General features: G+C 38.0%; 54 protein-coding genes and 1 tRNA gene (1 of these 55 running past the window's edge). 33 read left to right on the top strand and 22 right to left on the bottom strand.

Annotation, left to right across the window (positions count from 1 at the left end; genetic code table 11):
* The 4 genes in view from GQR38_RS16410 to GQR38_RS16395 are tightly spaced (at most 9 nt apart) and all read left to right on the top strand, a layout consistent with a single transcriptional unit that may run on beyond the window.
* Positions 1-309 carry the 3' portion of a redoxin family protein gene (locus GQR38_RS16410; protein WP_007585852.1) on the top strand. 261 nt of this gene lie to the left of the window's left edge, so the window shows 309 of its 570 coding nt (coding positions 262-570); its start codon lies beyond the left edge, outside the window; it ends in the stop codon at positions 307-309.
* Complete coding sequence (locus GQR38_RS16405; RefSeq protein WP_024608157.1) at positions 309-770, top strand: cytochrome c-type biogenesis protein; 462 nt, start codon at positions 309-311, stop codon at positions 768-770. Before GQR38_RS16410 ends, GQR38_RS16405 begins: the two co-directional genes overlap by 1 nt.
* The gene (gene ccmI, locus GQR38_RS16400) at positions 771-2,021 is read left to right on the top strand and encodes a c-type cytochrome biogenesis protein CcmI (RefSeq protein ID WP_024606197.1); all 1,251 of its coding nucleotides are present in this window, start codon (positions 771-773) and stop codon (positions 2,019-2,021) included.
* Positions 2,022-2,030: 9 nt separating this feature from the next.
* Positions 2,031-2,762: a VacJ family lipoprotein gene (locus GQR38_RS16395; RefSeq protein WP_007585858.1), complete on the top strand. Its 732-nt coding sequence runs from the start codon at positions 2,031-2,033 to the stop codon at positions 2,760-2,762.
* Positions 2,763-2,811: 49 nt separating this feature from the next.
* Here GQR38_RS16395 and GQR38_RS16390 read toward each other — a convergent pair whose 3' ends face one another.
* Positions 2,812-4,143, bottom strand: coding sequence for an IS4 family transposase (locus tag GQR38_RS16390; RefSeq protein ID WP_024589925.1), 1,332 nt, complete (start codon positions 4,141-4,143; stop codon positions 2,812-2,814).
* Positions 4,144-4,260: 117 nt separating this feature from the next.
* A complete protein-coding gene (locus GQR38_RS16385; protein WP_165721596.1) occupies positions 4,261-5,487 on the bottom strand; it encodes an HDOD domain-containing protein in 1,227 nt (408 codons plus the stop codon).
* A 332-nt stretch (positions 5,488-5,819) separates the two neighbouring features.
* Here GQR38_RS16385 and putP point away from each other — a divergent pair, with 332 nt between their 5' ends.
* Positions 5,820-7,298 (top strand): sodium/proline symporter PutP, encoded by a 1,479-nt coding sequence (gene putP / locus GQR38_RS16380; RefSeq protein WP_101217622.1) that lies wholly within the window; start codon positions 5,820-5,822, stop codon positions 7,296-7,298.
* Positions 7,299-7,573: 275 nt separating this feature from the next.
* Here the strand turns inward: putP and GQR38_RS16375 are convergent, their stop codons facing one another.
* Positions 7,574-7,891, bottom strand: a complete 318-nt coding sequence (locus tag GQR38_RS16375; RefSeq protein WP_007584105.1) for a YebG family protein — start codon at positions 7,889-7,891, stop codon at positions 7,574-7,576.
* A 313-nt stretch (positions 7,892-8,204) separates the two neighbouring features.
* On the opposite strand from GQR38_RS16375, the gene GQR38_RS16370 reads away from it, so the two are divergent.
* Complete coding sequence (locus tag GQR38_RS16370; protein WP_024589927.1) at positions 8,205-8,501, top strand: helix-hairpin-helix domain-containing protein; 297 nt, start codon at positions 8,205-8,207, stop codon at positions 8,499-8,501.
* 24 nt (positions 8,502-8,525) lie between these two features.
* On the opposite strand, the gene GQR38_RS16365 is transcribed toward GQR38_RS16370, so the two are convergent.
* Together GQR38_RS16365 and dsbB are read right to left on the bottom strand one after the other, a co-directional pair.
* Positions 8,526-8,828 carry a DUF6170 family protein gene (locus GQR38_RS16365; protein WP_010553884.1) on the bottom strand — a complete coding sequence of 101 codons (303 nt, stop codon included), beginning with the start codon at positions 8,826-8,828 and terminating at the stop codon, positions 8,526-8,528.
* Position 8,829: 1 nt separating this feature from the next.
* Positions 8,830-9,348 carry a disulfide bond formation protein DsbB gene (dsbB, locus tag GQR38_RS16360; RefSeq protein WP_007584117.1) on the bottom strand — a complete coding sequence of 173 codons (519 nt, stop codon included), beginning with the start codon at positions 9,346-9,348 and terminating at the stop codon, positions 8,830-8,832.
* A 543-nt stretch (positions 9,349-9,891) separates the two neighbouring features.
* Here dsbB and fadR point away from each other — a divergent pair.
* Both fadR and GQR38_RS16350 read left to right on the top strand, forming a co-directional pair.
* Positions 9,892-10,605, top strand: a complete 714-nt coding sequence (gene fadR / locus GQR38_RS16355; RefSeq protein ID WP_004335692.1) for a fatty acid metabolism transcriptional regulator FadR — start codon at positions 9,892-9,894, stop codon at positions 10,603-10,605.
* 364 nt (positions 10,606-10,969) lie between these two features.
* Positions 10,970-11,575 carry a peroxiredoxin C gene (locus GQR38_RS16350; RefSeq protein ID WP_007378637.1) on the top strand — a complete coding sequence of 202 codons (606 nt, stop codon included), beginning with the start codon at positions 10,970-10,972 and terminating at the stop codon, positions 11,573-11,575.
* Positions 11,576-11,634: 59 nt separating this feature from the next.
* On the opposite strand, the gene GQR38_RS16345 is transcribed toward GQR38_RS16350, so the two are convergent.
* Together GQR38_RS16345 and smpB are read right to left on the bottom strand one after the other, a co-directional pair.
* A complete protein-coding gene (locus GQR38_RS16345; RefSeq protein WP_024608153.1) occupies positions 11,635-14,226 on the bottom strand; it encodes a TonB-dependent receptor in 2,592 nt (863 codons plus the stop codon).
* A 746-nt stretch (positions 14,227-14,972) separates the two neighbouring features.
* A complete protein-coding gene (gene smpB / locus GQR38_RS16340; RefSeq protein ID WP_007584119.1) occupies positions 14,973-15,452 on the bottom strand; it encodes an SsrA-binding protein SmpB in 480 nt (159 codons plus the stop codon).
* 147 nt (positions 15,453-15,599) lie between these two features.
* On the opposite strand from smpB, the gene GQR38_RS16335 reads away from it, so the two are divergent.
* Together GQR38_RS16335 and GQR38_RS16330 are read left to right on the top strand one after the other, a co-directional pair.
* Entirely contained in the window at positions 15,600-16,040 is a 441-nt protein-coding gene (locus GQR38_RS16335; RefSeq protein WP_007584120.1) for a type II toxin-antitoxin system RatA family toxin, read from the top strand.
* Positions 16,037-16,360, top strand: a complete 324-nt coding sequence (locus GQR38_RS16330; RefSeq protein ID WP_007584122.1) for an RnfH family protein — start codon at positions 16,037-16,039, stop codon at positions 16,358-16,360. The genes GQR38_RS16335 and GQR38_RS16330 overlap by 4 nt, the downstream gene beginning before the upstream one ends.
* 133 nt (positions 16,361-16,493) lie before the next feature.
* On the opposite strand, the gene bamE is transcribed toward GQR38_RS16330, so the two are convergent.
* Positions 16,494-16,853 carry an outer membrane protein assembly factor BamE gene (bamE, locus tag GQR38_RS16325; protein WP_004335706.1) on the bottom strand — a complete coding sequence of 120 codons (360 nt, stop codon included), beginning with the start codon at positions 16,851-16,853 and terminating at the stop codon, positions 16,494-16,496.
* Positions 16,854-16,960: 107 nt separating this feature from the next.
* Here bamE and GQR38_RS16320 point away from each other — a divergent pair, with 107 nt between their 5' ends.
* Positions 16,961-17,290 carry a GIY-YIG nuclease family protein gene (locus GQR38_RS16320; protein WP_007584123.1) on the top strand — a complete coding sequence of 110 codons (330 nt, stop codon included), beginning with the start codon at positions 16,961-16,963 and terminating at the stop codon, positions 17,288-17,290.
* Positions 17,291-17,378: 88 nt separating this feature from the next.
* On the opposite strand, the gene GQR38_RS16315 is transcribed toward GQR38_RS16320, so the two are convergent.
* Positions 17,379-19,298, bottom strand: a complete 1,920-nt coding sequence (locus GQR38_RS16315; RefSeq protein WP_033026896.1) for a methyl-accepting chemotaxis protein — start codon at positions 19,296-19,298, stop codon at positions 17,379-17,381.
* 192 nt (positions 19,299-19,490) lie between these two features.
* Positions 19,491-20,963 (bottom strand): ketol-acid reductoisomerase, encoded by a 1,473-nt coding sequence (ilvC, locus tag GQR38_RS16310; protein ID WP_121955330.1) that lies wholly within the window; start codon positions 20,961-20,963, stop codon positions 19,491-19,493.
* Positions 20,964-21,101: 138 nt separating this feature from the next.
* On the opposite strand from ilvC, the gene ilvY reads away from it, so the two are divergent.
* From ilvY to GQR38_RS16280, 6 genes are all read left to right on the top strand, one after another.
* Positions 21,102-22,007 carry an HTH-type transcriptional activator IlvY gene (ilvY, locus tag GQR38_RS16305; RefSeq protein WP_007584128.1) on the top strand — a complete coding sequence of 302 codons (906 nt, stop codon included), beginning with the start codon at positions 21,102-21,104 and terminating at the stop codon, positions 22,005-22,007.
* A 116-nt stretch (positions 22,008-22,123) separates the two neighbouring features.
* Positions 22,124-23,170 carry a GGDEF domain-containing protein gene (locus GQR38_RS16300; protein ID WP_180961421.1) on the top strand — a complete coding sequence of 349 codons (1,047 nt, stop codon included), beginning with the start codon at positions 22,124-22,126 and terminating at the stop codon, positions 23,168-23,170.
* A 447-nt stretch (positions 23,171-23,617) separates the two neighbouring features.
* Positions 23,618-24,430 carry a MipA/OmpV family protein gene (locus GQR38_RS16295; RefSeq protein WP_024608151.1) on the top strand — a complete coding sequence of 271 codons (813 nt, stop codon included), beginning with the start codon at positions 23,618-23,620 and terminating at the stop codon, positions 24,428-24,430.
* A 1-nt stretch (position 24,431) separates the two neighbouring features.
* Positions 24,432-24,812, top strand: a complete 381-nt coding sequence (locus GQR38_RS16290) for a DUF3019 domain-containing protein (RefSeq protein WP_007584132.1) — start codon at positions 24,432-24,434, stop codon at positions 24,810-24,812.
* Between the two features lie 14 nt (positions 24,813-24,826).
* On the top strand, positions 24,827-25,519 hold the full coding sequence (locus GQR38_RS16285; protein ID WP_007584133.1) for a response regulator: 693 nt from the start codon (positions 24,827-24,829) through the stop codon (positions 25,517-25,519).
* Positions 25,520-25,544: 25 nt separating this feature from the next.
* Positions 25,545-26,792 carry an ATP-binding protein gene (locus GQR38_RS16280; protein WP_165721597.1) on the top strand — a complete coding sequence of 416 codons (1,248 nt, stop codon included), beginning with the start codon at positions 25,545-25,547 and terminating at the stop codon, positions 26,790-26,792.
* Between the two features lie 88 nt (positions 26,793-26,880).
* Here the strand turns inward: GQR38_RS16280 and GQR38_RS16275 are convergent, their stop codons facing one another.
* Complete coding sequence (locus GQR38_RS16275; protein ID WP_101216204.1) at positions 26,881-27,105, bottom strand: DUF3820 family protein; 225 nt, start codon at positions 27,103-27,105, stop codon at positions 26,881-26,883.
* Between the two features lie 350 nt (positions 27,106-27,455).
* Positions 27,456-29,030 (bottom strand): cation:proton antiporter family protein, encoded by a 1,575-nt coding sequence (locus tag GQR38_RS16270; protein WP_007586608.1) that lies wholly within the window; start codon positions 29,028-29,030, stop codon positions 27,456-27,458.
* Between the two features lie 265 nt (positions 29,031-29,295).
* On the opposite strand from GQR38_RS16270, the gene GQR38_RS16265 reads away from it, so the two are divergent.
* Both GQR38_RS16265 and GQR38_RS16260 read left to right on the top strand, forming a co-directional pair.
* Positions 29,296-30,039 carry a sporulation protein gene (locus tag GQR38_RS16265; RefSeq protein ID WP_007586609.1) on the top strand — a complete coding sequence of 248 codons (744 nt, stop codon included), beginning with the start codon at positions 29,296-29,298 and terminating at the stop codon, positions 30,037-30,039.
* A gap of 74 nt (positions 30,040-30,113) precedes the next feature.
* Positions 30,114-30,563, top strand: coding sequence for a GNAT family N-acetyltransferase (locus GQR38_RS16260; protein WP_165721598.1), 450 nt, complete (start codon positions 30,114-30,116; stop codon positions 30,561-30,563).
* 73 nt (positions 30,564-30,636) lie between these two features.
* Here the strand turns inward: GQR38_RS16260 and GQR38_RS16255 are convergent, their stop codons facing one another.
* The 6 genes from GQR38_RS16255 to GQR38_RS16230 form a co-directional block, all read right to left on the bottom strand.
* Positions 30,637-31,992 (bottom strand): sodium-dependent transporter, encoded by a 1,356-nt coding sequence (locus tag GQR38_RS16255; protein ID WP_165721599.1) that lies wholly within the window; start codon positions 31,990-31,992, stop codon positions 30,637-30,639.
* Between the two features lie 204 nt (positions 31,993-32,196).
* Positions 32,197-33,489 carry an ATP-binding protein gene (locus GQR38_RS16250; RefSeq protein ID WP_165721600.1) on the bottom strand — a complete coding sequence of 431 codons (1,293 nt, stop codon included), beginning with the start codon at positions 33,487-33,489 and terminating at the stop codon, positions 32,197-32,199.
* A gap of 19 nt (positions 33,490-33,508) precedes the next feature.
* Positions 33,509-34,213: a response regulator transcription factor gene (locus tag GQR38_RS16245; protein ID WP_101216200.1), complete on the bottom strand. Its 705-nt coding sequence runs from the start codon at positions 34,211-34,213 to the stop codon at positions 33,509-33,511.
* 25 nt (positions 34,214-34,238) lie between these two features.
* Positions 34,239-34,622 (bottom strand): DUF3019 domain-containing protein, encoded by a 384-nt coding sequence (locus GQR38_RS16240; RefSeq protein ID WP_007586617.1) that lies wholly within the window; start codon positions 34,620-34,622, stop codon positions 34,239-34,241.
* Positions 34,612-35,394 carry a MipA/OmpV family protein gene (locus GQR38_RS16235; RefSeq protein ID WP_007586620.1) on the bottom strand — a complete coding sequence of 261 codons (783 nt, stop codon included), beginning with the start codon at positions 35,392-35,394 and terminating at the stop codon, positions 34,612-34,614. Before GQR38_RS16235 ends, GQR38_RS16240 begins: the two co-directional genes overlap by 11 nt.
* A gap of 429 nt (positions 35,395-35,823) precedes the next feature.
* On the bottom strand, positions 35,824-36,627 hold the full coding sequence (locus GQR38_RS16230; RefSeq protein ID WP_024606927.1) for a hypothetical protein: 804 nt from the start codon (positions 36,625-36,627) through the stop codon (positions 35,824-35,826).
* A 113-nt stretch (positions 36,628-36,740) separates the two neighbouring features.
* Here GQR38_RS16230 and GQR38_RS16225 point away from each other — a divergent pair, with 113 nt between their 5' ends.
* Complete coding sequence (locus GQR38_RS16225) at positions 36,741-37,895, top strand: serine hydrolase domain-containing protein (protein WP_024606926.1); 1,155 nt, start codon at positions 36,741-36,743, stop codon at positions 37,893-37,895.
* Positions 37,892-38,395 (top strand): histidine phosphatase family protein, encoded by a 504-nt coding sequence (locus GQR38_RS16220; RefSeq protein WP_024606925.1) that lies wholly within the window; start codon positions 37,892-37,894, stop codon positions 38,393-38,395. Before GQR38_RS16225 ends, GQR38_RS16220 begins: the two co-directional genes overlap by 4 nt.
* Positions 38,396-38,475: 80 nt before the next feature.
* Here the strand turns inward: GQR38_RS16220 and yhbY are convergent, their stop codons facing one another.
* Positions 38,476-38,772 carry a ribosome assembly RNA-binding protein YhbY gene (yhbY, locus tag GQR38_RS16215; RefSeq protein WP_002963153.1) on the bottom strand — a complete coding sequence of 99 codons (297 nt, stop codon included), beginning with the start codon at positions 38,770-38,772 and terminating at the stop codon, positions 38,476-38,478.
* Between the two features lie 88 nt (positions 38,773-38,860).
* Between yhbY and rlmE the strand changes: the two genes are divergently transcribed.
* The 8 genes from rlmE (at position 38,861) to GQR38_RS16175 (ending at position 46,939) form a co-directional block, all read left to right on the top strand.
* Entirely contained in the window at positions 38,861-39,490 is a 630-nt protein-coding gene (gene rlmE, locus GQR38_RS16210; RefSeq protein ID WP_007586629.1) for a 23S rRNA (uridine(2552)-2'-O)-methyltransferase RlmE, read from the top strand.
* Between the two features lie 66 nt (positions 39,491-39,556).
* On the top strand, positions 39,557-41,500 hold the full coding sequence (gene ftsH / locus GQR38_RS16205; RefSeq protein WP_033012393.1) for an ATP-dependent zinc metalloprotease FtsH: 1,944 nt from the start codon (positions 39,557-39,559) through the stop codon (positions 41,498-41,500).
* 78 nt (positions 41,501-41,578) lie between these two features.
* Positions 41,579-42,427 carry a dihydropteroate synthase gene (gene folP / locus GQR38_RS16200; RefSeq protein WP_010553862.1) on the top strand — a complete coding sequence of 283 codons (849 nt, stop codon included), beginning with the start codon at positions 41,579-41,581 and terminating at the stop codon, positions 42,425-42,427.
* Positions 42,424-43,773 carry a phosphoglucosamine mutase gene (gene glmM, locus GQR38_RS16195; protein WP_007586638.1) on the top strand — a complete coding sequence of 450 codons (1,350 nt, stop codon included), beginning with the start codon at positions 42,424-42,426 and terminating at the stop codon, positions 43,771-43,773. Before folP ends, glmM begins: the two co-directional genes overlap by 4 nt.
* Before the next feature lie 71 nt (positions 43,774-43,844).
* Positions 43,845-44,594 carry a triose-phosphate isomerase gene (gene tpiA, locus GQR38_RS16190; RefSeq protein WP_165721601.1) on the top strand — a complete coding sequence of 250 codons (750 nt, stop codon included), beginning with the start codon at positions 43,845-43,847 and terminating at the stop codon, positions 44,592-44,594.
* Position 44,595: 1 nt separating this feature from the next.
* Positions 44,596-44,949: a preprotein translocase subunit SecG gene (secG, locus tag GQR38_RS16185; protein ID WP_002962769.1), complete on the top strand. Its 354-nt coding sequence runs from the start codon at positions 44,596-44,598 to the stop codon at positions 44,947-44,949.
* A gap of 81 nt (positions 44,950-45,030) precedes the next feature.
* Positions 45,031-45,115 (top strand) — tRNA-Leu (locus GQR38_RS16180).
* A gap of 198 nt (positions 45,116-45,313) precedes the next feature.
* Complete coding sequence (locus GQR38_RS16175; RefSeq protein WP_024590962.1) at positions 45,314-46,939, top strand: methyl-accepting chemotaxis protein; 1,626 nt, start codon at positions 45,314-45,316, stop codon at positions 46,937-46,939.
* Positions 46,940-47,381: 442 nt separating this feature from the next.
* On the opposite strand, the gene GQR38_RS16170 is transcribed toward GQR38_RS16175, so the two are convergent.
* The 3 genes from GQR38_RS16170 to GQR38_RS16160 all read right to left on the bottom strand — a co-directional run bounded on the left by GQR38_RS16170 (position 47,382) and on the right by GQR38_RS16160 (position 50,543).
* Positions 47,382-47,789 carry a phosphate ABC transporter substrate-binding protein gene (locus tag GQR38_RS16170; protein ID WP_165721602.1) on the bottom strand — a complete coding sequence of 136 codons (408 nt, stop codon included), beginning with the start codon at positions 47,787-47,789 and terminating at the stop codon, positions 47,382-47,384.
* A 12-nt stretch (positions 47,790-47,801) separates the two neighbouring features.
* Positions 47,802-48,932 carry a porin gene (locus tag GQR38_RS16165; RefSeq protein ID WP_076924484.1) on the bottom strand — a complete coding sequence of 377 codons (1,131 nt, stop codon included), beginning with the start codon at positions 48,930-48,932 and terminating at the stop codon, positions 47,802-47,804.
* A gap of 1,020 nt (positions 48,933-49,952) precedes the next feature.
* Positions 49,953-50,543: a LuxR C-terminal-related transcriptional regulator gene (locus GQR38_RS16160; RefSeq protein ID WP_165721603.1), complete on the bottom strand. Its 591-nt coding sequence runs from the start codon at positions 50,541-50,543 to the stop codon at positions 49,953-49,955.
* A 408-nt stretch (positions 50,544-50,951) separates the two neighbouring features.
* On the opposite strand from GQR38_RS16160, the gene GQR38_RS16155 reads away from it, so the two are divergent.
* From GQR38_RS16155 to GQR38_RS16140, 4 genes are all read left to right on the top strand, one after another.
* Positions 50,952-53,174 (top strand): TonB-dependent receptor, encoded by a 2,223-nt coding sequence (locus GQR38_RS16155; protein ID WP_165721604.1) that lies wholly within the window; start codon positions 50,952-50,954, stop codon positions 53,172-53,174.
* A 265-nt stretch (positions 53,175-53,439) separates the two neighbouring features.
* Entirely contained in the window at positions 53,440-54,561 is a 1,122-nt protein-coding gene (locus GQR38_RS16150) for a 4-phosphoerythronate dehydrogenase (RefSeq protein ID WP_165721605.1), read from the top strand.
* A 48-nt stretch (positions 54,562-54,609) separates the two neighbouring features.
* Positions 54,610-55,626 carry an aspartate-semialdehyde dehydrogenase gene (locus GQR38_RS16145; RefSeq protein WP_165721606.1) on the top strand — a complete coding sequence of 339 codons (1,017 nt, stop codon included), beginning with the start codon at positions 54,610-54,612 and terminating at the stop codon, positions 55,624-55,626.
* A 354-nt stretch (positions 55,627-55,980) separates the two neighbouring features.
* A partial coding sequence (locus GQR38_RS16140) for a FimV/HubP family polar landmark protein (RefSeq protein ID WP_277344169.1) occupies positions 55,981-57,671 on the top strand: 1,691 nt, incomplete at its 3' end.

Genomic DNA, 57,671 nt, shown 5'->3' with positions numbered 1-57,671 from the left:
TTGCGTGAGCAAGGCGTTAAAATTATTGGGCTTTATTACGTACAAGGTTACGACGCCGACTTTGATGGCCCTTTTGATATGCAATCACTTCGCACAGAAGTGAGCGATATGCTGCAACGTGCAGGTGATCCATATCAGTTTAATATATTAGATTTACATCGTACTTTGTCGTTAGATTTAGGTGTTTCGGGTGCGCCTGAAACATTTTTAGTCGATAAAAACGGCACTATTTTGTTGCATCACACGGGCGATATAAACCCGCGAGTATGGCGAGCTAAATTTGCGCCAATTATGCAGGAGCTTAAATAATGAAATGGTTACTACTTACGCTTAGCCTTTTTGTAAGCATGGGTGCGCTTGCAGAGCAAGATCGCTATCAATTTGATAACAACAAACAAGCGATATTGTTTGAAGAGCTAACTAAAGAGCTGCGCTGTCCTAAGTGTCAAAATCAAAACATTGCGGACTCTGACGCTGTTGTTGCTAAAGACTTGCGCGATAAAGTACTTGTATTGGTTAAAGAAGGTAAGAGCAAAGACGAAGTGATTGATTACATGATTGACCGCTTTGGCTATTTTGTTCATTACGACCCACCAGTTACACCAGCGACTTTAGTACTTTGGGTATTACCTGTATTAATTGTCATAGTCGGCTTTGGTTTTATTGTTATTCGCCAGCGAAAAGCATCAGTAAAACAAACGTGGAGCAGTGACGACGAAATGCTGTTAGCTAAGCTAATTGAACAAAATAAACGTCAGGAGCAAAGTTAAATGATTTTAATGTGGGCGTGTTTTGCTTTACTCACACTGGTTGCTCTTGGGTTTGTGATGTTGCCTTTTTTAAAAAAAGAGCGCGTTCAAACAATTACTCATAACGCCAATGCTGAGCTAATTAGCATTTATGAGCAGCGTTTAGTTGATTTACAAACCGATTTAGATAATCAGCGTATTGATACCGTAAATCATGCAGAATCAATTATTGAATTAAAACGCCGTTTATTGAATGAGTTATCACCAGAAAAATCACTAAACAGCAAAGGTAATAATCGTATTTTTGCTTTAACTGGTGGCGCATTTGTTCTTGCTCTAACAGGTGTTTTTTATGGTTTAACGGGTAGTCAGCAGCAAATTTCGGCTTGGCATGATGCAATGGATAATTTAGCTGATTACGGCGAGCGTGCTGTAATGCAAAAAGGTGAGCCGCTTAGCCAGAATGAGCTGCAGGCTTTTGCATTGGCACTTCGTACAAAGCTTAGCCGCTCAGGTGATGACGAAGTCGCTTGGATGCTACTTGGACGAGTTGCTATGTCGCTTAATGAATTTGACATGGCGCAGCAGTCATTTGATAAAGCACTTCGTATGAATCCTGATAATATGCAGGTACTTATTAGTTATAGCCAAGTTTTATTACTAGAAGGTAGCGAAGCTAATATGACTCGTGCGGCAGGTATGCTCTCAAAAGTACTAAAAGTTGAGCCTACCAATTTAGATGCAATTTCGTTATTAGCACTCATTGCTTATGAACGTAAAGATTGGCCTCAAGCCAAAGCTGCATTTGAAGTTTTACTTGCGAGTATGGAAAAAAATGATTCTCGTTATAGCATGATCTCTGAGCGTATCGCTGATATAGAGAAGCAAATGCAAACGGATGGCTCTGTTATGCCAGTTACTACAACGGGTGCTATTGCAGTTACAGTCGACATTGCAAAAGAGCTTATAGATAAACAGCCAAAAGACGGTATCTTGTTTATATTTGCAAAAGCAGCAAGTGGTTCGCCAATGCCATTAGCTGCTGTTAAACTCGCTAAATATTCATTTCCAATTACAGTTGAGTTGAGTGATAGTAGTGCAATGGTTGCAGGGCTTAACTTATCTAGTGCAGAAAATATTATTATTTCGGCGCGTATTTCTATAGATGACTCGGTTATGCCAAGTTCTGGTGAGCTAGAAGGTCATTCAGAGTCGTTAAAGCGTGAAAGTGTAAGTGACTACCAACTTCAAATTGATACATTAATACCTTAAGGACGTTAGATGTTAAAACACAGTTTTACTTTTTTATGTTTATTGATACTAGCCGGGTGTGCTCAAGTGCCACAAAGCAAAGTAGATGACAGAGATCCGCTGCAAAGTATTAATCGTCCGTTATACGACTTTAATATGGATGTACTGGATGCTTATTTATTGCGCCCAGTTGCTGTAGGTTATGTTGAAGTAACGCCTGTACCGGTAAGAAACGGTATTGTTAATTTTACAGGTAATATTACAGCACCTGTCGATATGATTAATGCGGGTTTGCAAGGTAAGCCGGGTAATGCAAGTGTGAGCTTAGCGCGTTTTTTAGTTAACTCTACGGTTGGTATTTTTGGTATTTTTGATGTTGCCAGCTCACTTGGTCTTGAAATTGTAGATGAAGACTTTGGACAAACGTTAGGTGTATGGGGCGTGGGTGATGGCGCTTATTTAATGCTACCTGGCATGGGTCCTACAACAGCACGTAACCTGACCGGTGATGTAGTCGACAACTTTGTATTGCCTGAAGTTGCGCTAACGACTCCACAAACTATTCTAGTGTTTGTTTTAAAAGCGGTAGAAGCTCGTGCATCATTAATACCTCAAGAAGGGCTATTAAATGATTCACTTGATCCGTACTTATTTGTAAAAGATATCTACTTTCAGCGTCAAATTTATGAGCTGTACGATGGCAACCCACCTATAAAAGAAGAGCCAGCTGATTTTGATGAAGACTTTTTAGAAAGTTTATAATTGAAAAGCCACTCATAAAAACGCCAGCTAAATGCTTAACACCACTCGTTTAAGAACGAGTGGTGTTTTTTCGTTTATACCTAACTGGATATTTTTGTGTCTTTGCGAGCACCGTTCGCGGATAAGCTTTTCGCTTTCTTTTCTCCGGTAATATTAGCCGTTTACCGTTTTCACGTAGTTCTTTTAGCTTTTTAGGGATTGTCCCGGGGCTTCGACCTGAGCACCATAAAAACTCGTCTTGTATTAGGTATAATGCGTTTATGAAACTGATGCGTAATGGCTCCACTTTATGGGCTTTAGCCATCTCTGCCATTTCAAGTCTCACGATATTGTATGACGTCAGAATACCCCAGAGCTCTTGATAAATACCTTCCTGTTTCAAGCTCCGTAGCGCTGGCTTATTAGATAATTGATATTGCTTGAGCTCACCATATCCTCGCTCTATTTCCCATCGTTGCCAATAAACATCGAGTAGCGCTTTCAGCGGGTACTTTTCTGGACAGGCGCATGAGGTGATGAACCCTTTTATTTCACCTTTAGGTGTCGGAATTTGAATAAGCCTTGCTTGCCATGTATCACCTAGGTAAGGGGCTGATTTTTTAGCTTGTGGCGAAATAGGCATTGTTATTAAGTGGTCGTAATCGCTAAATGATTCCGTTATTTCATAGCGCATTTTACTTTTGATGGGCGTAAGCCAATGATGATTTTCGCTAACACCTTGCCAGCTCGTGAATAGTTCAGCCGAAAAGAAACCTCTATCAAATAGAGTTAGTGAATGTTCAGGTGCTGAGCCAACAAGCTGTTGAGCATAATGAATTTCACTTTGAGTAATGGGGCCAAACGCTGCATCGGATATTAAATGCGTTCTTGTCGACATCAAGGTTACAGCAAGTACTGAGGGGAAGTTCGTTGTCGATTGAGCATAGCCAAAATGACGGTTACTCGGCGTATCTTGGGTTTTAAATTGTGTACCGTCAACGCTTAGCAGCTTTAAACCACACACGTCATCAAAAGTTTGCGACTGCTCCCACTGCGTTGCTGTATGTTTAAAAAGGTGTTTCATAGGCGCTGCGCCTAGCTTTTCTTTCCCTTTTATAATACTGCTGGTCGCCAATGGTGGAAGCTCTCCTTTAGCGTCAGGAAAAGCGAGCTCTAGTTTGTCACAGACTTCAGATATTGAGCGGTTTCTTAATAAACCAATTCCTAACACAAGCCAAGCGGCTTGTTCGGCGGGGAAGCGTCGTTTGCGTACAGAGGCTCTTCCTGTTTGGGTAACAGCTTCTTCAATCCACTCAAGGGGAATGTGCTTAGTGAACGAATCAATATCACGATCTTGGCAAAACTCAGTCGTAAGGTGTAATTCTTTAATAAATTCAGACATAAAAATAGGCCACAACTTCTGTTGTAGCCTATTATGAGCCCTTTGAAAGATCGTTCAATTAGCTTAAACGATCTGCATTAAGCTAAATGCTGGCGTTTTTATTTGCTGTTTATATATTTATTTTTCGTTCACTACTAACTGCATTTGTTCATTAACCCAAGCTAGCGCTTCATGATAAGCATCGGGAACTTTTTCACCTAGATTTAGCTCTTCCGTTAGCTCGTTTGCAGCTGACCAGTTTGCTTGTTCGTAGTATTTAACTAAGTTTAAATATTTTGCTAGCAAGCCTTCATCGTTTAATAGCGCTGCTTTTATATCATTAGAAAGTGGAAGCTTTTTCATGACGCTTTCCATACTCTCATCTAAAATAGCATCCATTAGCGACATCATACCGGTTAAAAATGCCATGCCGGTATCTTTAAACTGCCCATGGGATATAGCGAGCAATTCAGCAAATCGAGCGCGCGTAAGCGATAGCCTAATTAGCTCTACAGGTTTGTCTGCTGATACTTGTGCTGCAAACAGTAGTGACAATAGCTTTTTAATTTCATTGGCGCCAAGCACTATAAGAGCTTGCTTAATGGTACTTATTTCTGCGCGTCTTGCAAATGCGGCAGAATTTGAATACCTAAGTAATTTATAAGATAGGTTTACATCACGTTCAAACACATCAGTGATTTTCTTAAGATCCATATCAACACTTGATGTTTCGTAAAGTAATTCAGCTAATGCCATTTCTGATGGTGGTAGAGCCTTACTTTGTACCATTTCAGGTTTTGAGAAGAAAAATCCTTGGAAATAATCAAACCCAAGCTCTAAAGCTTGTTGGTAAATTTCATAGGTTTCTACTTTTTCGGCAAGTAACTTAATATGTGAGTGCGGTTTTAAATCGTTTAGAACCGTTTTTATTGTATCTATATCGGATGCTAAAAAGTCTATTTTAATAATATCAATAAATGGGTAAAAATGACGCCATACAGGTTGATGAATATAGTCATCAAGAGCAATAGTGTAACCTTTATCTTTTAAATCTTTAACGATAGCTAATAAACGCTTACCAGGCTGGATAGTCTCAAGTATTTCTACAACTATAGTGTCTTTACCTAGTAGTGTAGGGTAACCCTTTGATAGTGTTTCTAGGGTGAAGTTTATATAGGCAGGTTTATTGTCAGTTAAATCTTCTAAACCAAAATTAAACTGGCTACCCTCTATAAGTCGTGTTGTTGCTTCGTCACCATCTATATCGGGAAATACGTTATCAACGCCATCACGAAATAAAAGCTCATAACCGATAAGTTTTTTATCTCTATCTAAAATCGGTTGACGTGCAGCGTAAAAATACATAAACAGTTCCGTAAGAGTGATGTAATTGGGTATTGTAATAATATATGGCAAAAGATTCAAAATAGCATTACGTATATTTGCATGATTAATAAATTATCATTATAAATTAAGGTGTTTCTTCTATTTAATTTATTATATTTTACTAATTCGCTTTAAAATTATTCAACATGAGTATTTTTGTATCAGCTGGAAGCAACAAGTTGGAGATTTTATTGTTAGGCATGATATAGTCAGCGAGAATGGTTTTTATCCTAATAGTGTCTTTATTATAATATTTTAAGAGTCAATATTCGGATCAAGAGCCTGTTATTAATAATTATGCGGAGGCTAATTTGGAAACAGGAATGATTATTTCACTAGCATTATATTTTGTTGTAATGTTAGGTATCGGACTATATGCATATAAGCAATCTACTGGCGATGTATCAGGTTACATGTTAGGTGGACGAAATCTATCACCAAGTGTTGCTGCACTATCTGCAGGTGCATCTGACATGAGTGGCTGGATTTTAATGGGCCTACCTGGTGCGATGTTTGTTACTGGTTTTAGTAGTACATGGATAGCAATTGGTTTGGTGATTGGTGCTTGGTTAAATTACCTGTTAGTTGCACCTAGATTACGTGTGTACACTGAAAAAGCAAATGACTCTATAACAATCCCAGATTACTTCTCAAATCGCTTCAATGATAAGTCAAACTTATTACGTGTTGTATCAGCTGTTGTGATTATAGTCTTCTTTACTCTTTACACGTCATCTGGTGTTGTAGCCGGCGGAAAATTGTTTGAAAGCTCATTTGGTCTAAGTTATGAAGTGGGTTTATACATTACAACGGGTGTCGTTGTTTTATACACTTTGTTTGGTGGTTTTTTAGCGGTTAGCTTAACTGATTTCGTGCAAGGTTGTATTATGTTCATCGCACTGATTCTAGTGCCTACTGTTGCATACTCTTTACTTGAACAACCTCTGGAATCTACTTTACATAGTGTAAATCCAGATATGCTTAACTGGATTGGAGCAGGCTCTGCATTAGGTATTATTTCTGCAATGGCATGGGGTTTAGGTTATTTTGGTCAACCACATATCATCGTTCGTTTTATGTCGGTACGTAGTGTTAAGGATATGCCTAAAGCTCGCCGTATTGGTATGACATGGATGATTGTTGCTGCCCTTGGTGCTGTTGGTACTGGTATATTTGGTGCTGCTTATACTTATGAAAATAATATTGTAGTTGAAGATCCTGAAACGATTTTCCTAATTCTTTCTGAGTTATTGTTCCACCCACTTATTGCTGGCTTTTTACTAGCTGCAATTTTGGCTGCTATCATGAGTACTATCTCATCGCAATTGCTAGTAAGCTCAAGTTCATTGACTGAAGATTTATATAAAACATTTTTACGTAAAGATGCTAGCGACTTTGAATTAGTTACTGTTGGTCGAATTAGCGTTGCATTTGTTGCCCTGTTTGCAATTTATTTAGCGTACGATAGAGATAGCTCTATTTTAGACCTAGTAAGTAATGCATGGGCGGGCTTTGGTGCTGCTTTTGGACCACTTGTATTGTTTAGCCTTTATTGGAAACGTATGAATTTTGCTGGCGCCTTATCTGGTATGTTAGTAGGTGCGTTTACAGTGCTTGTTTGGATTTATGGTCCGTTTACTATTAATGGTGAAAGTTTAAGTAGCTTTATGTATGAAATAGTACCTGGCTTTATTTTAGCGAGTATCGCAATTGTTGTTGTTAGCTTAGTAACAAAAGAGCCAGAGCAAAACATCACTGCTTTATTTGATGAAGTAGAAAAAGAGCTTTAAATAGCAATTACTATTCATTTTAAAATGAGTAGTAAGTAATACCAATCCGCGATAATACTTAATCATTTTGCGGTGCTAAACGTGTTGCTACCGGCGTTAAAAAATTATCATTTAGAACAACTAAATATCAAATTTTTTGCCTAGCTATCAACACGTTTTTCCATCCTCAAAATAGATCACTTAATTAAGCGAATTGGTATAATAAAAAAGGGAGCAACTAAGTTGCTCCCTTTTTTATTTAGTTTGTCCCGTCCGAGGAGAGGGCAATCTACGAGTTAACTTGCTTTTTTATCGTTGTTATCTTCAATTGATGCAACGTTATCTGACTTTTTACTTTTTGCTGGCGCTTTGGTAACAACTGGATCTTTGCCGCCCTTTAATATGGTCATAAAGTCATCTTTGCTTTTCGCTATTTCTAAAGCAAGTGATTCAATTTGTTGCTCACTAAGCGGTACGTCTACCTTTTCTAGCATTAGCTCAAGTGATTCTGCTATATCGAGCATCTTGTCATAAGCATCAGCTTCTTTTTTGGTAGTAAACGTCATACGCTCGACTCCGTTTCGTTCTACAACATATTTAACAACAACAGCCATGATTTCTCCTGCAAAATTGCTTGGCACCGTGGTTTGTAAAAACCATTAGATTACTGTTTTTATGTACAGTAATGGTTTGGGCGTAAATTTGCAAGCGCGAAGTATTAATTTTTAGGTGTCTTAAATTTGACAAAAAACGGTAACTTTACTTTAGTTAAGCAATCACTTGTTGTACCAGCTGCATTTTCAGGATTTCGGATCATAGTGATAATGCGTTTAGGTACACTTTAAATGATGAGCTTTTCAGTTCCTTACTTTTTGGTTTTCCTGAGCAACATTCAAAATTAAGAAAAGAAGAATAGGGACAAGTTTGATGAAAACGTTAAAAAATTTATTCATAATAAGCTTATTATGCTTACTACCTGCAACTACCGTATATGCACAATTATCGGAAGTAACTAAGCAAATGCCTCAAGTTGAGACAATTAGTATAAATAATGCTGATGCAGATATGCTTGCTAAGCTACCGGGTATAGGTAAGAAAAAAGCGCAGGCAATTGTGGATTACCGTGAAGAAAACGGCGAATTTAAAAGCGTTAGTGATTTATCGCAAGTTAAAGGAATTGGTAAAAAACTATTAGCCAAATTAGAGGGGAAAATTTCACTTTAATAGCAGTAGATAACAATCAGGGCGCTATGCGCCCTGATTAAATTGTTTTAATGCATCGCTTAAGTGTTTTTTAGCAAAGTTGATTTCAATAGGTGTTGTTAAAAGTGGGTAGCAAAGTCCGCCGAGTATCAAAAACGGGATTAATATCCAACCTTTAAATACCGTGAATATTAAAAATAGTGGACTTAGTAATATTAATTTAATAATACGCAGTAACACTTTATCAGTTGGCGATAACATACTTAAAGAAAGTGCTATTACGTCTTGGCGCTTGCGTACTTTTAGATGTTTAAGCTCATCTAATTGGCTTGAAAAAAATGTAAACATATCAAATCGACTTTTTAATTAATAAACGGCCAATAACTATAATAAATAGTGTTAGTGAGAAAATCCCAAATATAATTTCCATCCAAGCAGGCATGCTCAAACCAACAAACTGCCAATCTATATTTCCACAATCCCCGGTCGCCTGAAAAAAGCTAGGTATCCATTCATGTAACGGCATAAACGACGGAAAGTTTGGTTCAAACTCACAGCTAAATGCAAAAGGGTCTGTGGTGGTTTGCATATCAATATGCTCGCGAGCAATTAAATATCCCCAAACACTCGATACACCCCAAATTACATACGCTAATATACGAACTGCTTTGCTCTGTGGTTTAGTCGAACCTACGATTCCTGCGCCTAATAGACCCAGTACGGCTGTACGTTGATATATGCACATTATGCAAGGCGCCAATCCCATTTGGTATTGAAAGAAAAGGGCGGTCACTTCAAGTAAAAAAACGATAGCTGTAAATAAAAGCCACGGGGTACGTTGGGTGGGTAATTGGGCAAGCCAGTTCATAAAAATTCCGCGTTTAAATAAGACGTTAGATTATGACCTAGGATAATGTATGCGGCAACAAAAAGGAAAAAAAAGCTACCGAAGTCGCTTTTTATAAGATGAAATTATTGACCACTCAATGCAGCCTCAGCAGAGGCTACATGACGCTCTACTTAGTTCCCATTGATACATAAGCTTAGTTATATCGCTTACTTATACTACATGGTACATTGCCTAATCAATTCTTTAAAGTTGCGGTTAGAACGCTCTGTTGCATAGGTGTTCCTTTTTAATGTACTTATGTGTTTTAAGTTGATTAAGCTAGGTATGGTGTAAATAAAAAATACCAATAATTACAATGTACCTACAATGAATATTGCTCTGTATATTTATACATTGTAGCTATATTAGAAAAACCTAAATTTTATTATTTATTAATCTTTAATTTCTACTCATTTGCTTATTAATATACCTGACTTTACTTGTTAGTTATGCTTCGTCTGGTACAATCAGTCAGTTATTCGTGTAAAACGATGAGTGTTGATTAATTCGAGTGGGAACTGGATGAGAATTTTTAAAGCGAAAAGCCCAGCAGGATTTGCTGAAGAATATATAGTTGAATCTATTTGGAACGGCGATTTCCCTCCAGGTTCAATTCTACCTGCCGAGCGAGAACTTTCAGAGTTAATTGGTGTAACAAGAACGACCTTGAGAGAAGTATTACAGCGTTTAGCACGTGATGGTTGGTTAACAATTCAGCATGGTAAACCAACAAAAGTAAATAACTTTTGGGAAACGTCTGGCTTAAATATTCTTGAAACACTAGCGCGCTTAGATGAAGACAAGATGCCTGAGCTGACAGATCAGCTTTTATCTGCACGTACTAATATTAGTGCTATTTATACACGTGCTGCAATTAAGTTAAATCCTGAACGTGTAATTGAAATTTTATCACAAAGTCATGAGCTAGAAGATACTGCGCAGGCATTTGCTGACTACGATTACAAAGTTCATCATGAATTAGCCGTTGCGGGTAATAACCGTATTTATGTATTAATACTCAACGGTTTTAGAGGCTTTTATTCAAAGATTGGTTGTCATTACTTCTCTGATGCTGGAACTCGTGAACTTGCTCGTCAGTTTTATAAAGATTTAACAATCTTGGCAGAAAATAAAGAGCACGATGGTGCTATTTCGATGATGCGTAAATACGGTCATCAAACAGGTGAGATTTGGCAAAAAATTCGAGGCGATATGCCCTCAGATATAATGGATTAAATTTAAACGAGAAACCTGCATTTGCAGGTTTTTTTGTAGCTGTAAAAATTAATACCGCATTATATGAATTTTTAAACAATTTAATGTATTAAGCTTTCTTCAGTAACGTCAAAAGTTCTATCTAATTACAACGCAATTTACACTTCAAAATAGACCTATTATTCAAGCAGATTAGTGCAAGTTGTAAGTGTTCGTTATTTTCGATTGCTCACATCGTTAAATGCGATTGTTCTTTTGTAGTGAATAACTTTAGAATGCCAATTAATTATATGTGTGCGCTATTGGTTTTTAATTTTTAGCGCCCATATAAGTACCAGCATTGCGAAAGCAATTGAAAACAAACTCAAAATATTTGGAGAATAAAATGGGTGTATTAGTAGGCCGCCAGGCACCAGACTTTACCGCTGCAGCTGTTCTTGGTAACGGTGAAATTGTAGATAGCTATAACCTTCATGAAACAATTAAAGGTAAAAAAGCAGTTATCTTCTTTTACCCACTAGATTTCACGTTTGTATGTCCTTCTGAACTTATTGCATTTGATAAGCGTTTTGAAGAGTTTCAAAAGCGTGGCGTAGAAGTAATTGGTGTTTCTATCGATTCACAATTCTCACATAACGCATGGCGTAACACTGCTGTTGCAGACGGCGGTATTGGTAAAGTTCAATACGCACTAGTTGCAGATGTTAAACACGAAATTTGTAAAGCGTATGACGTTGAGCATCCAGAAGCAGGTGTTGCATTTCGTGGTTCATTCTTAATCGACGAAGAAGGCAATGTACGTCACCAAGTAGTGAACGATTTACCACTAGGTCGTAACATCGACGAAATGCTTCGCATGGTTGACGCGCTAGCGTTCCACACTGAACACGGTGAAGTATGTCCTGCTGGTTGGACTGAAGGCAAAAAAGGTATGGACGCAAGCCCTGAAGGCGTTGCTAAGTTCTTATCTGAAAACGAAGGCGAGCTATAATTTAGCCCTTAGTTTTAAATAAAAAAACCGCCAATTGGCGGTTTTTTTGTGTCTTTTATTTAGAAAGAAAAGCTTACTTTAGTGTACAAGTAGCGACCACGAGGGTTATGCACAGCTGATGCATAACCGTATAAATCGCCATCGCCATCACCAATTGCAAATGGTGGCTCTTCATCAAATAAGTTATTAACACCTAAAGATATTTTAGCTGACTCAGTAATACGGTACGACGTTTGTAAATCAACAAGCGTTTGCGAGTCAATCATACGTGAAGTATTGCTATCAAAGTCTAAATTACCATCAAAGTCGATATCAGGCGTATCTTCAAATTCACCTACATAACTGATATTTACATTGGTGTTAAACTCACCAATTTCCCAGTTGGTTGAGAAAATAAAGCGATGCTCTGGGTAGCCATATTCACCAGTGTAATCACGACCATCTTTTTCAAACTTATCTTGATATGCCCACTCTAAATTAAATTTAAGTAAACCTAAGTCATCAAGAGAGTGGTTATAGTTTGCTGAAACATCAACACCAGATACTTCCTGCGATGATAAGTTTTTAAATGTGCTGTGTATTTTTTGTATTGTGCCTAAGCTTGCACCGCCTGTAGGGGCTAAACGAACACATACGGTACTATTTTGGTTACCACATTCTGCAGCATAAATAGGACCAAATTCTTCTTCATCGATTTTGTTATCTTGAGTAATACTCCATACATCAACACTTAAACCAAACTCAGCTGTTGGTGCCCAGATAACGCCTACGTTCCATGATTCTGACTCTTCTGCTTGTAAATCAGGGTTACCAGAGAACTCAATGTTGTAATCAAGTGCTTGGCAATCTAATCCTGTTTGTTCACAGCGCTGTGTATCAACAAAAAATTGGCTTTTTTGTGATGGACCTAAGCCTATTTGCGCTAACGAAGGCGCTCTAAAGCCTTGCGCCCAAGAACCACGAACCGTTACTTCGTCAGTCGGTGCCCAGCGCAGAGCTATTTTTGGATTTGTTGTTGTACCAAAGTCGCTATAATCATCGTAACGACCTGCTAATTGTAGTTCGAGGTTTTCAGCAAGTGGGATTGAGAACTCAACATATGCAGCGTATTGTTCACGATCAGCAGAAGCTGATACTGATTCAGTACCAAATATTAAGCCACGTTGAAATTGATCATCAGGGATATCATTTACATCTTCTTCACGGTACTCAATACCGGCGGCCATCATTACAGCTTCGCCACCAAAACTAAACGCTTCACCTGTAATGTTAGCGTCAAAAGAGGTCATATGAGACTCACCGCGACGCACTAAGCTAGTTGTGATTCTGTCAATTACAGCTGGGTCGTTATATGTGCCACCGAATGGATTATAGTTACCGGCATCAATTTCTTGTTGTAAGAAATCGGTGCGTACCCAGCCTTGTGTACGATCGCCTGTTTGTAGTGATTTGCTGCGACCTTTTTGTACCGCTGTCTCCCAGCTCCAATCGTTTATTTCGCCTTTTAACCCTGCAACAAAGCGTAAGGTGTCTGACTCAATGTCCCATTGGCGAGCGCCTGCATCTACTGTACGGTAACGACCAATTTGAATGTCTTCACCAAATGGATTGTTTGGGTGGTTAGCGGGTACCGTAAGGCCTGCATCTTCATCAAGTGGTGTTGGTGCACCTGCAGCGACAGAGCTGTTATGCTGAACAGCCATTTCTAAAAAGCCAGTAATGCCGTTATCAAAGCGGTATTCAAATTGTGAAATAGCGCCTACACGCTCAGATGCTGGGGCAACATATCCATATGGGCCGTAATCAAATAAACAGCTACCACTTGAAGTTGCATTTTCAGCAGGACAGGCAGGGTCGATTGTTTTAACGCCATCCACATAAAAGTAGCCAGGGAAACCACGAGATGAACGGAAATCTTCACCACCATAAGGTGCTTGGTTTGCAGTGCCAAGGCTGCCCATTTCATCAGAAGAAAGAGATGTGTTTTTAAAGTAATCGATAATAACAGATGCACTACTTTTTTCGCTTGTTGTACCCCAAACTAGGCTTGCTGTTGTTTCTTCATAATTTGGACCATCCGTACCGCCATAGCCTAGGTTAATCTCAACACCATCAATATCTTTCTTTAAGATAACGTTAACTACACCCGCTACTGCATCTGAGCCATAGATAGCTGAAGCGCCATCTTTTAGTATGTCGATACGCTCAATAGCAGAAACTGGAATACTGTTAATATCTACAAATGAGTTGGTGATACCTTCAGCAAAGGCACTAATTGATACACGGCGACCATTAATTAATACCAGTGTTGCATCGGCTCCTAAGCCACGTAAGCTTACTGCAGCTGAACCGTTAGCGGTTGAATCTTGGTTGTTACCACGAGTAGAGAAAGTACCGCTACCTGCTACAGGCATTCTTTCTAGAAGTTGCTGTAAATTATCGTAACCCATGTTTTCGATTTCAGCTCTACCGATTGATTGTACCGGAGAAGGCCCTTCAATATCAGTTCGCTTAATACGAGAACCAGTAACCTGAATTCGCTCTACTTTTTTAGCTTCTTCTGCTGCGTAGGCTGTTGTTGTAAAACCTGCTGATAATGCGAGTGTTGCGCCCACAATAATGCTTGGTGTAAATGCAGTTGATTGCTTCATCCTTAAGTCCTTGTTGATATATTATAAAATTATTTGCTTAACAAGCGCGGGTATTAATATCATGTAACTTAAGTGTTAGCAATTAGCTTGATTTGTGATTTAAGTATTAGTTTCAATGCTTTTTTGTGGGTTTTATGACCTTATTTATACTTTGTTTTCTAGGTGAAACTAAGCGTGAATAGGACATAGGGTTAATAATTGTTATATAGCTAGATGAAGTCATGTGTGGAATAGCTAATGATTAAAATAATTTGTAATAATTTATTTCTATAAATTAAAACTTATGTTTGTTTTTCTGCTTTTAATTTATTCAATTATGTAATACCAATTCGCAGTAATACTTAATCAATTTGAGGGGTTAAAGTTGATGCTAAAGGCATTGAAATTTTCTGATTTACGACTGCTAGATACAGGAGGCGGGGTAATGCAGGAGTAATTGCTGATAATGGCTAAGTAATACCAACCTGCATAAATCTTTGATCAATTTAACGAATTAAATTGCACTATAGCGTCGTTAAAAATTTTTTATTTAGAACAACTAGATATAAAAATTTTTGCCTAGTTCTAGCGTAATTTTCTTAACGTTAAATAGACCCCATATATAAGCAGATTGGTATAACAAGTTTTGTCTTGTTATCGACACGATTTTCTTATTTCAAAGTAGATTATTTAATTAAGAGAATTGGTATTATTTGAGCTTTTATATAGGTGAAATTAAAAACGCCTAATAAATTAGGCGTTTTTATTTATGCTTTATGCTTCATTAAGCGTTCTTTTTCACGCGACCAGTCTTTATCTTTACCGTCTTCGCGTTTGTCGTGTAATTTCTTACCTTTTGCCAAATGAAACTCAAGTTTTACCCAGCAGTTTTTCCAGTACATCGCTGTAGCTATTAAAGAATAGCCATCGCGCTCTGTAGCACCGAATAAACGGTCAAGTTCGCGTCTGCTTAATAGCAATTTACGATAACGTAGCGGGTCGCAAATTACGTGGGTCGATGCACTTATAAGTGGCTGAATTTGACTGCCAAGTAAAAATGCTTCGCCATTTTTAAGATGAATATAAGTTTCTGTGATATTTACTTTACCAGCTCGGATACTTTTAACTTCCCAGCCTTGTAGTTCAACACCCGCTTCAAACTTATCGTGTAAAAAATACTCATGTCGCGCTTTTTTGTTTAGCGCGATGGTATTACTTGTCGATTTTGATGAATTTTTCTTAGCCATAGTGCCCTATAATATACGTAATGTGAGATGTTTTACATCGATTTTTTTAATAATGCTTTTAAAAATTTAGCTTTAATTTAAGCCGCATGAAAATTTGGGGAAACGCGCAAAGCTTGCTAAAATTCGCCCACACAGTTGGGAGTGAGTATGCCACAAATAGAAAAAAGTGCGCTGGTTATGTACAGCACTAAAGAGATGTTTGATCTAGTTAATGATGTAGAAGCTTATTCACAGTTTTTACCAAATTGCTCAGACTCAAAAATTGTTTCACAGCACGATAATAACATGACCGCGAGTTTAGAAATATCTAAGGCGGGTATAAAAAAGTGGTTTACCACCGAAAACACCTTTGTTGATGAACAAACCGTGTTACTGCGCCTTGTTGATGGTCCGTTTAAGACGTTAAAAGGGCGCTGGCATTTTCAAGAGCTTGACGCCAAAGCATGTAAGGTTCATTTGCACCTAGAGTTTGAATTTTCAAGTAAGTTAATAGAGCTTGCCTTTGGAAAGATTTTTAACGATGTAGCAAAAAATATGGTGAGTGCATTTACTCAACGTGCAAAACAGGTTTATGGAGCGCGAGTATGATTAATGTTGAAGTGGTCTTTGCATTACCGACCACGGCCACGTGTTTATCAATTGAAGTGCCACAAGGGACTACAGTCGAGCAAGCTGTTATTCAGTCAGGTATTATAGAAAAGTGCCCAGAAATAGATGCCACATCGCTAACGTTAGGTGTGTGGAATCGAACTGTAAAAGCTAACTATGAATTAAAAGACGGTGACCGTATAGAAATATACCGTCCACTAATTGCAGATCCTAAAGATGCCCGCAGAAAACGTGCAGAAAAAGCAAAAGAAGAGGGGCGTGCAAATAAAATAACGGGTGGTCGCCCACTCGAGAAGTAATACCAATCGGCATAAACTTCGAACAATTTAACAGATTAAATCACACGCTAACGTCTTTTAAAATGGTAAAAGCTTTTTAAGTAAACCAATAAAAAAGGTGAGCCATGCTCACCTTTTTTACTACCTGAGACGTTTATTGCTCTAGCGGTGTAGTAAAGTTTTCAGGTTGGTCATAATCACCTGAGATTGAAACTAACTTTTCATTTTCAAAGTTAATTACTAACTCTTTATTTTGTTCGTTTTTACGGCCTTTATTAAAGCTGTAAATATAGCGCCAAGTATTGTTATCAAAGGCGTCCTCGGCAATAGGTCTACCTAATACATAAACAACTTGCTCTCGGGTCATATTTACACGAAGTTTTTCAACATCCGATTGCTCTAAAAAGTTGCCTTGTGGAATGTTAATTCGGTATACCCAGCTAGAGCAACCTGCTGCTGAGCTAAGTGTTAAAGCGACGATAAGCCAAAGAGAAAAAGTTTTTAACGACTGCATTGTTAGTTGTGATCCTTATTTTTTATAATCTGCATGATACCGATTAGTCACTGAAGGTAAAACCCTTTTAAGCAATTGTTTTATGTTAAGGGCGTTAAGGTAATGTTTTGACCACTGATAATGAAAAAAGTTTACAGCATATTGAAACGAATATTTTAAAAACTGAGTCTACTTGGTTTTTATATATAGTTGAAACACGATTTGGTCATTGGTACACAGGGATCACGACTAATGTTGAAAAACGCTTTGCAACTCATCAAGCTGGTAAAGGGGCTAAAAACCTTAGAGGAAAAGGGCCTCTTTTACTTATCCATCAACAACAAGTAGGTAATAAAAGTGAAGCAAGTAAGCTTGAGTATCAATTAAAAAAGCTCCCTAGAGCTAAAAAGGAAGCGTACGTTTCAGCATTTAATACTGGCGATAGCAAAAGTACTTAGTTTGTGTAAATTAAGCATATTCGTTATGAGCAAAAACTATCTTCGAATATAGCTTATGCTCATAGCTGGCGTGTAATATTAGAGTCGCTTAGCGATGCTTTTCAAAGGTAGCTACAAGCGCATCAAGTGTTTGTGCACTGTTGGCTAAGTCGCGAATCGCTTGCTCTGTATTGATTTGTTCGCTCATTGCTTTATCGCTAATTTCGCTAATTTGCTCAATATTACGACTTACATCGGCAACCACATTACTTTGCTGCTCAGTTGCAGTCGCTATAAGCGTAGCCATATCGTTTATTTGATTTGCTGTTTCGGTTATCGTATCAAGTAATTCAACAGAGCTTTGCATTGCACCAACGCTTTGCTGAGCTTTATCTTTCGATTGGCTAATATCATTAACTACATCATCAGATATTTTTGTAAGCTCTTCAATCATAGATTGAATTTCGGTGGTTGATTGCGATGTACGGTTTGCCAGTGCACGTACTTCATCAGCAACAACAGCAAAGCCGCGTCCGTGTTCACCTGCGCGAGCAGATTCAATTGCAGCATTTAAAGCAAGTAGATTAGTTTGATCCGATATGCCTCTAATTGAGTCAACAATACTTGCAATATCAACCGTTTTTTTAGAAAGCAAAGTAACTTGCTCTGTTATGCCATCAATATCGCTGGCAAGGGCTGATATAGTTGCTTGGCTTTGGAGTACTTGTTTGTGACTTTGAATGGTGTTTTCGCGGCTGTTATCGGTTAACTTAGCTGTATTTGCTGCGCTTTGCGCTATTTCTTGTACTGTAGCGCCCATTTCGTTGATTGCTGCTGCGACAGATATTGTTTGTTCTTTTTGGTTGTCTATTGCTTGAGAGTTTCGTTTTGCTTGTTCAAATACATGATCAGAGCTTTTTCTAATATCGTGACTTTCGCTGGCAACTTGAGTAATCGCTGTTTCTATTTTACTTATAAACTGGTTAAAGCCGTTACTTAGATTGTTAAGCTCTGGTTGGCTCGATTCTGGTAAGCGGTACGCTAAATTTGCATCGCCTGAGCCTAGGCGTGAAAATAACTCAGCCATTTTAGAAAGTGGAGATGAAAGTGAGCGAGCAAGCAAATAACTGATTAAACTCGCAACTAATGCTGTAATTACCGTAAAAGTAAATATTTGCCATTGCAGGGTGTTTACGCTTGCGAAGACTTCACTTTTTGGCACTTGAGCTACAACATATAAATCGGTGTTTTTAATAGGCATAGCAGCTACAAGTGTCGGTTCGCCATTTAAATTAATTTCTTCTAGTGCAAAGCCATTACTATTAAATAGTTGGCTGTGGATATTTGCAGTATACAAATCATCAATATTTGCTTTAGCTACTTTACTTGCATCTTTATGAAGCTGAATCAAACCATTTTTATCTGCAATGAATACAAAGCCTGTTTGCTCAATTTTAAATTGCTGTAATAGCTTTTGCATATCAGTGATGCTTTTTGCAAGACCTGCTAAACCAGTACCATTAGCCTGCTGATGATTTACAAACATTTTCACATCATTGGCTGACTCTTGATAAATACTGATAGAGTAAGGTTGTTTTGATTGCTTAAAAGCAAAGAACCAGCCATCGGCTGCATCGTTTTTTAACACACGCAAAAACCCATTCTGGTTCCAGTACTGTGCAGTGTCTCTATTTGCCCAAGATGCTGTGGCTAAATCGTATTGCTGGGCAACGCGATTTAATTCTTTTAATAGTAATGTATCGTCTTGGTTGTTTGATTGAGCCCATTGTAAAATAAATTCGTTTGATGATAGTTGCTGAGCAGCACCGAGTAACTCGTTGATTTCACCGCCTATGTGATTGCTGATTGTTTGCAGTTTACTAGGGAGCTCTGACTCAATCATACGTCGCTCAATAATATCCTCTGAGCTGTGTAGGGAAGTCAAACCAATCAGTGCGGCTACGCATATAGCAATAACACTACCTAAAGCTGTGATTTTTTGAGTGATCGAAAGATTTTGTATCGTCATGATATTAATTAATTTTACAACTAAATAGAAAAACATATTAGCACATTATTTATTTGGAACTAAATATTGGCTAAGCAGAATAGGCAAAGATATACCAGATTGGTTAAAGTTTTATTAACAGGCATAAAAAAGCCCACATGCAAAAAGCATACGGGCTTGGTTTCTAACAAGCGAAACATTTATTGTTTAGGGTTAAACAATCTTTTTCATTGCTGACATGTAGCCACGTAATTTAGCACCTACTTTCTCAACTGGGTGTTCGCGCAATGCAGCGTTAATTTGAATTAATGTTTGGTTATCAACTTGGTTACTGTGCTCGCCAAGACCTTTACCGATAATGTCTGTATCAACGTTTTTCATAAAATCAGCAAGTAATGGTAAACATGCATGGTTATATAAATAACAGCCGTATTCTGCAGTATCAGAGATAGTACGGTTCATTTCAAAAAGCTTTTTACGCGCAATAGTATTGGCGATTAATGGCGTTTCGTGTAATGACTCGTAGTAAGCTGACTCTTCGATAATGCCTGCTGCTGTCATGGTTTCAAATGCAAGTTCAACACCTGCTTTAACCATTGCTACCATTAAAATACCGTTATCAAAAAATTCTTGTTCAGAGATTTCTACATCGCCAGCAGGGGTCTTTTCAAAGTTAGTTTCTGCTGTTTCTGCGCGCCATTTAAGTAAGTTTACGTCATCGTTATTCCAGTCTTCCATCATAGTGCGTGAGAAAGTGCCGTCGATGATGTCATCTTGATGCTTATTATAAAGCGGGCGCATAATTAGTTTTAGCTCTTCACTTAGTTCAAACGCTTTTACTTTTGCTGGGTTTGAAAGGCGGTCAAGCATGTTAGTAACGCCGCCGTACTTAAGTGCTTCGGTAATTACTTCCCAGCCGTATTGAATTAGTTTTGATGCATAACCCGCATCAACGCCTTTTTCTATCATTTTATCAAAACATAAAATAGAGCCAGTTTGTAACATGCCACATAAAATGGTTTGCTCGCCCATTAGGTCAGACTTAACCTCAGCAATAAATGATGATTTAAGTACACCTGCGCGATGTCCGCCAGTACCCGCTGCATACGCTTTAGCTTGTGCTAAACCAAGACCTTGAGGGTCATTTTCTGGGTGAACTGCGATCAGAGTTGGTACACCAAAACCGCGTTTGTATTCTTCACGTACTTCAGAACCAGGACACTTAGGCGCAACCATGATTACAGTAATGTCTTCACGTACTTGCATGCCTTCTTCAACAATATTAAAACCATGAGAGTAAGCAAGTGTAGAGTCTTTTTTCATAAGTGGCATAATTGCACTTACTACAGCGGTATGTTGTTTATCTGGCGTTAAGTTAAGTACTACGTCAGCGGTAGGTATTAATTCTTCATAAGTACCAACAGTAAAGCCGTTTTCAGACGCATTTAAAAATGATTGGCGACGCTCAGAAATAGCTGAAGCACGTAATGTGTAAGAAACATCTAAACCAGAGTCACGTAAGTTTAAGCCTTGGTTTAAACCTTGTGCGCCACAGCCTACAATAACTAGTTTTTTACCTTTAAGTGCGTCAACGCCATCGGCAAATTCGCCTGCGTCCATAAATTCACATTGCGCTAATTGCGCTAATTGTTCGCGTAAAGGTAAGGTATTGAAATAATTCGCCATTGTTAGTGTCCTATAAAGTCATGTTTGTTAGATGCGCAAGGTTTGTTGCGCTTACAAACACCATATGTAAAATCGTTGCTTGCGTAAAATGATATATTTGAATTAAAGTGTTTCATAATATGAAATACTGGGTTTGGCATGGATCATAAACATTTAAACTACTTTTTAGCACTGGCTAAAACACTTCATTTTGGACGCGCAAGCGAGCTTTGTCATATAAGCGCACCCACTTTGAGCCGCAATATAAAACACTTAGAAGAAGAGGTAGGTGTTGCATTATTTGTACGCGATAACCGCAGTGTTAAATTAACGCGTGAGGGTGAGTCGTTTATTGATTACGCCACAGCAACGCTTGCTAATTGGCAGCGTTTTAAAACGAATGTGAAAGACCCACAACAACATATTTACGGCAAAGTAAGTATCTATTGCTCGGTTACTGCATCTTATAGTTTTTTACATCAAATATTAGAGCAGCTTCGTGCGCAGCATCAGTATATAGAAATAACATTAAATACAGGCGACCCTGCACTTGCTATAAACCGTGTGTTAGATGGGCATGAATTAATGGCTATTGCAGCTAAGCCAAATAAGTTACCGGCGCAAATTGCTTTTGTAGATATAGGGCATTCTCCACTTTTATTAATTGGACCAAAAATTCAATGCCCGATCACACAAAAACTAACGCAGAATGGTGATGACATTAATTGGTCTGATTTAGAATTTATAGTGCCAGAACAAGGTTTTTCTCGCCAAAGGTTAGAACACTGGTGGCGCAAAAATAATATTCACGGGAAAATTTACGCACAAGTTGCTGGGCACGAAGCAATGGTATCTATGGTGAGCTTAGGATTAGGTGTCGCAATGGTCCCTAAAATAGTGCTAGATAACAGCCCGCTGCAAGATAAAGTACAAATACTAACACCAAAAATGCAAGCGCCTGATGGGTTTGATATTGGTTTGGCAGTATTAAGGAAAGAGTTAAATGACCCTGCAATCAGTGCTTTGTGGAATATTGCGCAAACTTTAGATGCAAAAGCGATTTAATGCGCGCAGAGAATAAGCAAGTTAGTTAAATAGTATGAATATAGGTTGCGTATAAGTTTACTATTACTTAACATTGAGCGCTAATAATAAAAACAATGACGCTTGAGAGTTTATTTATGAACCACGCCGTATCACTTGCTCATTCTGCTCAATGCCTAAAAAAGGCGATTCCTTTGATGGTAAAATACCGAATGCCGGTTACACCCATCAACTATGCAATTTGGTACTGTTATATTCAAGGAAACAAACCTTCATTAAATGCTGAGTTAGACCATGTTATTGCTCTGCAACAAACATGTTCACAAGACAAAGCAAAAGAAATTTTTGATAAACATTTAACGCAAGACGATCTCGTTTTTTTTCAAGAAATGACTGAAAAATTTCATACAACTATGGAGCAAGTTCAGCAAGATATAAGCACAACGCTTGATCACTCTAAAAGCTTTACGACGAGTTTAGTTGACTCACAAAATGAATTAAATATGCTTGTTGATGTAAACTCTTACAATGAGATACTAGGTTGTGTTGAGCGTTTAACCGACGATTCTATTGCAATGCAAGATTATGCTCGGGAGTTTCAGACTAAATTAGCCGTTGCCTACAATGAAATAAAAGATTTAAAAGAAGCACTCAATATTTCAAAGGAAGCAGCCGATACCGACACGCTTACGGGTTTTTATAATCGAGGTAAGTTTGATTCTGATATTGTAAACTTTTGCCTCGAATACTCAGAGCAAGCGCAAGAAGACTCTCTTGCCGTACTCATTATGTTTGATATTGATCATTTTAAGCGCTTTAACGATGATTTTGGCCATCAAAAGGGTGATGAAGTGCTTAGGCTAGTTGCTAAAAAAGTGAGAGAAAATACAACTGAAGCTGCAAATGTGTATAGATATGGTGGCGAGGAGTTTTGCATAACAGCCTACTTTGACACTATTAACGATATAATAGCATTTGCAGATTGTATTCGTTTAGCAATAGCAAAATTGGCGATTCGTAAAAAGCATGATGTAACTGCAAAACGTGCTATTTCAGCAAGTTTTGGCTTAGCAATTTTACGACCATTTACAAATAGTTCTGTTTTAGTTGAGCGTGCAGATAGAGCCTTATACATTGCCAAAACACATGGACGAAATCGTATAGAAATAGCCCCTGATATTTAATAAGTACCAGAGGTTTTTGATTTATTTGGGTTAAAGCCGCTCAATTTAGGGCGATTTAATCCAACTTCAGTTTTGGTAAACAAGCAGGTAAAACCCAATAGAGCTGTAGCGAGTTAGCTCTTAGTAATTTTTTATTTGAATAATTGCATTTGCTACGTTGTGCCTCATTTTCAAAGTATCTTAAAGTACTATTAGTCAAAAACTACACAAGCAACTCAAAGTACAATCCTTAGACACAACTACCTTGAAAGATAAATAGTCCGAAAAGCATAAAGTTAACATTTTTGTATACAAATTGTGAATAATTGTAACCAGCTAGAGCTAGTTTAAAAAGACCTTGCTAGTATGGGGAACTCACTTATTTTGATACTTTGATTTACGCTGATGCGGTATGCCTTCTCATTATTAACAGCTCTATGTTTTAGCACTTTGTTTATTTGCCTTTCGGTGCAAGCAACACAGGCAAGCAAGCATGCTGACGATTATACAGAGCAAGATATAACAACCGATCGTCTGCATTTGAGTTTAAGCGTGGGGGCTGGAGTTATAACCAACCCTTTGCATGGTGGAGATAATATTCCGCTCGTGCTTATTCCTCAAGTTGCGTTTTATGCAGAGCAATGGTTTTTTGATAATGGCCGTCTTGGTTATTCATTTTTGCAAACCCCTAAGCATCACTTTAATCTAGTTGGTGAACTCAACTCTGAGTCTCGCTTTTTTATAGACTGGCACCCTAAAAATGTATTTACACTACAAAGCAGTGCTCTCAACAATCAGTTCGTAATGCAAGATGAAGCCTCGTCCTCTCGCTATGTTGATATTGATAATTTACATAAACGGCAAATTGCACTGGATGCGGGTATTGCATATCACTATGTAAATGAAGACCATGTTTTTTCGGTTCAGGCTCTGCATGATATAACCGATGTTTATCGAGGTGTACGCGCAGCATTACAGTGGCAGTATCATACTGTGATAGGAAAGCTCAAAATAAAGCCAACACTTGGAATAAACTATAAATCTGCGGAACTAAATAGCTATTTTTATGGACTTAATGAGGGTGAAACTCAATTTGGCAAAATAGACGTTGGTAGTAGTTGGCAACCTTATGCTAAAATCGATGCCCGTTGGCCTCTGAGTAAGGCTGACTCTCTTCGTTTTCATGTAGCATATTACGACTATTCGGCTATGGATGGCAGTCCGCTCTTCGAACGTACTTATTCAATGACTGCATTTATAGGATTCGATCGTACTTTTTAATATGAAGTATTTAATATTAGTTGTCTTTATTACCACTTTTTTTAGTGGTTTTAGTGTGGCACAAACCCCTTTTTTTAGCGTTTCTCCAAAAGTCTGCGTTGTCTCTGAACAGCAGGGTTTTTGCGATCTTGATTTACAATTTAAATGGCAATTAAACACCTACAGTGATGTCTGTTTGTATCAGCAAGAGCAACGGCTTCAATGCTGGGAGCAACAACTTTCTGGGCAATTTAATTATAAAGCGCGTGTTCAGGTGGAGACCATATACTCCTTAATCAATCCTCATACGGGTGTGTTAATAGCAAAAACACAGGTTGAAGTACAAAGCGCCCATGCTAAAAAAAATAGGCGTAGGCTTCGCTCTCCGTGGAGCTTTTTTTAATTTAGGAGCAACTAATGCCAAAAATTTTACTTGTTGAAGATGATCTCGGTTTACAACAACTAACAAAAGATTACCTTGAACATAATGGCCTTGAAGTCGAAGTATTAGACCGTGGTGACGAAGTGTTTAATTACTTAGAAAACAATACACCCGATTTAATGATTTTAGACGTTATGCTGCCAGGTAAAGATGGCTTTAGCGTTTGCCGCCAAGTAAGAGATAAATTTACTCTACCAATTTTAATGTTGACTGCTAAAGGTGAAGATTTCGACCAAGTACTTGGCTTAGAGCTTGGCGCTGATGATTATGTAATAAAACCAGCAGAGCCACGTGTATTACTAGCGCGAATTAATGCATTACTGCGTCGTGGACAACCCATGGTAAAATCAAGCGAAGAGCTCCAGTTTGGTGATTTAGTCATTGATAAAACAAGTCGTATTGTAAAACTAAGTGATTCGGAGATTGTATTAACTTCGCACGAGTTTGAGTTACTATGGCTATTAGCGTCAAATGCGGGTGAAGTACTAAGTCGAGAACATGTGCACCAGCATATGATTGGTCGCCAATACGATGGACTTGATAGAACTGTGGATGTACGCGTATCACGAATTCGTAAAAAATTAGGCGACAACAGCGATAAGCCGTATCGTATAAAAACTGTATGGGGACAAGGCTACTTATTTGTTTCTGATGCATGGGATCTTTAGAACTATTTAAGGTTAGTCGGCTTTAATGGGAAAACTGTTTACCAGCTTATATTTATATATCATCGTTTCTTTGTTTGTAGTAAGCGGTGTTATAGAGCAATTGTGGCCTTACGAAGAGTCGCAACAACAGGTCTTCTTAGATGATGAGTTTGGGCAATCACTCTGGTTGCTCTCACAAACTCCAAATGGTCTTAAAAAATTAAAGCACAACTTTGAAAGTAAAGTGATTGAACGACGTGATTTAATACTCCCTCAAAAACAACAATCGCAGCTCAACCAAAACCACTACTTATACTTATACGATAAGCAACAACGCATTGTTTGGTATGTAGATCTCGGTAATGATTCATTACTTCAAGTAGGACCGGTAGGTGTATTAACGCAGGAATCATCTTCTGTTTGGCCGTATTTATTACTACTTATTATTGTAGGTATACCTGTTGGGCTGTGGAGCTTTTTACTATGGCGCGACTTTGCAAAGCTACGTAAAGCGTGTGAAGCGGTAGAGGGTTTGCAAGACTTTCAACTAAATGACTCTTCTAAGTCTTTCTTTTTACCTATTACTGATACATTAAAGGTAATGCAGCAACGTATTGAGTTTTTACTTAGTGCGCAGCAAGAACTTACCTCATCGGTGTCGCATGAGTTTAGAACACCACTAGCACGTTTAAAGTTTGCAATTGTAATGCTGCAAGAACAAATGCTTGACGAAAAAGGTGAGAAATACTTAATAAACATGCAAACAGACATTAGCGAGCTTGAGTCACTAGTTTCTGAAATGCTCGAATACGCGCGATTAGACTCTCAACAACCTAGTTTACAGCCAATAAACTGTGACTTAGCTGGGCTGGTAAAAACAACTGTTGAAAAGCTAAACTTTGAAGCCCGAACAACGCTCTCCGTAAACCTCCCTGAGCATTTAAATTATTACTGTGATAGTCACTTTATGGCGCGAGTATTTCAAAATTTAATTGGCAATGCGCTCAAATATACCCATAAACAAGTCAAAATTACATTGCTACAAGAGACAAAATACATCGTATTGATTGTTGAAGATGATGGGGAGGGGATAGCTCCCGCTGAGCGAGAAAATGTATTTAAACCTTTTACTCGACTAGATAAAAGTAGAGGCAAGGATACCGGTGGTTTTGGTTTAGGACTCGCTATAGTTGCTAAAATTGTGTCGTGGCACCAAGGAGAGTGTAAAGCAGAAAGCTCAAGCTTAGGTGGTGCTAAATTTATTGTATATTTACCCCTCAAATTTAAGACATAAAAAAAGCGCCTAAAGGCGCTTTTTTTGCGGTTAAAAACCAAAATCAACAAGTAGCAATATAATAGACCGCAGGTGCTTAAAAAAGTTCTCAACTATTTTTATTTTTTTCAAGTAATGGCATTAACATTTGCTCAAGGCCATTTAGTTTTACCTCATACATCATCGCAAGTTGACTACCTAGTTTTGAGTCAGGAAACCCTTGCTGATTAAACCAGACTAAATAAGGCTCTGGGAGTAACAACAATGGCCGTCCTGCATATTTTCCAAACGGCATTGTAGTATTTATCGCTATTTTTAGTTGTTTTGGATCCATAAAAACTACTTATGTATTTAAAGTATGCGTAAGTGTAAGGGATTTTAGAGATATAAAATAGGCTGTGACGGGCAAGAAACAGCCTATTTTGCGAGGGAGTAGGCCCTCTGATTTAATAATTTTATGTTGATTGATATAAACCTAGTTGAACTTTAATTAGCTGGGATCTAATTAAGTTATTATTAGAACATGGGTTCTTATTTAACCAACACAGTTAGTCTACCTGTTTTTCATTGTTGTGGTGAATTGGCTTGTAAAGGAATGTAAATAGAATTGCTTTTTATTTAAAAACTAATAACAAAGCCTTAATGGATTAAGGCCTTGTTATTTATAGACGTTATAAAAAGTAATTATTCGTTAAATAGCTCTTGTTTAACGTGCTCTGCAAAACCACTACCGGCTTCTAGGTAAAAGTTATAAGTAGAATGAACACCCATTTCTTCTAGTTCTTTTTGTTGATCAGGGTAGTTTGCAATAGCTGTTACTTGGCCTTTATAACCAGAGGCTTGTAGTTGCTCTAAGGCAAAGATATTTTGCATATGCTTTGGCATCGCAAGCATAACCATTTCTACTTGTGAGTGATTTACTCGTTGCCAAAAGTCAGGGTCGGTTGCATCAGCAATTAAGACGTTGCGGCCTCTGTTAACGTGCTTATCTACCACCTCAGGTTTTATATCTATACCTGCAACAACATTTGGGTGAGTCGCGTTGATAGTCTCATAAGCACCAGTACCAATACGTCCCATACCAAAAATGACTATTCTAGTATCGTTAAGGTTAACAGGTAGCTCTTCAGCTAAACGAGTTTTGCTTTCGAACTTTAATAACCAGTGCTCAATTTTGACGTACAACTCGTTTGAACGTTTATTTAATGGGGAGGCAATTATAAAGGTAATAGAAACAGCAATTGCCATTACAGCTAGCCATTCAGAGGTGATCATGCCTGTAGTTGCAGCCACTGCACATACAATTAAACCAAACTCACTGTAGTTAGATAAGCTAAAAGCAGTAAGTAATGATGTACGCGCGCGTAGTTTAAATATATTAGTGAACACATAATAAAGCGCTATTTTAACGGGTAATACTAAAATAAGTATAATAGCAACAATCAAGGAGTTAGTGGTTAGCTCTGCGCTCAAACCAATACTTAAGAAGAAGCCAACTAGCAATATGTCCTTTAAATTAAGCAGGGATTTTGATAGCTCGCCTGCTTTTTTGTGAGGGGCAAACATCATTCCTATTATTAGTGCACCTAAATCGCCTTTTAGGCCTGCAAATTCAAATGCATGATAACCAGCAACTAGAGCAAAGAAAAAACCAAACAATGGTAATAGTTCACCATGTTTAGATCGGTTCAATACGCCATACATTACAGGTCGTAATAAAGGCAAAGCAATTATTAGTGCAATTGCCCATAAATTTGGGACTTTGCCGGTGCTAATAGCTAAAAAGATAACAGCAAAGATATCTTGCATTACCAATATACCAATGGCTATTTTACCGTGTAAGCTTGCCATTTCTCCGCGTTCTTCAAGCACTTTTACTGCAAATACAGTACTTGAAAAGCTAAGCGCAAACCCAACTAATAAAGCACTTTGCCAACTTAAATCAACAAATAGTGGAATAGCGAATACGCCAAGTAACAGCATAAAACCACTAAATAACGCACTGCTAAAAATGATATGCAATGTTGCAGGTGCCCAAACTTGAGGTTTAATTAAACTGTTAACTTTAAGTTTCAAGCCAATACTAAAAAGAAGAAGGGTAACGCCAAGGGCTGCAATTGTATCGAGCAACTCTGTACTTTTATAACCCGATAAATTTAAAGCAAAGCCTGCTAATAAAAATCCAATAAGAGGAGGTAGTTTTAATTGATAAACGGCAAAACCACAAACAAACGCGGCAGCAAAATAGATTAGTTCCATAATTCTTAATATCACTTCATTTGGTATTGCAGTGTAACGAAAAATTTATGCCATTGAAAATATAATAGACCTAAAAATGAACGCGTCTAATCAATTACTTGCCTTGCTGCGTATGAAAAATGCGCATTAAACACTTATTTAATCGTAAATAGTATGTAAATAACATTTTTTCACTGACATTAGCTTTTAAATATGGTTAAGATGCGATAACGAAGAAGTTTAAGCCGGAGCAAATAATAGAGCAGCTCAGCTTAAGGAGAGAGATATGTTTAAAAAGATTTTAGCGTCGGTAGGTATTGGTGCTGCAAAAGTAGACACTATTTTAGAAACTGAACACCTACAACCAGGTCAACTTTTTAACGCACAAATAGTTATCACAGCAGGGGATGTTAGCCAAGATATCGCAGGCTTAGATTTATTATTAATGACTCGTGTTAAAGTTGCGGGTGATGATGGCGATTATTTTACTAATCATGTAATTGAGCAATGGCGAATTACAGATATTGGTACAATTGAGCCAGGCGAAGTTAAAAACATCCCTTTTGAAGCACGTCTTCATTCTGAAACACCTATTACAGAAATTAATGCAGGTTATAATCAATCGCATGTATGGCTAGAAACAGGCCTAGATATAGACTTAGCACTTGACCCAACAGATAAAGACCATTTACACATTTACCCTAATGAAGCGGTTAAAACGTGTATGCAAGCGATGGAAAAGTTAGGTTTTAGTTTAATGAAAGCTGACGTAGAAAAAGGCCACTTACGGGCTTCAACTTTTCAGTCATTATCTGGGTGTTACCAAGAACTTGAGTATAAGCCTAATAGCCGCAGCTTATTTGGCATTCAGGAGATTGAATTATCGTTTGTACCAGAGGCACATAAAACACATGTGCTTATAGAGCTAGACAGAGCCTTTAAAGGCGATGGTTATGTAGATTTGACCATAGAGCACGATCATGTGAATCTATCGCAGTTGTGTGATCAGCTAGAGCGCTTATTTACTTAGTATAAGCTAACTAAGCTAGCGAGTGATTTTAATAAACCCAGCCTAAGCTGGGTTTTTTGCTTATAGGATTTAATATGCAGTTTAAATGTGAGCAGTTTGACGCTCTTGATACACAGACTCTTTTTACTATTATGCGTGGGCGGGTTAATGTATTTGTTGTAGAACAAAAATGTCCTTACCCTGAAATTGATGATGTAGATATTGCTTTAAATACACAGCATTTATATACATTGGATAATGGGCAACTACAAACTTATGCGCGTTGTTATGACAAAAGTGAGCAATACAGCGCAATAGGTCGCGTGCTAGTGAGTGAAGGAGCGCGTGGTAATGGGTATGCTACTTTACTTATTACTGAAGCTATAGACTGCTGCAAAGCACAATGGCCTGAGCGAGATATTTATATAGGTGCACAAACTTACTTGCTTGATTTTTACCGCTCTTTTGGCTTTGAGGATTATAAAAGTGAATATTTAGAAGACGGTATACCTCATCAAGATATGATTTTAAAACTCACTAAATAAATCCAATTTAAGCAGCTATAAAAAAGCCCACTAATGTGGGCTATTTTAATTTAAGACTATTTTAAGGTATTATTTAGCTCAAGAGTGAGTGTAAAAATACCATACCAATAGCAAGTGGACACACAAACTTGGTATACCAAGGCCATATTTTCCAAAACAATGTGTTATGGACCTCAGGATTACCTTCTTTAATTGCTTTAAGTAATGAGCCTCTGTACCAAATCCAGCCTACAAATATACAACACATCAGGCCAAGCAAAGGTTGAGCTACTTTTGTAGTTAAAGTAATCACTAAGCCAAATAAGCTACTAAGGTTACACACAATTGTAATGCTAACGATAGCAATTAAAGCTCCAATCAACCAGGTTGCCTGAACGCGTTTCATCCCAAAGCGTTCTACAGTGTATGATACTGGCGCCTCTAACATTGAAATAGATGACGTTAAAGCGGCAATACTCATTAACGCAAAAAATGAAAAGCCCACAAATAAGCCAACTTCGCCCATTCCATCAAATAAAGCAGGGAGTACCTGAAATACTAACGTATCTTCAGAGAGTAATTTACCTGTTGAGGCCGAGAATATTTCAACGCCTTGAGCTTGCGCTACATACATAGCCGGAATAATCAGTAAACCCGCTACAAAGGCTATAAATACATCAATAAGGGTTACATAGGCACCTAAAGAAACAAGATTTTCTTTTTTGCTAATGTACGAGCCGTAAATAATCATTACGCTAGTACCTAGCGATAAAGAGAAAAAAGCTTGTCCTAGTGCGCTAACTAATAGTTTTGCGTCAAAAATAGACGAAAAATCAGGAACTAAGTAAGCCTTTAAACCTTCCATTGCGCCATCTTGGGTCATTACATAAGCAATAAGTGCAAATAAAATCCCCAAAAGAGCGGGCATTAAACGTTTTGACCATTTTTCAATACCGTTCTCAACGCCTCTACTGATAATAGCGACAGTTAGTACGATAAAGACGAGAGTGAATATAATGTTTCGGGTAAGTGATTGTTCACTTAGCCATGTCGATGCTGTGTCGGCACCGACAAGAGTAGCTATGGGTTCAGCTGTAGCGCTGAGCATCCAACCGGCAACAATCGCGTAAAAACTTAATATAAAGCCAGCACATAAAATACCGCCAAAACCAACAATAAAGGCAAAGTGTTTTTGCCATGGCTTATTAGATATTTTTTGAAGTGATGAAACCGCGTTTGCTTGGCCATGACGACCAATCATAAGTTCAGCCATTAAAGCGGGGTAGGCTAAAAAGAACGCAAGCACTAAATATGCGACTAAAAATGCAGCACCGCCATTACTTGCTGTTTGTGTAGGGAATCCCCAAATATTGCCCAAACCAACGGCAGAACCCGCGGCGGCCATAATAAAACCAAAGCGAGAGCTGAACTCGCCTCTAACTGCGCTCATATTATTGTACTTCTCTATTGTGTGACGGCGGTGACAATCTACTGGAAATGTTAAAAAATAAAAAGTGCTTATTTGCTGATCTAGCACAATTTAATAAGTAAAGTGTGTGTTATAACCATCGATTTTAATTGTTGTTATCGAGTCGTTTAAAATAACGAGTTGATTTTGTTTAATAATTGTTAATTACAGTCTGTAACTATTGCTTTACGAATTATGATGCTGTGCAATAGTGAGAGTAAAACACGCACCACCTAGCTGGGTACTTTTACTTACTTTAACACTGCCATGATGCCAGTCGGCTACTTTTTCAACAATAGCTAGACCAAGGCCGTAACTTTTATCAGCTCTGTTACGGTGATCTTCTTCCCTAAAAAATGGGCTAAATACATTACTAAAATTTTCTCGAGCGATACCCGGGCCGTCATCTTCTACTGTTATCATAAGCTGTTGCTCGTGTAACTTTGCGCTTAAGTAAATATGTTGGCTTGCAAAATCACATGCGTTAGTTAATAAATTAGTAATTGCGCGAGCAAGCCAGTGAAGATCTGCATTTATTATTTTATCGGTACTATTGAGTTGTACGTTGAGCATTTGCATTTCAAGCTTAGGTGCAAGTTGCACTAAAATATCTTCAAGGTAGGACTTAATGTTTGTTGATGAATAGGTCAGCTTATTAGCATTTTGCTCTAAAGTAGCAAATGCTAAATAGCTACTAAGCATCGATTCCATATGGTCTAAATCATTTTCCATACGGGTTAAATACTGTTTTACTTTTTGCTCATCATGGCTATCTAATGCCGCATCTAAACCAAATCGCAGGCACGCGATAGGGGTGCGTATATCATGAGATAAACTTGAGGCCATTAGCTTGTTTTCGGCGACAAGTTTCTCTATTTGGCTGGCCATGCGGTTAAAGGTAAGCTCTACGTCTTTTATGTAAGTAAAATGCGATACTTTTATTCGGGCTTGAACATTACCAGAGGCAAACTTTTTAGCGGCTTCATTTAACACGGTTAATCGTTTAGCTAAGGGCGCAATAATAAACCCCATAAATACACATAGGCCTGCGTAAAAGAGTAAGGTTAATATAATGTCGTTATGTTGCTCGCTATCAAAAATTTTATCTAAACGCATTGATAAGTGAAAAGGATTTAAAACAGCGCTGCTATAAAGCATATAAAAGCCTTGCTGATCTTCTAAAATCAGCCCACCCGGCGTGTGCATTTGTAATAATAAAGAAGGCGGTAAAGCAAGTGATTCATTAGGTTTGTAATCAATTAAAACATCAAACTCTAGCGCCAGTTGTTTTACATAATCGCTGCGCTCAGATGTGGGTATGTTAGCTAACTGCTTGCTAAAACCCATGATCATTTTACTTTGCTGACTAAATTCATCCTGTGGGGTATGCGCTTGTTGACTAAAAGCATCAATAAGCCAGCCCAATACCACAATAGATAAAAGTGCACTGCCTAGAAGCGATATATAAAACTTTTTCATTTATTTATTCATCACTTTATTACCACGCAGTAGAAACAAGTAAATATCCACGGCCCCAAATAGTTTTAATTTTTTCAGGGTTTTGTGGATCATCATTAAACTTTTTACGAAGTGCAGAAATAAGTACATCAACACTTCTATCAAGCCCATCGTATTCTCTGCCTTTGGTTGCTTTAAATACAGCGTCACGCGAGACCACTTGGCCTGCATTGCTCGCAAGGTAATGAAGCAGTAAATACTCAGCACTTGATATGTTTACGTCTTGCTTGTTGAGTTTTACATTTCTAGATTCGGTATCAATACTAAGCGCACCAACATTAATAACACTCTCGTTAACGTGTGGGGTATTTGGCTCATTATTTTGGCGAAGGGCTGCTTTTATACGCGCTAGCAATGCACGAGGGCGCACAGGTTTCATTATGTAGTCGCTTGCACCTACTTCTAGACCAATGACCTCATCCATTTCTTCATCGCGTGCGGTGAGCATTATGATGGGCGAATTATAAAAACTACGAAGTTCTCTACACACGCTTATACCATCTTGCCCTGGAAGCATAATATCAAGGAGCACGATATTTGGATTTAACGTTTTGACTTGGCTAATTACTTCGTCACCTCTGTGACAAACATGCGTTGTGTAGCCTTGCTCTGTTAAGTATTCAGCAACCCATTGAGCAAGTGATACATCGTCTTCAACGAGTAAAATAGTGCCATAGTTATCCATGAAAATATCCTTAATGCGATTGGTATTAAAATAGTCGCCAGCGGCGCTTTTTTTGCCTGTTTTGATATACCCATTGAAGCTTTACTTCGGCAATACTAATTATTTTAGAGGTATTGCTGTCAAATAGTTCAAATGAAATACTTTGCTGTGAATCAAATGCATAATTAAAGGTACCGCTCTGTTGCTTGAGCCAACATTGCATTATGTACTTTGAGGTGGCGTCACGTAGGCAGTAATTACCAATGATAGGTTGCTCCCACGTTAGCGTTACGTCAGCATAGCAATTTCGCCCTTCGCGCAATGCAACGCAGGTGTCTGGAACTGCTATAAGTGCTTCAGGAGGTTCCTGAGCTTTAACAGTAAAAGTACTGGGGAAGATCAGTAATACACAGATCCATCTAAAATACATAACGTAGGCCTACCTTGGCTTTGTGTTGATATCCTTGGGAAATAATTGGACTGTCGTCAATCTCTTTTGAAAACCATGTGGTAAGCCAGCCGGATAAAAACACCCAATCTTGGCTTATTGGGTACTCAGCATGGAACTCAAAAATAATACTAGTACTGGCATTGCTGCTATAAACCGGGCGAAGGCTGGTGGCTTCATCGCTATCAATACCAAAGTAATAATTGGTAAAGTCAGCAGAGTAGGCGCTTAAACCAACACCAGATCTAAACTCCCAGTTTCGCCATGGTAAAATGTGACTAAAAAAGCTGTTTATAACCCAGCCATTGTGCGCGCCAGATACATCATGAAGGTATTCAAAAGAGAATTGAGAATTTTCAAATCGACGAGAAAGTCGAAGGCCGACGTCAAAGTCGTAATTACGTTTTTTTATACCTTGGAGTTCTTTTATAACACCATGGTTATAGAATCCGAGGCCTTTTTCGTCAAATCCAGCTTGAGTATTTGTGCCTAATATATCTAGGCCCCAATCAAATTTATCTATAAGACTGTAGCCTATTACAAGGCCGCCACTGAGTTGATTGTGATCGAAATCAAGGTAAAATTTATCGTAGGAAACAGCAAGACTTAAGTCGAGCTCAACGCCTTTATCGTAAGACTCAATGCCGACAAGGTAAGAATCTTCAATATAAAAGCCCGCACCAGCACTCCAATCCCACGCAAAGCCTTGGGTTGGCTCTAACGTATTATCTGCATAATAGCGGTTACTTGCCATACTCGACGTGCTAAAAATGCAGCAAAAAAGCAGTGTTATGCTCAGTAAAGTATGGTTAAGCAAAGCGTTTCTCATCCCTTAGGGCCTAATTATTATTTGTTATTAAGCGTAGTATATTGTTAATTCGTTCCTTTAATCTGTAAAAAAATGTAGTAAGTGTTAGGTCTGTTGATCTTTCAAGGTTAAATTTGCAGCAGTCTGTTTGGTATTTAGGTAAGGCAGAGCCTATGCAGTGTGGCTATTCCCCATAAATGGGCGATAACGTAGCATTAATGCCAAACAGGCGCTGCCCAAAGGGTTCTTCCTAGGGGCTATTTACTCTTTGTTGCTCGGTTTTGACTTAGCCCACTAGGTTACAAATCTCGCGCCGCGATTAAATAGCCCCTAGTTTGAACAAATTTTAATCCGTAAAGATCAACAGACCCTAATTTACTGAACTTTAATTTTATCGATTAATATACTACTCAAGTAAAACTGCATCATAGGTGTTAATGCACTTACTTCTGTTCTATTACATGGACCGCTAAGTTTAGTAAGGCTAGATAGTTTTGACAACGTTTTGTACTGAGGGATTTGAATATCTTTGCCAAGTCTTTCAATACGGGCCTCGTCAGTGTTTTGCTGATGAATAAAAGCGACAACCTCAAGCTCATTTGTTATTTTTTGCTCTTCGGTGAAATTGTAAATTAGTGGTTCACGATGAAAACTTGCACTGTCGATTGAAGATTTAGCAAACCAAACAACATCACCCGATGACTTGTGCGTGAGACGCATACTAACTTGTGCAAATATTGCAGCGCACTGCTGTGTTGGGTATTGCTGGGCAACATTTGAATATAAAGTAAATGGCTTCTCTGGTTGCTTTATTGCGTACTTAGTATCGTCTGTGAAAGTTAAATCGAGTTGCTGAATAGTCAGTGTGTAGTCACTGTTATTTTTAGTTGTTACTTTTAGTTGTTTATCGTTCAGTGCTTGGCTAATTTGCGATAGAAGTTTATCGGTTACGCTTGCCTTATCGGTAATGATTTTTACTGTTTGGTTTCTAACTACTTTATGTGCAGGAAGTTGAACCGATTTAACTTTTGGAGATGAGTGCTCTGTAGTGTACTCAAGTTGATAGGTCTGACTTTTTAATGTTGGCTTTAATGGCATAGCCAGTGGTTCGGCCGGTTGCTTTGTAATAGCACAACCAGTTGTTAATAAAATAAAAAGTGACACAACTAAAAAACGCATAAGTACTAAACACTCGCTTAAAACCAAATAATCGTCGTATTGTACGTTAGTCCAAACAAAACTTCATGATATTATCTGCGCAGATGTAGTTAAAAAGATAAAATTTATAAAAAATGAAGTATCTCAACTCTTTATTGTATTGCCTATCTGCTTTGTGTTTGCTGTTTAGTTCTGTGGGTTTTGCAGCAAAAGCGGATCCTGATTGGGATGCATTTGTAAAAAAGTACGGCCGTTACGCACAAAAAAAATTAAAAAGTAAAGGTATACCCGGTGCAGCGCTTTCGATTGTAAATATAAACAATTCAGATTACATCCACACCATGGGCGTAACTAAATCACGAAATGGACAAAAAGTTAATAAGCATACTCGGTTTAGACTCGCGTCTGTTTCGAAGACATTTGCAGGCTCGTTATCAGCTAAATTGGCTGCTAACGGCCTACTGGAATTAGATAAGCCTGTTAGCGAATACATAACTGATTTTAAAGGGACTGTTTATCAAGATGATTTAAAGGTGTTTCATCTTTTAAGCCATTCAAGTGGATTAGTTCCTAATGCATACGACAATTTAATTGAATCTCGTATGGATTACCCAGGTATTGTTGAAAAGCTGCTTAGCGTCAAACCAATTTGCAAACCCGGCGAATGTTATGGCTATCAAAACGTTATGTTTAGTCTTATAGGCGATGTGATATTACAAAGCACCGAAAAAAGTTACGGACAGTGGTTACGAGAAGCTATTTTTGAGCCATTAAAAATGAGTGATGCGAGCTTAGGTTTTGAATCTATGGTTCAGGATGAAAATTACGCATTACCACACGTGCGCGGTAAAAAACGTTGGTATAGCGCTAAGCTTAAAAAAAATTATTATAAAGTGGGACCTGCAGCGGGTGTAAACGCGAGTGCAAGTGACATGGCCATTTGGTTAAAAGCCCAGCTAGGGCATTACCCTGATATTTTGTCATTGGATACTCTAGCAAAACAAACACGCCCTTATACACATACAAAAAAAGAAATGCATCGCAGGGTGTGGAAAAAACACCTTAATGAAGCTTATTATGGGTTAGGTTGGCGCGTTTATAACTACGCTGATGAAACACTTTACTATCATAGTGGCTGGGTGCAAGGTTATAGAAGTGATGTGGTTGTATTTCCTCACTTAAATATTGGTTTTAGCTTAATAGTTAATGCTGAAACCGGCGTAATCAATGAGCTAACGACTGAATTTATCGACAGGCTACTAGAATACAAACGAGGTAAAAAAATATGAATAATAAAATAATATTAGCAATCACTTTTTTAGTCATGTTATTTAATTGTAGTTTAGTGTTTGCAGCACCTGATGAGATATATTTGTTTCGTCATAGCGAAAAGCTAACGGGTAAAAATCCAGCGCTCTCAGAGGTGGGAAAGGCACGTGCAAATAATTTAGTTACTTTTTTCAAAGAGTATCAAAATATACATATTTTCAGCAGCAACTATAAACGCACGTTACAAACAGCGGCCCCTTTGCAGGCATATTTTAATACCGACGTAAATGTGTATAACGCAGATGAGCTAAGTGATTTAAAAAATGAGTTACTAAAACTAAAAGGTGTAGTTGTTGTTATTGGGCACAGTAATACAACACCGCAACTAGCCGAGCTACTTTCGAATGAAAAAGTGCCAGCAATGAGTGAAACACAATTTACTCAGTACTTTATATTGAATAAGAAGCCCAGTAGTAATGGTAGTGAATATGATGTAACCCATCATAAAATGAGTTTTTGATTTAAAACGTTAAATAATAAAAAACCAGCATTAAGCTGGTTTTTTCAATTTAAACGCACTAAATCCTTTAACAGGAATAATTAGTTACGCGGTAAATGTATTTTTTTCTCAACGCTTTGACGATAAAGCACAATAGTGTGACCTATCGTTTGTAGCTTAGTCGCACCAGTTTCACGTACGATTGCTTCAAAAATTAGTGCTTTTGTTTCACGATCGTCAGTTGGAACTTTAACTTTGATTAATTCGTGAATTTCTAATGCACTTTGAATTTCTACTACTACGCCTTCGGTTAAACCGTTAGAACCTAGTAAAACTACAGGCTTAAGGCTATGTGCCTGACCTTTTAAAAACTGCTTTTGTTTGTTTGATAATGTCATGTTTATACAAATTTTGCTGAATATGGCTTGAATTAAGGGTATTCTAACGCCATCTAGAGAATATTACTAATTAGTTGCGTGTTAATTTATGACAAATAAAAAACAGTCAGCCAGTTCACAGCGATGGCTGAAAGAACATTTTGATGATAAATATGTTCAAGAAGCGCAAAAAAAAGGCTGGCGTTCCCGAGCGGTTTTTAAATTAGATGAAGTACAAAATAGAGATAAAATACTTCGTCCAGGTATGACAGTTGTTGATTTAGGGGCGGCTCCAGGAAGTTGGTCTCAATATTTGGCTGAAAAAGTAGGTGACAAAGGCCAAGTGATCGCGTGTGATATATTACCGATGGATTCACTTGCGGGTGTTGACTTCTTACAAGGTGACTTTCGTGAGGAGGCTGTATTAAATGCGTTGTTAAAACGTATTGATGGTAAAAATGTTGATGTGGTACTCTCTGACATGGCACCAAATATGAGTGGTAATAACTCAGTAGATCAAGCGGGTAGTATGTATTTGGTAGAACTTGCGCTGGATATGTGTAGTCAAGTACTAAAGAAAAATGGCGCATTTATTGTTAAAGTTTTCCAAGGAGAAGGCTTTGATCAATACTTGCAAGATGTACGTAATAGTTTTAAAGCAGTGAAAATACGCAAACCTGATGCCTCACGTGCCCGTTCTCGGGAAGTATATATAGTAGCGACTGGATACAAACTGTAGTACAGTTGCTTGGCGTTTAGTTGAATTTAAATTAATTGGATACAAGAGGTTAACCCCTTGAGCGATATGGCGAAAAATTTAATACTATGGCTGGTGATTGCAGTTGTGCTGATGTCAGTCTTTCAGAGCTTTAATGGCGGCGAGCAAGTTGATCGTCAAACAAGTTACACTCAATTTGTAAAAGATGTCCGCAGTGGCTCTTTACAAGAAGTTGTTATCGACCGCGGTACAGGAAATATTACTGGTACTAAGAGCAGTGGTGAGCGTTTTCAAACAACGATGCCAATGTACGATGAAGACTTAATAAATGATTTACTTAAAAATGATGTAAATGTGAAGGGTGTACAACCTGAAGAACAATCATTCTTAGCAAGTATATTTATTTCTTGGTTCCCGATGATACTGCTTATAGGTGTATGGATATTCTTCATGCGTCAAATGCAAGGCGGCGGCGGTAAAGGCGCTATGTCATTTGGTAAGAGTAAAGCTCGCTTAATGAGTGAAGATCAAATTAAAACAACGTTTGCTGATGTTGCAGGTTGTGATGAAGCGAAAGAAGATGTTACTGAGCTGGTAGACTTTTTACGAGATCCTTCTAAGTTTCAAAAACTTGGCGGTAGTATTCCTAAAGGTGTACTAATGGTTGGTCCTCCAGGTACCGGTAAAACGTTACTTGCGAAGGCTGTTGCTGGTGAAGCTAAAGTGCCATTTTTTACAATTTCTGGTTCAGATTTTGTTGAAATGTTTGTGGGTGTTGGTGCGTCACGTGTACGTGACATGTTTGAGCAAGCTAAAAAAGCGGCGCCTTGTATTATCTTTATAGATGAGATTGACGCTGTTGGTCGTAAACGTGGTGCTGGTATGGGCGGCGGTAACGACGAACGTGAGCAAACACTTAACCAAATGCTAGTAGAAATGGATGGTTTTGGTGGTAACGAAGGTATTATCGTTATCGCAGCAACTAACCGACCAGATGTATTAGACCCTGCATTACTTCGCCCAGGTCGTTTTGACCGTCAAGTTGAAGTAGGTTTACCTGATATTCGTGGTCGTGAGCAAATACTTAAAGTACACATGCGTAAAGTGCCATTAGGCGATAACGTAGAAGCTGCTCTTATAGCACGTGGTACTCCAGGTTTCTCTGGCGCGGATTTAGCAAACTTAGTAAACGAAGCTGCACTTTATGCAGCGCGTGGTAATAAACGTGTTGTAAGTATGGCTGAATTTGACGCTGCTAAAGATAAAATCATGATGGGCGCAGAGCGCAAGACCATGGTGATGAGCGAGCAAGAAAAAGCAATGACAGCGTACCATGAAGCTGGCCATGCAATTGTTGGTCGTATGGTGCCAGAACATGATCCAGTTTATAAAGTATCTATTATTCCACGTGGCCGTGCGCTGGGTGTAACAATGTACTTGCCTGAGCAAGATCGTGTTAGTCATTCAAAAGAGCTTTTAGAATCAATGATTTCTAGCCTTTATGGTGGCCGTATTGCTGAAGCGCTTATTTACGGCGCAGATAAAGTAACAACGGGTGCAAGTAATGACATTGAACGAGCTACAGATATAGCGCGTAAAATGGTTACACATTGGGGTTTAAGTGAAAAACTAGGTCCGTTACTTTATGCTGAAGATCAGAACGAAATGTATATGGGTGGTGGCGGTAGTCGTTCATCTAGCATGTCGGACGACACGGCAAAAGTAATTGATGCAGAGGTTCGATTACTTTCAGATCGTAACTATCAAAGAGCAGAAGAAATATTAAAAGAAAATATTGATATTCTTCACTCAATGAAAGATGCGTTAATGAAATACGAAACTATTGATGCTAAGCAAATTGATGATTTAATGGCACGCCAACCAGTACGTGAACCGCGTGATGCACATGACCGTCATGAAGCTAAACCGGTAAAAGCGGAAGAACCTCAAGAACCAGTTGCTGATGAAAGTCAAAAGACTGATGATTCATCAAAAAAAGATGAAACAAACCTTGATGACAAAGCTGAATAATCGTTAAAATAGTAATGAAAGCCCCGAACTTCGGGGCTTTTTTGTATCAGCTATTTAGAAAAAGAATAAAGGTTGGCAATGACTAACATATTAAAGCTTCCGAGAGGGCGTACGCTTAATCTTGAAAAGCCCGTTATTATGGGAATATTAAATGTAACGCCGGATTCATTTTCTGATGGTGGGCAGTTTTTAGATCCCAAAATAGCGCTAAAACGCGCAATGCAATTATTAGATGACGGTGCGACAATTTTAGATATAGGGGGAGAATCTACTCGCCCAGGCGCGCCAGATGTTAGCTTAGAAGATGAACTTGCTCGAGTAATCCCCGCTATTAAAGCGATACGTCAGCACAGTGATTGCGTTATTTCAATTGATACCAGTAAAGCACAGGTAATGGAACAAGCAATACTTGCAGGGGCAGATATAGTCAATGATGTTAGAGCTTTGCAAGAAATAGACGCCTTAGAAACGGTTGCGCAGTATGAAGATGTAGCAATTTGTTTAATGCATATGCAAGGGCAGCCCCGGAGCATGCAATCGTCACCTCATTACGATAATTTGTTTGCAGATATAAGTATGTTTTTTAGTGAACGTATTAAAGCATGTGAAACAGCTGGGATTAAGTTTGAACGACTTATTCTAGACCCAGGTTTTGGATTTGGAAAAACGCTTAGTCATAACTATCAAATATTGGCTAAGTTTGATGATTTTAATAAATTAGGTTTGCCATTATTGGCCGGATTATCTCGTAAATCGATGATAGGTAATTTATTAAACAGAAATACAAATGAACGGTTAGCGGGCAGCTTAGCGGGTGCGTTAATCGCAGCGCAAAATGGCGCAAAAATTATTCGTGTACATGACGTAAAAGAAACCGCAGATGTACTTGGTGTATATCAAGCCTGCGAACAAGGAATTTCACAATGAAAGAAAGAAAATATTTTGGCACCGATGGCGTGCGTGGACTTGTAGGCGCTGCTCCAATAAACCCTGAATTTGCAATGAAGCTAGGCTGGGCTGCTGGGCGTGTATTATCGCAAAGTGGTACTAAAAAAGTAATTATTGGTAAAGATACGCGTATTTCGGGCTATATGCTTGAAACCGCACTTGAGGCTGGTTTAATTGCTGCTGGTATTGATGTTGTACTATTGGGTCCTATGCCTACACCGGCCGTTGCTTATTTAGCGCAAACATTTCGTGCTGAGGCAGGTATTGTAATTAGTGCCTCACATAATCCGTATTACGATAACGGTATTAAGTTTTTCAATGGTCAAGGCTTAAAGCTTGATGATGCAGTAGAACTTGAAATTGAAGCGATGCTTGATGAGCAAATGACATGTGTTGCTTCAGATAAATTGGGCAAAGCATCGCGTTTAGTCAGTGCGGATGGCCGCTATATAGAGTTTTGTAAGAGCCAGTTCCCGCAAGGCCTGTCTTTAGAAGGTCTTAAAATTGTTGTCGATTGCGCAAATGGCGCAACTTATCACATTGCACCTTCTGTTATGCGTGAACTTGGCGCAGAAGTAATAACACATGCGTGTGAGCCTAACGGCGTTAATATCAACCATGAATGTGGCGCTACTCACGTAGATACCCTTAAACGTAAAGTGCTTGAACTTAAAGCCGACGTAGGTATTGCATACGATGGTGATGGTGACCGCGTGATGATGGTTGATCATAATGGCCGTGTTTTTGATGGTGATGATCTGGTTTATATTATTGCTTGCCAAGCAGCCCAAGATGATAATTTGGGTGGTGGTGTAGTTGGTACTGTTATGTCTAACATGGGCCTTGAAAACGCTTTAAAAGCAAAAGGTATCGAGTTTGCTCGCAGTAAAGTAGGGGACCGCTATGTTATGGAATTACTACAGCAAAAAGGCTGGAAAATTGGCGGTGAAAGCTCAGGGCATGTACTAAACCTAGATTTAATTAGTACGGGTGATGGTATTATTTCAAGCTTACAAGTACTTGCTGCTATGGTTGCACAAAATCGCACATTGCAAGACTTAGGTGCTGGTTTTACCAAGTATCCAATGAAGATGATTAACGTGCGTTATACAGCTGGAACTGACCCGACAAAAGCACCAGAAGTGCTTTCAGCTGTAGCAGAAGTAGAGCTTGCTTTAGGCGATAAAGGCCGTGTTTTACTGCGTAAGTCAGGCACTGAACCTGTGGTTCGTGTTATGGTTGAAGCCGAGCAAGAAAAGATTGTAATAGACAGCGCTCAAAAAATTGCAGCTGTTGTAGAATCTATGAGCAAACAAACTGATTAATAACAATAATCTCTTGTAACTTTGGGCGAGAAAAGTTAATATCTCGCCCGCTTTCTAATGTGGAGTGGATAATGGCAATACGCAAGGCGATGGTCGCAGGCAACTGGAAAATGAATGGCTCTTTAGAGTTAGTTAAACAAATGTCTGACGCTATTAACGATGTAAAATCACAAGAGATGGACATTGTTTTATTTCCTCCATTCCCACTTGTACCAGCAATGGTAGCTAGCGGTGTTTCTACAGGAGCTCAAACTGTTTCTGAAAATACGCCTGGCGCATTTACTGGTGAAGTTGATGCGCAGCTTATAAAAGATTTAGGTGCAACTTACGTACTCGTTGGTCATTCTGAACGCCGCAGTATTTATAACGAAAGTAATGCAACAGTCGCTGAAAAGTTTGCTAGAGCACAGCAAGTTGGGTTAACACCAATATTATGTGTAGGCGAGAGCGAAAGTGAGCAAGCAAACGGTCAAACCGAACAAGTAGTTGCTGCACAAATTGATGCAGTAATAGAGAAATTAGGTGTAGCAGCACTGAAAGATTCTGTGATAGCATACGAGCCCGTTTGGGCCATAGGCACAGGTAAGACTGCATCGCCAGAGCAGGCACAAACTGTTCATAAATTTATCCGTGACAAAGTTGCATCACTTGATAGCAATTTAGCACAAGGGCTTGCCATCTTATATGGTGGTAGCGTTAATGAAAAAAATAGCGAATTATTATTTGCACAAACAGATATAGATGGCGGCTTAATTGGCGGCGCAAGTCTAAAAGCAGAATCTTTTACTGCAATCTGTAACAGTGCAAAAGGGACTGTATAAGATGTACGAAATTTTATTAGTAGTTTATTTAGTTGTGGCTTTGGCTCTAGTTGGAATGGTTTTAATTCAACAAGGTAAAGGCGCAGATATGGGTTCTTCATTTGGCGCTGGTGCATCAGGCACAGTTTTTGGTTCGTCAGGTGCAGGTAACTTTATGACAAAAACAACCACAAGCTTAGCAACGGTATTTTTTGTATTAAGCATTGTGTTAGGAAACCTAACTGCTGGTCAAATTAAAAAGACTGACGAATGGGAAAACCTAGAAGCAGCTCCAGCAGTAGAAACAGTAGTTCCTGTTGAAGAAGATGTTCCAGTAACATCTACTAAAGAGCAAAGCTCTGACGTACCAAACTAATTTAGCGTAAAGCTATCGTTAAACGATTTATAGTCCTCAAATAAATCACATGTTTAACAATTAAGCGAAAGCTTAAAAAATGCGGATGTGGTGGAATTGGTAGACACGCCACCTTGAGGGGGTGGTGCTTTAGGGCATGGGGGTTCAAGTCCCCCCATCCGCACCAAATTTAGAAACCAGTAGCAGTGATGTTACTGGTTTTTTTGTATCTGTAATTTATTGTGATTGTTTTATGAGCGATGTGTGTTTATTGTTAAATAATTCTTCTATTTGTTAGAAAAAACTAGAAATATTACAAATTTAGCTCACACTTATAGATATCAAGCCGATAATAGATATAGACAATAAAATAAGGTAGCACAGTATGGCTTCAGGCTTCTCTTTTCAAAACCTAAGCATAACAAAAAAAATACATGCAATAACATGCATTGCGGTAGTGGCTTTCATAGTGATCGTATTGATAAACTATTTAGCTATGAATGATAATAAGGTTTCTCTCGATGAAATGAGTAACTCATCGTATAAGGTTGTAAAAATAACGTCGCAAAACGTAGGGCTTTTAGAAAAACTTGATGAACTTTATACCCAAGCGGTTACGTTTGGTGAGCAAGATCTTATAGTTAAAGCAGACGAGGTATATCAAACTTTAGAGTCTAATATTACCTTAATAACGCAACTTAATAACTCCTACATTAATAACGATATTATTAATGAGTTGTCAGATTATGAAAAAATATCCTCAAGTATTGCTACAGGTATGGTTAACGGTACTGCTGATTTTAGTAAGATTCAGCAACAAGCGCAGCTTAAAACAAGTTTATATGGATCTGTCTTAGAAAGTTTTAAAGGCGCTCAACAAAAAGCGGATAATCGTTTTTTTGAACTGGTTGCCAACACTAAAGCGCGCTCTGATGAAGCATTAACTCTAATGTTAGCTGTATCCATTATTTCATTAATTTTATTATTGTTTATGGCTATTTGGATTGCTAAGAATATAGGTTCATCTGCGAGTGATGCAGCTAACAACCTTAGTTTATTAGCAAGCGGCAATGGTTCTTTAAGCACACAGCTATCTGTTAACTCAGAAGACGAAATTGGCCAAGTCTCTATTAATTTTAACGCATTTATTTCCTTACTAAGAGAAACAGTTCTTGAAGTTATTGCTGTATGTGAGCCTTTAATGGAAAACTCAACACGATTAGTTCAAGGTATGGAACAAGCTGAGCGTGCTACAACAAAGCAAACCACTGATGCTGAAATTGTTAAGCAATCTATGGAAGAAATGAAACAGAGTGTTGGTGATATATCAGAATCTGCAGCTAACGCTTCTCACGCTGCTGAAACGGCCGAGAAAGAAGTTGAACAAAGTCGTACACAAGTACAGATGTCAGTTACCGCTTCTCGTACGCTCAGTGATGAAATTAATCGAGCTGCAGGGACTATTAATAAGCTTGCGGACGATACAAAAAATGTATCGCAGATTTTGAATGTAATTACGTCTATTGCAGATCAGACAAACTTACTTGCTCTTAATGCTGCTATTGAAGCTGCACGAGCAGGTGAACATGGAAGAGGCTTTGCTGTAGTGGCAGATGAGGTTCGTGAACTGGCTTCTCGCACTGCACATTCTACTAATGAAATACGTGAACTATTGGGATCATTAACGACTGCCGCAAATGAATCTGTAGCTGCTATGACTTCAGCACGTGATATGGCAACAGATAATGCTACAGCCGCAGAAAAAACAGGTATTTCAATAGAGAAAATCGCAGAGCAAATGTTAGAAATTAATGGTATGAATTCGCAAATAGCAGCAGCGACTGAGGAACAAACATCCGTTGCAGCTATGGTAGTAGATAATGTGTCAAATATGCATGTATCGTTCGAAGATACTATGGACTCACTACTTGCTGTACGCGACGTAGCCAAAAACCTACATTACCTATCTGATAACCTATTAGATGCAACCGCTAAGTTTAGAATCGAGTAAAGCTTAGTACTGAGTCAGTATAAAAATCTACCCTAGGGTTGATGCCAGTTAGTTAACCGCTGACTGGCTTTTTTGTTTGGATATCTGGTTTGACATACCTAGTATATGTCCACTCCCGCTTTATTAGTAATATGTGATGCTCTACTTTAGCTTACTATTGCTCTATTTATTTAGGGATACTCCCTGAGTTCACAATAAACATAGTCTGAATTAAGTTAATAATATTAATTGCACACGTCGTAACACTCAGTTGACAGAAGTCTTCTGAATTGGGTGCGTAGCTATTGGCTAGAGAAAGTGTTGTAGTGGGTTGCAAAAAAAAGGCCTCTGAATAAATTCAGAAGCCTTCATAAACGAACCAGAAGGCCGGTTTATCGATTGGTTAAATATTTCTCAACCTATCTGTATTAACCTCTGGGTGGTTTTTATATCAATTTCACTGCTAAAAGGTCGCAATTACTTTTACTTTATCGGTCACTTTAGCACTATCAACATAGCCAATTGCATTTCCATTAGCTGCAACAAAATCAATAACAGCTTGGTCAGTTGTTAGTTTTTCAGGCGGGGTACCTTTACCTGTAAATACAAGCTTTGACCAATATGCATTTAACTGACTGCTAGACTTACCCACTACTTTGTCGTTAAATTCATCAGCTACAGATGTACCGTCTTGATTTATAGGATTAACTTTATCGCCATTACTAAATGACTTACTTTTTCCCAGATAAATCTTTTTTATTGTGTCAGCATCTACAGAGCTAGCATTGCTTGGATTAATAATCACAGCAACTTCTGCAAATACATTAATTGAGCACAATGAAAGTGCACTTACTAAAATTAATTTTTTCATCATAAGCTCCAATTAAAAGACAAGATCTACACCGACAGCTACAACATCCGTCTCTGTATCAGTTATGTCATCTTCAAAACGACTAAAGTCGATCTTGAAAGCAGCGGAAGGATGAAAATCATAACGTGCACCAATTGTGTATACGTTACTTTGTGCACGAAGACCTTCAAGAGCACCATTTACAGCTGAATTTAAGGTTGGTATTGACTCAATGGTATTAAAACGTGATGAGTCATGTTTGTCATCATTGTCTTCATAAGTAAAATGAACAATTACACTGTCAATACGGTAACCAACTGATGCGTAATACTGTGACTGTTCTGGTAGTATACTGTCTTCAACCTCAAATTGCGTATATTCGGCATCAAACAAAAAGTTTTCATAATCAATAGAAAAACCAACGCCAACGAAGCTCGTTTTATCTTCTTCAGTGATTAGGTCATTCGCAGTATTAGTTAAGCCACTATCAGACAATACACTTACGAGACCAATTAGGCCGCTATCCTCTGAAGAAATGCTAGTGTCGGCCACAATGTATGCAGCTCGCGCACTGAACCAGTCGTATGATAGACTCCAGTTTATACCGCCTAAATTATTTAATTCAGCAGGTAATTCTGTTCCAAATACGTCAATATCACCATCGAATGCACCATAAAAGCCTTGAAGCGTAGAATCCCAATCACCCAATTGAGAGCTGTAAACTACACTAACGCCTTCATAAGTTGAAAATGGGATACCGTATACTGATTTTGGCGGACGTACCCAGCGATAAGCATAACCTACATCCAAGAAATCAGAATACTTGTAAAAAGGAACACGCATTTTACCAGCGCTAAATTGCAGTTCATCGCTGTATTCATAAGTAACGTATGCCCATTCGAATGTAGCGTCAAAGTCATCCTCTCCACGCGCAATAATTTGAGCCGTAGCTGTTAGCTTTTCATGTAGGTCTGCAGATAATTGTAAAGCGAATTTACTCTCATTTTTAAAAGAGATATCGTCATCATAGCCGTACAAAGTACTGTCACTATCCAGACTTTTACCACCGACAATTGATGCAAAACCATTAATTCTTACCTCAGCACTAGCATAGCTAGATGCTAAAACTGCACATACAGCCACTGCTACAGATAGCTTTTTCATATGTTGTTCCTATTTGTTATTTAAATGTTGATTTCTTTATTAGTATAAGTGCATAACGAGTATTTATCTAATAAACAGAATGGTTTAAGGTTTTTATTTAATTTTTAGTCAATATTATTTTGTTTTTTAAATTAATCAGGTGCGAATGTTTGTGTTTAAAAATGTTTAGCCCTGTCTTCGGGTACAAAAATATGCCTCCTGTAACTTATTTTTATAATTTTATCTGTAAGCCATCAGAGCTGTATTTACTGCTACATAAAGTTGCTATTACTTAACTCTATGTATTTCACATAAGTTACTTGGTTTAAATGTTTATATTTTATGTAAATATATAGTCGAAATTATTAATAAGTAAAGTTAGCTATAAGCAAATAGCAACTTTCTAAACGGAAGTTTTATTATAGGATTAAATTTTTTTTAGCGAGATTGTCCAAAGGAAATAGCGCTCATGAAGAAGCTAACTTGTTTTTTATTATGCTGCTTTGCAATGAATGCATACGGTTACGATGAAGTAAGTCTTTTGATAGATTATATCTCGCTATTTAGCGTCTCCATTACACAAAATAATACTTTGCAGTACTTTCAGATGGCCTCGTGAGTATAAAACTAGTGATTAATTGTAATTCACCTATGGAGAGTCAAGCATTCTGAAAGTGGTGGCCTTCGTTATCAGTAATTACTACTCTAGGGCCTGGTCCATTATTTGCTGGAGATCTGAAAGTTTGTGGTGCCGGGCCACTGCTTTATACAATAAGTAATATCAATACCTTGTAATTATTTCAGGTATTAATAAATAGTAAGGAGAAAAGTATAATTTTTATTTGCAGTATTAAGTTCGAAAAAGTGGATTTTTGATATTGACTCGACATGAAAGGCACTTCCAGAGTGCTGTTTAAGAAAAGAAAGTTGCTGGTTGTATAGGGTATTTAAGTGGGTCCAACTTTGACTTTATGCTTTCAGTTGAAATAATAATTCAGAGTCAAAGTCGAGTAGATACAATAAGGTTTCAAATAAGCTCGCTTAACTATTGATCTTATTTAAGTTTTTTTGACACCAAAGTAATGCTTGTTGCTTATTTTTTACAGCAATTTTTTGGTAAACCTTGTGTAGGTGGACGCGAACAGTAGCTTCACTTATAAATAAAGTGTCGGCAATTGCACTTGAATGTAAGCCAGAAAATAATAAGTTTAATACTTTCATTTCCTTGCAGGTTAAGTTGTTTGATTGCAGAGTAGTTTGTTGTTCACTCGCTAGCATTTGCCTCATCCAATCATCGGTTACTGCACGAGGGAACCATAACTTTCCTTGTTCAATGGCTTCTAATCCTTGTTGAAGTAGTACTTCGTCAGTACCTTCGTAAAACAATCCTTTTAAATTTGGCCACTCTTTTAATGCTAGTACATCGCAGTCTTTTGGGACATCAAAAATTACCAGTCCTTGGTGACCATTTTTTAGCATGAATTGATTAATAAGTTCATAATTGGTAATGACGTTTAAAGCTTGATAATTAACAAGTAAAACGTTGAAGTCAGCTGCAACACAAAAAAGTGAAGTGTAATTTGGATTTGTGAAGCATTTGAGGCTTTTATCAGCTGTGTTTTCAATATTCATAATATTCTATCCATAGACTACATTTTAGTACTATATTCTTATTTTTAGTTAATTTCAATGGTAGGAGAATGTGTTGTAGCTCTTTTTTTATACACTAAAGTACATGTGTAAAGTACGTTTTATGTGCTTTTTAAAATTGTATTTATGCGGTTTTTTGTTTTAAAACAGCTTTTTAGTGAGGTTGATATTAATGTTCTTTATTTATGATAATCCATCTAAAGCTAACAATGCTTAAGTCGCTTTTATTCTTTATACATTTATTTAAATAATTTATACATTTCTTCACAATTCTGTCATATAATGCCCATCCAGAGGAAAGATGCATTACGCATCTTTTTTTATGCCTGAAATTTATACTCTTAAGTATAAATGCATAACTAAATCACACGGTATCCTTTGGAGAATATTTTGAAATTACGTAACCTCTCACAATTAAGTCTAGCAATTTTTGCTGCACTCACTACCTCTGTAAACGCCGAAGAAACTAAAACAACAGCTAAACAAGATGCTTTTGAAAAGATAGAAGTAACAGCTCGTAAACGTACAGAGAGCCTGTTTGAATCTCCAACCGCTATCACTTCAATTGGCGCTAACCTAATTGATAAAGCCAATATGAGTAACCTAGAAGATATTGGTAAATATGTTCCAAATTTAAATATTACCCGCTATGGCGTAGGCAATTCTGCGCATGCGTCTGTATTTATCCGTGGTATAGGTTTGCAAGATCACATAATAACTACCGATCCGGGTGTGGGTGTGTATCTTGATGGTGTGTACTTAGGTCGTCAAATGGGTTCTAACTTATCATTACCTAATGTTGAGCGTGTTGAAGTGCTTCGTGGCCCACAAGGTACTTTATATGGCCGTAATACATTAGGTGGCGCTGTAAATGTAATTACAAAGCAACCTGGTGATGAAGGTATTGTTACTACTACAGCTAAGCTGGGAAGTCGTGGACGTATTGCCGGTGATGTTTATTTTAATAACTCACTAACAGATGATGTAAGTATGTCTGCAAGTGCATCGTATAAAACACGTGATGGTGTGGGCGAAGCTGTTAATTTAGCAAACCCAGAAAAAGAAATTGGTGAAGAAGAAGAATTTAGTGGTCGTGTTGCACTTAAATGGCAAGCAAATACCGACTTAGCATTCACTTTTTCTTTAGATGGTGTTGATAACGAATCTGGCCAATCGCCTTATACTATTGAATTGACAGACCCACTAGACTCAAATGATGTGTTTAATGGCGACTTCCCATTATTGACTCAAGATTTAATTCCATCAGACCCTGATGATTTAGGCACAACTGTTGCGGGTATTGAATCTACCTCTTACTCAGGTTGGGGCACATCGTTTTCAGCCGATTGGGCAATTAACGATACTTTTACTACTAAGTTTATCTCAAGTTACCGTACATCTGAGTATGAAGGTGGCCTAGATGATGATGCATCACCTTTAAACTTGTCTGAGTTTCCAGAGGAGGGCGGTGCTGATCAATACTCTTTTGAAGTTCAGCTAAATGCAACATTCGATAATATGGACTTTGTATCTGGTCTTTACTTTTTTAATGAAGATGGCTTTACACGTTCAGGCCCATTTGTATTCAGCCCATTTAATACACCTAATGGCTTGTTGAATGATGGTGTAACAGAATCATTTGGCGGTTACGGCGAATTTGAAATTAACCAAGAAACTAATTCGTATGCAGCATATATAAATGCCAGCTACGATTTAACTGACGATTTAACGGTTGGTGGTGGTCTTCGTTATTCAAAAGATAAGAAAGATGCAAATGCTATATTCCCATCATTTCCAACTCGTAAATATGTAAGTGCAGATTTTGATGCGGTTACGTGGGATGTAAATGCATCTTATCAGCTTAGCAATAATATGAATGTTTATGGCCAGATTCAAAAAGGCTATCAAACAGGTGGTTTTCCACCGCGTCCATTTGGTGGACCAGATCAATTTGTATCGTTTGACGAAACAAAAGCGATTAACTACGAAATGGGCTTAAAAGGCCAAGTACACGAAAATGTATCTATGATGCTTGCGGTATTTGTGACTGATTACACCGATTTAGCATTACCGTTTTCAGATCCAACAGCGGGTGGTGGCTTTGTAACAATTGTAGAAAATGCGGGTCAATCTAAAGCGCAAGGTATTGAGCTTGAAACAACTGTTGCTATTACCGATGACTTTACTATTCGTAGTGCAGTTGGTTATTTAGATTCTGAAATAACAGAAGTGGCTGAGGGCGTACAAGGCATAGGTAAAGGCGATTCACCAGCACTGACGCCACGCTGGACTGTCATGGTTGCACCTTCTTACTTTATGGATTTAGAGAGTGGCGCAACACTTGCGTTTAATGCTAATTATTCGTATCGCAGTGAAATGCAAGGTCAATCAGTTTACAACCAAAGTGAGACCATTGATTCTCGTGAACTAGTTGGTTTTAATATTTCGTACACTAATCCATATGGCGATATGGAAGTTACACTGTATGGTGAAAACGTTCTAAACGAAGTTTACGATGTTGGTCGCCTACAACAATCAGGTTTTGTTGGGGTAATGCGCAGTAATGACCGCAGTGAATTTGGTTTGAAATTCAAAAAAGATTTTGAGCTATAAACTAAAATCAAGTAAATAAAATTCAATGTAATTGACGTTTATTTTTCATAATAAAGGCCGAATCATGCTGTGATTCGGCCTTTATATATTCAATAGTAAAATTATTATCCACATAATTTAAATCCCTAATTTAAATTGCTGATTTAAAACAATCAACATAACCACTTTTAAGTATTTGTATCAGCTAAAATGCGCCTTTTTAGTTTGTGTAAAGGCTTGGTTGTTCGTTACAATGGCGCCACTTAATTGCCAAACGGACTCAGTGATGAAAATTCTTGCCGATCAAAATATGCCTTTAGTTGAGCAGTACTTTGCAGACTTTGGTGAGGTTGAGCGTTTTGATGGTCGTAAATTAATGCCTGAACAATTAATAAATGTAGATGTACTCCTTACTCGTTCAGTGACTAATGTTAATCATGAACTATTGGCACAAGCTAACAAGCTGAGCTTTGTGGGCACTGCCACAATTGGCATTGACCATATTGATACGCAATTACTACATGATAGAAATATTGCTTTTACCAGTGCTCCTGGTTGTAATGCAGTTGCTGTAGCTGAATATGTAATTAGTAGTTTATTTGCATTAAGCCAAGAAAATGCGCGCCCATTGTGTGGTCAAACAATTGGTATTGTAGGAATGGGTAACATTGGCACGTGTTTGTCGCAAAAATTAAAAGCATTAAATGTCGACTTACTGTTATGCGATCCAATTAAGCACGAACAGGGCTTACTACAAGAGCATGTAGCGCTTGATGAGTTATTAGCGCAATCAGATGTTGTTACTTTTCATGTTCCACTTATTAAAAGTGGCGAGCACAAAACGCTGCACATGATGAATAAAGAGCGATTACAAGCACTTAAACCAGGAACCACGCTAATTAATGCAAGCCGAGGCGACGTAATTGATAATCAAGCATTGCTTGAGGTAATGGAAGCTGGGGCTGATTTAGATATAGTACTTGATGTATGGGAAAAAGAGCCCAATATTCTAACTGAATTACTAGAGCATGTGCGTTATGCCAGTGTGCATATCGCAGGGCATACACTTGAGGGGAAAGCACGAGGTACACAAATGTTGTATCAAAAATTGTGTGACCTAAAAGGTGTAGAGGTGAGTAAATCGTTGGATGATTTTTTACCAATACCTGCTATTACACATGCAACTGTTACGCAAAGCCTTAGCGAGCAAGATATTGCCCGTTTGGTGCATTTAATTTATGACGTACGCCGCGATGACGGAATTTTACTTCGTCATTTAGAAGGTGAGGGCTTTGATAGTTTACGTAAAAATTATCCGGTAAGGCGAGAATTTAGCACCTTATTCCTACAAGGTGATAGCCCACAACTTGCAGCACTTAGTCAACTTGGCTTTAGCATAGCTAAATAATTATTTAACTAACGATGTTGTTTTAATGTCGTTTATAGAGGAAGAAATATGTCGCAAAAATATAACGTTGCCGTACTTGGCGCTACTGGTTTAGTAGGCCGTCAAATCATTGAAACGCTAGCAGATCGTAAGTTTCCTGTAGATCAGCTTTTTTTACTTGCGAGCAGCCGCAGCGCAGGTGAAGACATAAAGTTTCGTGGTGAGACCATTGAAGTAGTTGACGTTGAAGGCTTTGATTTTAGCCAAGCGCATATAGGTTTGTTTTCTGCTGGTGGTAGTGTATCTGAAAAATATGCTCCTATTGCTGCTGATGCCGGCTGTATTGTAATCGATAATACATCGCACTTTAGAAATGATTTTGAAATCCCACTAGTGGTGCCAGAAGTTAATGCTTCAAGCCTAGCTGATTTTAGGAATCGTAATATTATTGCTAACCCTAACTGTTCAACTATTCAGATGATGCTAGCACTTAAACCAATTTATGATGCTTACGGAATAGACCGTATTAACGTATCTACTTACCAAGCTGTATCGGGCGCAGGTAAAGAAGCGGTTGATGAACTTGCAAAGCAAACAGCTAACTTGATGAATGCACGCCCTATGGATAATAAAGTATTTCCAAAGCAAATTGCATTTAACGTTATTCCTCAAATTGATAGCTTTGAGGATAATGGCTATACACGCGAAGAAATGAAAATGGTAAATGAAACTCATAAAATTTTGGGTGATACCACTATTGCAGTAAATCCTACCTGTGTACGTGTTCCCGTGTTTTTTGGTCACTCAGAATCAATTAATATTGAAACGCGCATGCCTTATGACTTTGAACACGTTAAGCAACTTTTAAAAGACGCGCCTGGTGTCGAGCTAATTGATGATGAAGGTGATTACCCTACAGCAGTGTCTGACGCTAGTGGTAACGATACTGTTTATATAGGCCGATTACGTGCTGATATTTCTCATCCTCATGGATTAAACATGTGGGTTGTAAGTGATAACACTCGCAAAGGTGCTGCAACTAACAGTATTCAAATTGCAGAAGAGCTTATTGCTAATTACATGTAATAGTTAATAGCGCTGAACACACTTTCGAAGCGGTAAACATTATTTGTTTGCCGCTTTTTGTTTATAGAGCTTGTCAATTTTTTGCCGTTTATTTTTAAAAGTATAAAAACTGATTGATAACACTCAATAAATTAATATTTATAAAGATGTTTTAAGGCATTTATTTTCAAGGTGTTGCGATGGATATTAAGCCTTAACTGGTTTATAGTTTGTAATTGGAATAGAGCTTGCAATAAAAATAGATTGTAATAATAAATGCGAGTCAGTCATTTGGCTGATAACAGCAATAATCAACAATATTTATGCACTTAAGCTTTAAGTGTTTTGTTAATATTTAAATATTAAAGGATCAGCATGCGCGGTTTAGTTACACTTATTATATTAGCGTCTGCATTGATAGTAACGCCAGTTTACTCTCAAGACAGTACCCAATTAAAGGGGCCTAAAGGCGTTGACTATGGTGCGCAAGGGCGATCTATTGGGCCAATTAAACCAACAGACACACTTTGGCGTATAGCGGCTAAAGTGCGCCCAGATAACTCCGTCAGCATTTATCAAGTTATGCAGGCCTTGTATAACAAAAACCCCAACTCATTTTTAGAACAAAATCTTAATCATATTCAAAATGGTGCCTATTTAAAAATCCCTACTTTAGCCGAAATAAAAGGTGTAAATACACAGCTTGCAAAACAACGCTCAGAGCAAGATGATGCATTATGGGAAAAGAAAAAAAATGGCACACTTACGCAAAGCGAAATTACCTCAGCACAAACAAAAGTAACCCAAGCTCGTAAAGTCGACGTAGACGATGCCAAAAAAGAGATACAGAAAGAATTAAATGAAATAAAAACAGAGCAAAGTACTAAGCTGGTTGAGTTACAACAACAATTTAAAAATTCTGTAAGCAATGTAGAAGAAATTTTAGTTGAGAATAATAATCTTAAAAAACAATTATCAGGTATTTCAAACGAACTCGAAAACTTACGCTTACAGTTAGGACAAGACAGTGAAATTCAAAATCAATTAAAAGAACTAATTGTTAAGCAAAACGAGATTATTGCACAACAAAAAAAACAAGAGATAGTACCAAAAGAATCGTTTGATTTAAGCTCATTATTTTCAAATCCGATAGTGCTGGGTTTATTAATGTTTATTCCTGGGCTACTGATTATTTTTGCAATTGTTATGTTTTTACGCAAACGAGCAAGTAATCAAGAAGAGCCACAAAACGATGATGACTTTTTACCACAAACCCCAATTTACACTGGCGATGATGATTTAGGTCCAAGTTTAAATGACGATCCAATTGTACCCGACCCTTTAGATGACTTGAGTGTTCAACTTGATGATAATCTTGAAAATGATATGTTGCCTGATGATGATTTAGATGACGGCCTAGATGATTTTTCAGGTGGTGAGAATTTACTCGATCAGGATGAGCTTGAAAGTCTACTAAGTGATGACATTGTTTTTGATGATGAAAATACCGATGACGATGATGAACTCGATATTTTTATGCAGCAAGGGTTTGATCAACCTTCAGATGAAAACGCTGAAGATATTGATTTAGACTTATCTGATGACTCAATAAACAATGATGAAATTCTAACTAATGACGATTTAGATAGCTTGTTTGATGAAGACGATAGTCTACCTGAGTTTGATGCACCGCAAACAAGCGAAGCTTTAGAGGATGATAGCTTAGAGTCTCATGATGAAATGGCGGCTTTAAGTGAGGAGCTTGCAGATGATGATAATTTTGATATAGATGAATTATTAGATCAAACATCAACAGAATTAGATACCTCAAATAACACTTCAGCTGAACTTGATACAAGCGACGACTTTGATTTAGACGATATAGATAGCTTAATTGATGAAGCGAATGACCCAAAAAGTGATGTGGCAGATGACTCAATTGATGCAGAGTTACTCGACGAAGATGAACTTCTAGAAGAAAGCGACGATTTTGATTTAGATGACATAGATAGCTTAATTGATGAAGCAGCGGTTGACACTGCAGATGATTCATTAGTTGAGGAAAG

Origin of the sequence: Pseudoalteromonas sp. c7(2019), assembly GCF_011378625.1 — a bacterium.
Taxonomy (GTDB): domain Bacteria; phylum Pseudomonadota; class Gammaproteobacteria; order Enterobacterales; family Alteromonadaceae; genus Pseudoalteromonas; species Pseudoalteromonas arctica.
Note: the sequence above shows the minus strand (reverse complement) of the source record. Positions and strands in the feature narration are given on the sequence as shown.

Bases quoted from the DNA above. Each gene is read 5' to 3' on its own strand.
- GQR38_RS16280 (WP_165721597.1), top strand. From the start codon at position 25,545: ATGGGAAAACTGTTTACCAGCTTATATTTATATATCATCGTTTCTTTG.
- GQR38_RS16240 (WP_007586617.1), bottom strand. From the start codon at position 34,622: ATGTATTTTAGATGGATCTGTGTATTACTGATCTTCCCCAGTACTTTT.
- GQR38_RS16230 (WP_024606927.1), bottom strand. From the start codon at position 36,627: ATGCGTTTTTTAGTTGTGTCACTTTTTATTTTATTAACAACTGGTTGT.
- GQR38_RS16260 (WP_165721598.1), top strand. From the start codon at position 30,114: ATGCAGTTTAAATGTGAGCAGTTTGACGCTCTTGATACACAGACTCTT.
- GQR38_RS16150 (WP_165721605.1), top strand. From the start codon at position 53,440: ATGAAAATTCTTGCCGATCAAAATATGCCTTTAGTTGAGCAGTACTTT.
- dsbB (WP_007584117.1), bottom strand. From the start codon at position 9,348: ATGAACTGGCTTGCCCAATTACCCACCCAACGTACCCCGTGGCTTTTA.
- GQR38_RS16375 (WP_007584105.1), bottom strand. From the start codon at position 7,891: ATGGCTGTTGTTGTTAAATATGTTGTAGAACGAAACGGAGTCGAGCGT.
- ilvC (WP_121955330.1), bottom strand. From the start codon at position 20,963: ATGGCGAATTATTTCAATACCTTACCTTTACGCGAACAATTAGCGCAA.
- GQR38_RS16175 (WP_024590962.1), top strand. From the start codon at position 45,314: ATGGCTTCAGGCTTCTCTTTTCAAAACCTAAGCATAACAAAAAAAATA.
- GQR38_RS16270 (WP_007586608.1), bottom strand. From the start codon at position 29,030: ATGGAACTAATCTATTTTGCTGCCGCGTTTGTTTGTGGTTTTGCCGTT.
- GQR38_RS16145 (WP_165721606.1), top strand. From the start codon at position 54,610: ATGTCGCAAAAATATAACGTTGCCGTACTTGGCGCTACTGGTTTAGTA.
- ccmI (WP_024606197.1), top strand. From the start codon at position 771: ATGATTTTAATGTGGGCGTGTTTTGCTTTACTCACACTGGTTGCTCTT.
- smpB (WP_007584119.1), bottom strand. From the start codon at position 15,452: ATGGCTAAGAAAAATTCATCAAAATCGACAAGTAATACCATCGCGCTA.
- GQR38_RS16350 (WP_007378637.1), top strand. From the start codon at position 10,970: ATGGGTGTATTAGTAGGCCGCCAGGCACCAGACTTTACCGCTGCAGCT.
- GQR38_RS16285 (WP_007584133.1), top strand. From the start codon at position 24,827: ATGCCAAAAATTTTACTTGTTGAAGATGATCTCGGTTTACAACAACTA.
- GQR38_RS16250 (WP_165721600.1), bottom strand. From the start codon at position 33,489: ATGAAAAAGTTTTATATATCGCTTCTAGGCAGTGCACTTTTATCTATT.
- GQR38_RS16165 (WP_076924484.1), bottom strand. From the start codon at position 48,932: ATGAAAAAGCTATCTGTAGCAGTGGCTGTATGTGCAGTTTTAGCATCT.
- GQR38_RS16265 (WP_007586609.1), top strand. From the start codon at position 29,296: ATGTTTAAAAAGATTTTAGCGTCGGTAGGTATTGGTGCTGCAAAAGTA.
- ftsH (WP_033012393.1), top strand. From the start codon at position 39,557: ATGGCGAAAAATTTAATACTATGGCTGGTGATTGCAGTTGTGCTGATG.
- GQR38_RS16330 (WP_007584122.1), top strand. From the start codon at position 16,037: ATGATTAATGTTGAAGTGGTCTTTGCATTACCGACCACGGCCACGTGT.
- secG (WP_002962769.1), top strand. From the start codon at position 44,596: ATGTACGAAATTTTATTAGTAGTTTATTTAGTTGTGGCTTTGGCTCTA.
- rlmE (WP_007586629.1), top strand. From the start codon at position 38,861: ATGACAAATAAAAAACAGTCAGCCAGTTCACAGCGATGGCTGAAAGAA.
- bamE (WP_004335706.1), bottom strand. From the start codon at position 16,853: ATGCAGTCGTTAAAAACTTTTTCTCTTTGGCTTATCGTCGCTTTAACA.
- yhbY (WP_002963153.1), bottom strand. From the start codon at position 38,772: ATGACATTATCAAACAAACAAAAGCAGTTTTTAAAAGGTCAGGCACAT.
- GQR38_RS16255 (WP_165721599.1), bottom strand. From the start codon at position 31,992: ATGAGCGCAGTTAGAGGCGAGTTCAGCTCTCGCTTTGGTTTTATTATG.
- GQR38_RS16315 (WP_033026896.1), bottom strand. From the start codon at position 19,298: ATGACGATACAAAATCTTTCGATCACTCAAAAAATCACAGCTTTAGGT.
- GQR38_RS16275 (WP_101216204.1), bottom strand. From the start codon at position 27,105: ATGGATCCAAAACAACTAAAAATAGCGATAAATACTACAATGCCGTTT.
- GQR38_RS16395 (WP_007585858.1), top strand. From the start codon at position 2,031: ATGTTAAAACACAGTTTTACTTTTTTATGTTTATTGATACTAGCCGGG.
- GQR38_RS16345 (WP_024608153.1), bottom strand. From the start codon at position 14,226: ATGAAGCAATCAACTGCATTTACACCAAGCATTATTGTGGGCGCAACA.
- GQR38_RS16290 (WP_007584132.1), top strand. From the start codon at position 24,432: ATGAAGTATTTAATATTAGTTGTCTTTATTACCACTTTTTTTAGTGGT.
- GQR38_RS16335 (WP_007584120.1), top strand. From the start codon at position 15,600: ATGCCACAAATAGAAAAAAGTGCGCTGGTTATGTACAGCACTAAAGAG.
- GQR38_RS16160 (WP_165721603.1), bottom strand. From the start codon at position 50,543: ATGAATATTGAAAACACAGCTGATAAAAGCCTCAAATGCTTCACAAAT.
- GQR38_RS16370 (WP_024589927.1), top strand. From the start codon at position 8,205: ATGAAAACGTTAAAAAATTTATTCATAATAAGCTTATTATGCTTACTA.
- GQR38_RS16245 (WP_101216200.1), bottom strand. From the start codon at position 34,213: ATGGATAACTATGGCACTATTTTACTCGTTGAAGACGATGTATCACTT.
- folP (WP_010553862.1), top strand. From the start codon at position 41,579: ATGACTAACATATTAAAGCTTCCGAGAGGGCGTACGCTTAATCTTGAA.
- ilvY (WP_007584128.1), top strand. From the start codon at position 21,102: ATGGATCATAAACATTTAAACTACTTTTTAGCACTGGCTAAAACACTT.
- tpiA (WP_165721601.1), top strand. From the start codon at position 43,845: ATGGCAATACGCAAGGCGATGGTCGCAGGCAACTGGAAAATGAATGGC.
- GQR38_RS16170 (WP_165721602.1), bottom strand. From the start codon at position 47,789: ATGAAAAAATTAATTTTAGTAAGTGCACTTTCATTGTGCTCAATTAAT.
- GQR38_RS16225 (WP_024606926.1), top strand. From the start codon at position 36,741: ATGAAGTATCTCAACTCTTTATTGTATTGCCTATCTGCTTTGTGTTTG.
- GQR38_RS16300 (WP_180961421.1), top strand. From the start codon at position 22,124: ATGAACCACGCCGTATCACTTGCTCATTCTGCTCAATGCCTAAAAAAG.
- GQR38_RS16405 (WP_024608157.1), top strand. From the start codon at position 309: ATGAAATGGTTACTACTTACGCTTAGCCTTTTTGTAAGCATGGGTGCG.
- GQR38_RS16220 (WP_024606925.1), top strand. From the start codon at position 37,892: ATGAATAATAAAATAATATTAGCAATCACTTTTTTAGTCATGTTATTT.
- GQR38_RS16235 (WP_007586620.1), bottom strand. From the start codon at position 35,394: ATGGCAAGTAACCGCTATTATGCAGATAATACGTTAGAGCCAACCCAA.
- GQR38_RS16390 (WP_024589925.1), bottom strand. From the start codon at position 4,143: ATGTCTGAATTTATTAAAGAATTACACCTTACGACTGAGTTTTGCCAA.
- glmM (WP_007586638.1), top strand. From the start codon at position 42,424: ATGAAAGAAAGAAAATATTTTGGCACCGATGGCGTGCGTGGACTTGTA.
- fadR (WP_004335692.1), top strand. From the start codon at position 9,892: ATGAGAATTTTTAAAGCGAAAAGCCCAGCAGGATTTGCTGAAGAATAT.
- GQR38_RS16385 (WP_165721596.1), bottom strand. From the start codon at position 5,487: ATGTATTTTTACGCTGCACGTCAACCGATTTTAGATAGAGATAAAAAA.
- GQR38_RS16365 (WP_010553884.1), bottom strand. From the start codon at position 8,828: ATGTTTACATTTTTTTCAAGCCAATTAGATGAGCTTAAACATCTAAAA.